At 67.3% G+C, this 57,534-nt stretch carries 46 protein-coding genes and 1 tRNA gene (2 of these 47 only partly in view); 32 read left to right on the plus strand and 15 right to left on the minus strand.

What is annotated here, in order from left to right:
* From VPH46_RS04240 to VPH46_RS04255, 4 genes are all read left to right on the plus strand, one after another.
* A protein-coding gene (locus VPH46_RS04240) for a Y-family DNA polymerase (protein WP_416609165.1) crosses the window boundary here: on the plus strand, nucleotides 1–183 show its final stretch. Its footprint begins 2,073 nt before the window's first position; 183 of the gene's 2,256 nt are visible here — the last part of the coding sequence; its start codon lies off the left edge, out of view; its stop codon occupies nucleotides 181–183.
* The gene (locus tag VPH46_RS04245; RefSeq protein WP_416609167.1) at nucleotides 180–3,539 is read left to right on the plus strand and encodes an error-prone DNA polymerase; all 3,360 of its coding nucleotides are present in this window, start codon (nucleotides 180–182) and stop codon (nucleotides 3,537–3,539) included. The genes VPH46_RS04240 and VPH46_RS04245 overlap by 4 nt, the downstream gene beginning before the upstream one ends.
* Nucleotides 3,540–3,747: 208 nt before the next feature.
* Nucleotides 3,748–4,521, plus strand: coding sequence for a TSUP family transporter (locus tag VPH46_RS04250; protein WP_416609169.1), 774 nt, complete (start codon nucleotides 3,748–3,750; stop codon nucleotides 4,519–4,521).
* Between the two features lie 120 nt (nucleotides 4,522–4,641).
* Nucleotides 4,642–4,893 carry a GlsB/YeaQ/YmgE family stress response membrane protein gene (locus tag VPH46_RS04255; RefSeq protein WP_125959437.1) on the plus strand — a complete coding sequence of 84 codons (252 nt, stop codon included), beginning with the start codon at nucleotides 4,642–4,644 and terminating at the stop codon, nucleotides 4,891–4,893.
* Between the two features lie 78 nt (nucleotides 4,894–4,971).
* Here VPH46_RS04255 and VPH46_RS04260 read toward each other — a convergent pair whose 3' ends face one another.
* Nucleotides 4,972–5,700: an SIMPL domain-containing protein gene (locus VPH46_RS04260; protein WP_416609171.1), complete on the minus strand. Its 729-nt coding sequence runs from the start codon at nucleotides 5,698–5,700 to the stop codon at nucleotides 4,972–4,974.
* 207 nt (nucleotides 5,701–5,907) lie between these two features.
* Between VPH46_RS04260 and VPH46_RS04265 the strand changes: the two genes are divergently transcribed.
* The 3 genes from VPH46_RS04265 to VPH46_RS04275 all read left to right on the plus strand — a co-directional run bounded on the left by VPH46_RS04265 (nucleotide 5,908) and on the right by VPH46_RS04275 (nucleotide 11,778).
* Entirely contained in the window at nucleotides 5,908–7,101 is a 1,194-nt protein-coding gene (locus VPH46_RS04265) for an efflux RND transporter periplasmic adaptor subunit (protein ID WP_416609173.1), read from the plus strand.
* Between the two features lie 4 nt (nucleotides 7,102–7,105).
* The gene (locus VPH46_RS04270; protein WP_416609175.1) at nucleotides 7,106–10,246 is read left to right on the plus strand and encodes an efflux RND transporter permease subunit; all 3,141 of its coding nucleotides are present in this window, start codon (nucleotides 7,106–7,108) and stop codon (nucleotides 10,244–10,246) included.
* 266 nt (nucleotides 10,247–10,512) lie between these two features.
* Nucleotides 10,513–11,778 (plus strand): DUF445 domain-containing protein, encoded by a 1,266-nt coding sequence (locus VPH46_RS04275; RefSeq protein WP_416609177.1) that lies wholly within the window; start codon nucleotides 10,513–10,515, stop codon nucleotides 11,776–11,778.
* A 19-nt stretch (nucleotides 11,779–11,797) separates the two neighbouring features.
* On the opposite strand, the gene VPH46_RS04280 is transcribed toward VPH46_RS04275, so the two are convergent.
* Nucleotides 11,798–12,472, minus strand: coding sequence for an HAD family hydrolase (locus VPH46_RS04280; RefSeq protein ID WP_416609179.1), 675 nt, complete (start codon nucleotides 12,470–12,472; stop codon nucleotides 11,798–11,800).
* A gap of 62 nt (nucleotides 12,473–12,534) precedes the next feature.
* On the opposite strand from VPH46_RS04280, the gene VPH46_RS04285 reads away from it, so the two are divergent.
* From VPH46_RS04285 to VPH46_RS04300, 4 genes are read left to right on the plus strand one after another with little or no spacing between them, the layout of a single operon-like run.
* The gene (locus VPH46_RS04285; protein WP_416609181.1) at nucleotides 12,535–13,641 is read left to right on the plus strand and encodes an MlaE family lipid ABC transporter permease subunit; all 1,107 of its coding nucleotides are present in this window, start codon (nucleotides 12,535–12,537) and stop codon (nucleotides 13,639–13,641) included.
* Nucleotides 13,638–14,447 (plus strand): ABC transporter ATP-binding protein, encoded by an 810-nt coding sequence (locus VPH46_RS04290; RefSeq protein WP_416609183.1) that lies wholly within the window; start codon nucleotides 13,638–13,640, stop codon nucleotides 14,445–14,447. Before VPH46_RS04285 ends, VPH46_RS04290 begins: the two co-directional genes overlap by 4 nt.
* Before the next feature lie 7 nt (nucleotides 14,448–14,454).
* The gene (locus VPH46_RS04295; protein ID WP_416609185.1) at nucleotides 14,455–15,420 is read left to right on the plus strand and encodes an MlaD family protein; all 966 of its coding nucleotides are present in this window, start codon (nucleotides 14,455–14,457) and stop codon (nucleotides 15,418–15,420) included.
* An 8-nt stretch (nucleotides 15,421–15,428) separates the two neighbouring features.
* Complete coding sequence (locus VPH46_RS04300; protein WP_125959429.1) at nucleotides 15,429–16,010, plus strand: ABC-type transport auxiliary lipoprotein family protein; 582 nt, start codon at nucleotides 15,429–15,431, stop codon at nucleotides 16,008–16,010.
* Between the two features lie 66 nt (nucleotides 16,011–16,076).
* On the opposite strand, the gene VPH46_RS04305 is transcribed toward VPH46_RS04300, so the two are convergent.
* On the minus strand, nucleotides 16,077–16,976 hold the full coding sequence (locus VPH46_RS04305; RefSeq protein ID WP_416609187.1) for a peptidylprolyl isomerase: 900 nt from the start codon (nucleotides 16,974–16,976) through the stop codon (nucleotides 16,077–16,079).
* 102 nt (nucleotides 16,977–17,078) lie between these two features.
* Between VPH46_RS04305 and VPH46_RS04310 the strand changes: the two genes are divergently transcribed.
* The 3 genes from VPH46_RS04310 to VPH46_RS04320 all read left to right on the plus strand — a co-directional run bounded on the left by VPH46_RS04310 (nucleotide 17,079) and on the right by VPH46_RS04320 (nucleotide 20,409).
* Nucleotides 17,079–17,169, plus strand: a tRNA-Ser gene (locus tag VPH46_RS04310).
* 235 nt (nucleotides 17,170–17,404) lie between these two features.
* Complete coding sequence (locus VPH46_RS04315; RefSeq protein ID WP_416609189.1) at nucleotides 17,405–19,231, plus strand: glycoside hydrolase family 9 protein; 1,827 nt, start codon at nucleotides 17,405–17,407, stop codon at nucleotides 19,229–19,231.
* A gap of 41 nt (nucleotides 19,232–19,272) precedes the next feature.
* Nucleotides 19,273–20,409: an endo-1,4-beta-xylanase gene (locus tag VPH46_RS04320; RefSeq protein WP_416609191.1), complete on the plus strand. Its 1,137-nt coding sequence runs from the start codon at nucleotides 19,273–19,275 to the stop codon at nucleotides 20,407–20,409.
* Nucleotides 20,410–20,530: 121 nt separating this feature from the next.
* Here VPH46_RS04320 and VPH46_RS04325 read toward each other — a convergent pair whose 3' ends face one another.
* Nucleotides 20,531–24,070, minus strand: coding sequence for a TonB-dependent receptor (locus tag VPH46_RS04325; RefSeq protein ID WP_416609193.1), 3,540 nt, complete (start codon nucleotides 24,068–24,070; stop codon nucleotides 20,531–20,533).
* A gap of 232 nt (nucleotides 24,071–24,302) precedes the next feature.
* Between VPH46_RS04325 and VPH46_RS04330 the strand changes: the two genes are divergently transcribed.
* From VPH46_RS04330 to VPH46_RS04350, 5 genes are read left to right on the plus strand one after another with little or no spacing between them, the layout of a single operon-like run.
* Nucleotides 24,303–25,817 carry a tryptophan halogenase family protein gene (locus VPH46_RS04330; protein WP_416609194.1) on the plus strand — a complete coding sequence of 505 codons (1,515 nt, stop codon included), beginning with the start codon at nucleotides 24,303–24,305 and terminating at the stop codon, nucleotides 25,815–25,817.
* A gap of 2 nt (nucleotides 25,818–25,819) precedes the next feature.
* The gene (locus VPH46_RS04335) at nucleotides 25,820–27,307 is read left to right on the plus strand and encodes a tryptophan 7-halogenase (RefSeq protein ID WP_416609290.1); all 1,488 of its coding nucleotides are present in this window, start codon (nucleotides 25,820–25,822) and stop codon (nucleotides 27,305–27,307) included.
* Nucleotides 27,304–28,908 (plus strand): tryptophan halogenase family protein, encoded by a 1,605-nt coding sequence (locus tag VPH46_RS04340; protein ID WP_416609196.1) that lies wholly within the window; start codon nucleotides 27,304–27,306, stop codon nucleotides 28,906–28,908. Before VPH46_RS04335 ends, VPH46_RS04340 begins: the two co-directional genes overlap by 4 nt.
* Entirely contained in the window at nucleotides 28,905–30,437 is a 1,533-nt protein-coding gene (locus tag VPH46_RS04345; RefSeq protein WP_416609198.1) for a tryptophan halogenase family protein, read from the plus strand. Before VPH46_RS04340 ends, VPH46_RS04345 begins: the two co-directional genes overlap by 4 nt.
* Entirely contained in the window at nucleotides 30,434–31,444 is a 1,011-nt protein-coding gene (locus tag VPH46_RS04350) for a cupin-like domain-containing protein (protein ID WP_416609200.1), read from the plus strand. Before VPH46_RS04345 ends, VPH46_RS04350 begins: the two co-directional genes overlap by 4 nt.
* A 22-nt stretch (nucleotides 31,445–31,466) precedes the next feature.
* Here VPH46_RS04350 and VPH46_RS04355 read toward each other — a convergent pair whose 3' ends face one another.
* A complete protein-coding gene (locus VPH46_RS04355; RefSeq protein WP_416609202.1) occupies nucleotides 31,467–32,504 on the minus strand; it encodes a cupin-like domain-containing protein in 1,038 nt (345 codons plus the stop codon).
* 204 nt (nucleotides 32,505–32,708) lie between these two features.
* Here VPH46_RS04355 and VPH46_RS04360 point away from each other — a divergent pair, with 204 nt between their 5' ends.
* The 5 genes from VPH46_RS04360 to VPH46_RS04380 all read left to right on the plus strand — a co-directional run bounded on the left by VPH46_RS04360 (nucleotide 32,709) and on the right by VPH46_RS04380 (nucleotide 37,151).
* Complete coding sequence (locus VPH46_RS04360; RefSeq protein WP_416609204.1) at nucleotides 32,709–33,461, plus strand: sensor histidine kinase; 753 nt, start codon at nucleotides 32,709–32,711, stop codon at nucleotides 33,459–33,461.
* 2 nt (nucleotides 33,462–33,463) lie between these two features.
* On the plus strand, nucleotides 33,464–33,832 hold the full coding sequence (locus VPH46_RS04365) for a response regulator (RefSeq protein ID WP_317893382.1): 369 nt from the start codon (nucleotides 33,464–33,466) through the stop codon (nucleotides 33,830–33,832).
* 95 nt (nucleotides 33,833–33,927) lie between these two features.
* On the plus strand, nucleotides 33,928–35,118 hold the full coding sequence (locus tag VPH46_RS04370; protein WP_125959412.1) for a BamA/TamA family outer membrane protein: 1,191 nt from the start codon (nucleotides 33,928–33,930) through the stop codon (nucleotides 35,116–35,118).
* A 48-nt stretch (nucleotides 35,119–35,166) separates the two neighbouring features.
* Nucleotides 35,167–36,051: a hypothetical protein gene (locus tag VPH46_RS04375; RefSeq protein ID WP_416609207.1), complete on the plus strand. Its 885-nt coding sequence runs from the start codon at nucleotides 35,167–35,169 to the stop codon at nucleotides 36,049–36,051.
* A gap of 455 nt (nucleotides 36,052–36,506) precedes the next feature.
* On the plus strand, nucleotides 36,507–37,151 hold the full coding sequence (locus tag VPH46_RS04380; protein ID WP_416609209.1) for a response regulator: 645 nt from the start codon (nucleotides 36,507–36,509) through the stop codon (nucleotides 37,149–37,151).
* Here the strand turns inward: VPH46_RS04380 and VPH46_RS04385 are convergent.
* Nucleotides 37,142–38,374, minus strand: a complete 1,233-nt coding sequence (locus VPH46_RS04385; RefSeq protein WP_416609211.1) for a sensor histidine kinase — start codon at nucleotides 38,372–38,374, stop codon at nucleotides 37,142–37,144. The two genes, VPH46_RS04380 and VPH46_RS04385, sit on opposite strands and share 10 nt — an antisense overlap.
* 254 nt (nucleotides 38,375–38,628) lie before the next feature.
* Between VPH46_RS04385 and VPH46_RS04390 the strand changes: the two genes are divergently transcribed.
* A complete protein-coding gene (locus VPH46_RS04390; protein WP_125959409.1) occupies nucleotides 38,629–38,970 on the plus strand; it encodes a DUF1622 domain-containing protein in 342 nt (113 codons plus the stop codon).
* Between the two features lie 78 nt (nucleotides 38,971–39,048).
* Here VPH46_RS04390 and VPH46_RS04395 read toward each other — a convergent pair whose 3' ends face one another.
* Complete coding sequence (locus VPH46_RS04395) at nucleotides 39,049–39,759, minus strand: DUF3313 domain-containing protein (protein ID WP_416609213.1); 711 nt, start codon at nucleotides 39,757–39,759, stop codon at nucleotides 39,049–39,051.
* Nucleotides 39,760–39,936: 177 nt separating this feature from the next.
* Between VPH46_RS04395 and VPH46_RS04400 the strand changes: the two genes are divergently transcribed.
* On the plus strand, nucleotides 39,937–41,109 hold the full coding sequence (locus VPH46_RS04400) for a BamA/TamA family outer membrane protein (RefSeq protein ID WP_416609215.1): 1,173 nt from the start codon (nucleotides 39,937–39,939) through the stop codon (nucleotides 41,107–41,109).
* Nucleotides 41,110–41,120: 11 nt separating this feature from the next.
* Here the strand turns inward: VPH46_RS04400 and VPH46_RS04405 are convergent, their stop codons facing one another.
* Nucleotides 41,121–41,870 carry a porin family protein gene (locus VPH46_RS04405; protein ID WP_416609217.1) on the minus strand — a complete coding sequence of 250 codons (750 nt, stop codon included), beginning with the start codon at nucleotides 41,868–41,870 and terminating at the stop codon, nucleotides 41,121–41,123.
* A 686-nt stretch (nucleotides 41,871–42,556) separates the two neighbouring features.
* On the opposite strand from VPH46_RS04405, the gene VPH46_RS04410 reads away from it, so the two are divergent.
* A complete protein-coding gene (locus VPH46_RS04410; protein WP_416609219.1) occupies nucleotides 42,557–42,988 on the plus strand; it encodes an EF-hand domain-containing protein in 432 nt (143 codons plus the stop codon).
* A 43-nt stretch (nucleotides 42,989–43,031) separates the two neighbouring features.
* Here the strand turns inward: VPH46_RS04410 and VPH46_RS04415 are convergent, their stop codons facing one another.
* The 5 genes from VPH46_RS04415 to VPH46_RS04435 all read right to left on the minus strand — a co-directional run bounded on the left by VPH46_RS04415 (nucleotide 43,032) and on the right by VPH46_RS04435 (nucleotide 48,217).
* Nucleotides 43,032–43,253 (minus strand): hypothetical protein, encoded by a 222-nt coding sequence (locus tag VPH46_RS04415; RefSeq protein WP_416609221.1) that lies wholly within the window; start codon nucleotides 43,251–43,253, stop codon nucleotides 43,032–43,034.
* Between the two features lie 496 nt (nucleotides 43,254–43,749).
* Nucleotides 43,750–44,505, minus strand: a complete 756-nt coding sequence (locus VPH46_RS04420) for a DUF2092 domain-containing protein (RefSeq protein ID WP_416609223.1) — start codon at nucleotides 44,503–44,505, stop codon at nucleotides 43,750–43,752.
* Between the two features lie 136 nt (nucleotides 44,506–44,641).
* Nucleotides 44,642–45,463 (minus strand): acid phosphatase, encoded by an 822-nt coding sequence (locus VPH46_RS04425; RefSeq protein ID WP_416609225.1) that lies wholly within the window; start codon nucleotides 45,461–45,463, stop codon nucleotides 44,642–44,644.
* A gap of 104 nt (nucleotides 45,464–45,567) precedes the next feature.
* Complete coding sequence (locus VPH46_RS04430) at nucleotides 45,568–47,100, minus strand: arylsulfatase (RefSeq protein ID WP_125959401.1); 1,533 nt, start codon at nucleotides 47,098–47,100, stop codon at nucleotides 45,568–45,570.
* 262 nt (nucleotides 47,101–47,362) lie between these two features.
* Complete coding sequence (locus VPH46_RS04435) at nucleotides 47,363–48,217, minus strand: transporter (protein WP_416609227.1); 855 nt, start codon at nucleotides 48,215–48,217, stop codon at nucleotides 47,363–47,365.
* A gap of 202 nt (nucleotides 48,218–48,419) precedes the next feature.
* Between VPH46_RS04435 and VPH46_RS04440 the strand changes: the two genes are divergently transcribed.
* Both VPH46_RS04440 and VPH46_RS04445 read left to right on the plus strand, forming a co-directional pair.
* A complete protein-coding gene (locus tag VPH46_RS04440) occupies nucleotides 48,420–49,085 on the plus strand; it encodes a DUF202 domain-containing protein (RefSeq protein ID WP_416609229.1) in 666 nt (221 codons plus the stop codon).
* A gap of 47 nt (nucleotides 49,086–49,132) precedes the next feature.
* The gene (locus VPH46_RS04445; protein ID WP_416609292.1) at nucleotides 49,133–50,032 is read left to right on the plus strand and encodes a formylglycine-generating enzyme family protein; all 900 of its coding nucleotides are present in this window, start codon (nucleotides 49,133–49,135) and stop codon (nucleotides 50,030–50,032) included.
* A gap of 12 nt (nucleotides 50,033–50,044) precedes the next feature.
* Here the strand turns inward: VPH46_RS04445 and VPH46_RS04450 are convergent, their stop codons facing one another.
* Complete coding sequence (locus VPH46_RS04450) at nucleotides 50,045–51,037, minus strand: SphA family protein (RefSeq protein ID WP_416609231.1); 993 nt, start codon at nucleotides 51,035–51,037, stop codon at nucleotides 50,045–50,047.
* A 210-nt stretch (nucleotides 51,038–51,247) separates the two neighbouring features.
* Here VPH46_RS04450 and VPH46_RS04455 point away from each other — a divergent pair, with 210 nt between their 5' ends.
* The gene (locus tag VPH46_RS04455) at nucleotides 51,248–52,705 is read left to right on the plus strand and encodes an alginate export family protein (protein ID WP_416609233.1); all 1,458 of its coding nucleotides are present in this window, start codon (nucleotides 51,248–51,250) and stop codon (nucleotides 52,703–52,705) included.
* Here the strand turns inward: VPH46_RS04455 and VPH46_RS04460 are convergent.
* Nucleotides 52,693–53,304, minus strand: a complete 612-nt coding sequence (locus VPH46_RS04460; RefSeq protein ID WP_164521183.1) for an outer membrane protein — start codon at nucleotides 53,302–53,304, stop codon at nucleotides 52,693–52,695. The genes VPH46_RS04455 and VPH46_RS04460 overlap by 13 nt on opposite strands.
* 169 nt (nucleotides 53,305–53,473) lie before the next feature.
* On the opposite strand from VPH46_RS04460, the gene VPH46_RS04465 reads away from it, so the two are divergent.
* Nucleotides 53,474–56,293: a cation-translocating P-type ATPase gene (locus VPH46_RS04465; protein ID WP_416609236.1), complete on the plus strand. Its 2,820-nt coding sequence runs from the start codon at nucleotides 53,474–53,476 to the stop codon at nucleotides 56,291–56,293.
* 217 nt (nucleotides 56,294–56,510) lie between these two features.
* Nucleotides 56,511–57,534, plus strand: partial view of a TonB-dependent receptor gene (locus VPH46_RS04470; RefSeq protein WP_416609293.1) — the 5' end (the start) only. Its footprint extends 2,180 nt past the window's final position; 1,024 of the gene's 3,204 nt are visible here — the first part of the coding sequence; it begins with the start codon at nucleotides 56,511–56,513; its stop codon lies off the right edge, out of view.

The following is a 57,534-nucleotide window of genomic DNA, read 5'->3' on the forward strand; positions in this document are numbered from 1 at the left end:
GCCGACGGGCCGGAACGGATCGCGGGCGAATGGTGGCGCCGCCCGGCCGAGCGCGATGCGGTGCGCGACTATTTCCGGGTGGAGGACGAGCACGGCCATCGCTTCTGGCTGTACCGTAGCGGCGATGGCTTGCGTGGGGAGACGGGCGACCTCAGCTGGTGGCTCCAGGGCATGTTCGCATGACCTATTCGGAGCTTCAGGTCACCACCCACTTCTCCTTCCTGCGCGGCGCGTCGTCGGCGGAGGAGCTGTTCGGCACCGCGTCCGAAATGGGCATGCCGGCGCTCGGCATCACCGACCGCAATTCGGTGGCAGGCATCGTCCGCTCGCTGGTCGCCGCGCGCGAGGTGAGCGCGCAGGGCAATCCCATCCGCCTCGTGGCCGGGTGCCGGCTCGACCTTGTCTCCGGCGCGTCGCTGCTAGTGTGGCCGGAGGATCTGGCGGGCTGGTCGCGGCTCACCCGGCTGCTGACGCTGGGCAAGAAGCGCGCCGATCCGCAGCACGGCGAAAAGGGGCAGTGTTTCCTCCATTGGGACGACCTGGCCGATACGCAGGGGCTGGTCGGATCGCTCGTGCCCGGCATCGACGGCGTGCGCGAGGAGGAGCTGCGCTGGATGGCCGACCTGTTCGGGTCGGACCGCGGCCATGTCTGCCTGACCTATCACCGCCGGCCCGGAGACCGGCTGCGGCTGCACCGGACGGCCGAGGAGGCCGCGCGCTTCGGCTTGCGGCCGCTCGCCACCGGCGACGTGCTCTACCACGAGCCCGAACGCCGTATGTTGCAGGATGTGGTGACCGCGATCCGCTGCAAAACCACCATCGACGATCTGGGGCTGCGGCGCGAGCGGTCGGCCGATCGCTGCTTCGTGCCGCCCCAGACGATGGAGCGCCGCTTCGCCGATCTGCCGGAGGCGATCCGTGCCGGCGCGGCGATCGTCGAGCGCTGCACCTTCTCGCCGACCGAACTGAGCTACCGCTATCCCGACGAGATCGTGATGAGCGGGCGAACGCCGCAGGAGGCGCTGGAGCAGCTGGCGCGCAAAGCACTGGACGCGCTGTTCCAGCAGCCGCCGTTCCACGGCCGGCCGGACCAACGCTACATCGACAAGCTCGACTATGAGCTCGAGCAGGTCAGGCTGATGGACTATGCGGCCTATTTCCTGACCGTCAATTCGATCGTCACCTATGCTCGCGCGCAGGACATTTTGTGCCAGGGTCGCGGTTCTGCAGCCAATTCAGTGATCTGCTATGTGCTCGGCATCACCTCGATCGACCCGGTCGAGCACCAGCTGCTGTTCGAGCGATTCATTTCCCCCAATCGCGGCGAACCGCCCGACATCGACGTCGACTTCGAGCATGAGCGGCGCGAGGAGGTGATCCAGTGGATCTACCAGACCTATGGTCATGACCATGCCGCGCTGACGGCGGTGGTCAGCCGATTCCGCGCGCGCGGCGCGGTACGTGAGGTCGGCAAGGCGCTTGGGTTGCCGGAGGACATGACCGGTGCGCTCGCAGGCCAAGTGTGGGGCTGGTCGAGCGAGGGCGTGGCCGACGCGCATGTCGATGCCCTCAACCTCGACCGTTCCGATCCCCGGCTGGCACTGACGCTGGAGCTGGCGCGTGAGCTGATCGGTACGCCGCGCCACCTATCGCAGCATCCCGGCGGCTTCGTGCTCGCGCGCGACCGGCTCGACGGGCTGGTGCCCGTGGAGCCCGCCGCCATGGCCGATCGCTGGGTGGTGGAATGGGAAAAGGAGGACATCGAGGAACTCGGCTTCATGAAGGTCGATATCCTCGGCCTCGGCATGCTCGGCTGCATGCGGCGCGCGTTCGACCTCTTGGGCGAGCACAAGGGGCTGGCGCTGACGCTCGCCTCGCCCGAGCTGCAGAAGGAGGATCCGGCCACCTTTGCGATGATCCAGCGCGCCGACACGCTGGGCGTCTTCCAGATCGAGAGCCGTGCGCAGATGGCGATGCTGCCGCGGATGCTGCCGGAGACCTTCTACGACATCGCGATTCAGGTCGCGATCGTCCGCCCCGGCCCGATCCAGGGCGACATGGTGCACCCCTATCTCAAGCGGCGCGAGCAGAAGCGGCGCAATCCCGACATCGAGTTCGACTATCCGAGCCCGCGGTTGGAGGCGGTGCTGGAAAAGACGCTGGGCGTACCGCTGTTCCAGGAACAGGCGATGAAGGTCGCGATCGAGGGCGCGGGCTTCACGCCTGCGCGCGCCGACGAGCTGCGCAAGGCGATGGCGACCTTCAAATATACGCAAGGGGTCGGCCAGTTCCGCGAGGAGCTGATCGCCGGCATGAACAAGAACGGCATCTCCGAAGGCTTCGCCGATCGGCTGGTGAAGCAGATCGAGGGGTTCGGCAGCTATGGCTTTCCCGAGAGCCACGCCGCGTCGTTCGCCAAGATCGCCTATGCCTCGTCCTGGATGAAGTGCCACCACCCCGACGTGTTCTGCGCGGCGCTGCTCAACGCGCAGCCGATGGGCTTCTACGCGCCCGCCCAGATCGTCCGCGATGCGCGCGAGCATGGCGTGGAGGTGCGGCCGGTGTGCATCAACGACAGCCGCTGGGACACGCGGCTGCTGGGGGCGGCGTCGACCGACCTTTCCCCGGAAGCGGCGGCCAAGATGCGCCTGCCGCTGCGGCTGGGGTTCAAGGTGGTGCACGGCCTGTCCAACGCCGATGCCGCACGGCTGGTGATGGCACGCGGCGAGACGCCCTTCACCTCGGTCGAGGATGCGTGGCGGCGGTCGGGCGTGCCGCTTGCGGCGCTGGAAAAGATCGCGCGCGCCGACGGGTTCCAGGCGCTGAGGCTCGACCGGCGGCAGGCGCTATGGGCGATCAAGGGGCTGGCGGCGGCGCCGCTGCCGCTGTTCGCCGCGGCTGACGCGCGCGCGGGCGGGCTGACGCCAGAAGTGGCGGAGGCGCCGGTTACGCTGGAGCCGCTCACCGCCGGGCGGGAGGTGGTGGAGGATTACCGCGCCACCCAGCTGTCGCTGCGCGCCCACCCGCTCACCTTCCTGCGTGGCGAACTGGAGGACGAGGGCGTCGTCCCGTGCAAGGCGCTCGGCTCGCTCAAGGACGGGCGGCGGGTCGAGGTGGCCGGCGTGATCCTGGTCCGCCAGAAGCCGGGCAGCGCCAAGGGCGTGCTGTTCATCACCATCGAGGACGAGACCGGGGTCGCCAACGCGATCCTGTGGCCGGACCGGTTCGAGAAGCAGCGCCGCACCGTCATGTCGGCGGCGATGGTGTCGATCGTCGGCCGGGTGCAGCGGGAGGGCGAGGTGATCCACGTCATCACCGACCGGGTGGTGGATCGCACGCCGATGCTGCGGAGTATCGGCGACCTCGAGCTGCCGCGCCTCACCGGCCGCGGCGATGGCGCCACCCATGGCAGCGGCCCCGACCCGCGCGACGCCAAGCCGCCGGCGGTGTGGAAGCCGCGCTCTCACTACCACCCGCCGTTCCGCACCGGCTGCGACCCCGAGGACGTGATCCCGATCCGCTCGCACGATTTTCATTAAGGGGCGCGATCCGAAAGGCGCCCGCAACACCTGCCGTACTCCCGAAAAGGCCCAGGACTCTGGCGCTATGGGCGGGTGCTCTGCTCGGCCCTGGATCGCCGCCTGCGCGGGCATACGTCCATTGCTTCGGGCCAACGTGCGTTTCGCGAAGGTCTGGTGAAGGCCGGACCCGCTGGCCTCCACCGCCACCTGCGCTTAAGCGCGGCGTATGGAGTTCGCCGCCGAAACGCTTGCCTTCCTCGCCGCCATCGCCTTCCTTGCCGGCACCATCGACGCGCTGGCAGGCGGGGGCGGGTTGCTGACGCTGCCAGCGATGATGGCGGCCGGGGTGCCGCCGGTGGCGGCGCTTGCCACCAACAAGCTGCAGAGCACGATCGGCACCGCGTCCGCTTTCCACACCTTCTGGCGGGCGGGCCATGTCGACCTGCGCCAGTTCGCGGTGCCGGCCGCCGCGGCCTTTGTCGGATCTGCACTGGGCGCGACCGCCGTGCAGCACATCAGCTCCGCGTTCCTCGCTGCGTTCATGCCGGTGCTGTTGATCGCGATGGGCCTCTATTTCCTGCTCGCGCCACCCATGAGCCAGGTGGATCGCCACGCGCGGATGAGCAGAGCGGGCGTCACCCTGATCGTCGCGGGAATCGGCTTCTACGACGGCTTCTTCGGGCCGGGCACCGGATCCTTCCTGACGCTGGCGCTGGTGGCATTGGGCGGCCTGGGGCTGGTGCGCGCGATCGCCAACACCAAGCTGCTCAACCTGTCGACGAACGTCGCCGCCCTGATCGCGATGGTGGCCGGGGGCCATGTGCTGTGGCAGCTGGGGGCGGTGATGGCGGCGGCGAATGTCGCGGGCAACCAGCTGGGCGCCCGCCTGGCGATCCGCTTCGGCGGCAGCGGCATCCGCCCGCTGCTGGTGCTCATGTCCGCGGCGTTGACGATCAAGTTGCTGGCCGACCCCGCCAATCCGCTCTGGACCCTGTTCTAGACTGCCACCGCCGGCGCCACACGACCCCCAATATTCGTGACGCCGCCGGAACCTTCCGCCGGCTTGCGAGTCCTAGCTTCAACAGACCCGACAGGCGGTCGAAACGGAGGGACGAGTACAATGGGCGTCATTATTTGGCTTATCGTTGGCGGTGTCGTGGGTTGGCTGGCCAGCATGGTCATGCGGACTGACGCACAGCAGGGAATCATTCTGAACGTGGTGGTCGGCATCATCGGCGCGTTCATTGCGTCGCTGATCTTCGGCGCGAACATCAACGACGGTATCACGGTGACGTCGTTCATCACCTCGCTCGTCGGCGCGATCATCCTGCTGGCGATCGTGAACCTGGTCCGTCGCGGAACCGTTCGCTAAAACAGCGACGATCTCCGGATCCAAAGAAAAGGGCCGTCCCTTGCGGGGCGGCCCTTCTTCTATGTGCCGCGTGGACGATCAGCGGAGCAGGAAGCGGACCGTCACATTTGCGGTGATGTCCTGCTCGCCGGCGGCCATCGGCGTCGAATCAGCAGCCACGGATGCCATGCGAGCCTGGACCATCACCGGCGCCGGTGCGGAGGGCACGTCGCCTTCCGCGATGGTCAGGATGCGGTCGACCCGCAGCCCCGCGGCCTTGGCATAAAGTTCGGCGCGCGCGCGCGCCTTGGCGATGGCATCCGCCCGTGCCTCGTCGAGCGCCTGGTCGGCGGCGTCGACCGAGAGATCGGGTCCCTGGATCTGGTTGGCGCCTTCCGCCACCAGCGCGTCGAGGATGGCGCCGCTCTTCGCAATGTCCCGGAACCGCACCGACACCTGATTGGACGCCTGATAGCCCGTGATCACCGGCGGCACGTTCTCCGCATAGCGATACTGCGGCTGGAGCCCGATCTGGGCAGTCTGGATGTCGCGCGGGGCGACGCCGGCCTTGCGGAGGGCGGCTACGACCCGGTTCATGCGGGTGGAATTTTCCTGAAGGGCGGCCGCAGCAGTCGCGGCCTGGGTCAGGACACCCGCCCGCAACGTCGCCACGTCGGGAACGCGCGTCGCCTTCCCCTGGGCGACCACGTCCAGCAGCGTGGCATCGAGCAACACCGGCGCAGGGGCGACCTGCTGTGCGGCGGCCGGCACCGCGATCCCGGTAATGCCCGTGGCCAGAGCGGCGGCGAGAACAGGAAGGCTGCGCATCGAGGTTTTTCTCCACAAGAACTTTGGGGACGGCGCCCCGGTGGTGGTCTTCTCCTGCCTCTTCGCACGACAACGCAAGCTGAACGCCGGTTTCACTTGCGAGCGGCCGTGCCAGCGGGCAATCCCCGGCGACCGGATGCCCTTGAGGTGGGTGCCCTATTACTATAACACAGTAATGCAGACAGCCGGTCGGGGGAGTGGGCGTAGATGGAGTATGAGGCGAAGGCGATCGATGGGGAGGATCGCCCTCAGCTGAGCGGGCCGGAGGCGCCGGTGCGCCGCCGCCGCAAATGGATCATCGCTGCCGCAATCCTGCTGCTGCTTGTGCTGGTCGGCTGGTTCGCGTTCGGTCGCGGCGAGGAGGAGGGCGCAGTCGCCGCCGGTGCGCCGCCGACGAGCGATTCGCAGGTGCCGACCGTCAGTGTGATGGTGCCCGGGCGGGAATCGATCCAGACGGTCGTCACCGGAACCGGTTCGCTTGCCGCACGTCGCGAGATGCCGATCGGCGTCGCGGGTGAGGGCGGCGAAGTCACGCGCGTGCTGGTGGAACCCGGCAGCTGGGTGCGCGAAGGGCAGGTCCTCGCAACGGTGGATCGTTCGGTCCAGGCGCAGACGGCCGAATCGCTGGCGGCTCAGGTGCGGGTCGCGCGGGCCGACGCGCGCATTGCGCAGACCGAGCTGGATCGCTCGCAGCAGCTGCTTGGCCGCGGCTTCGTCTCCAAGGCCGACATCGACCGCAAGACCGCGACGCGCGACGCGGCCCAGGCACGGGTCCGCGTCGCCGAGGCGCAGTTTGCCGAGACGCAGGCGCGCAACCGCCGGCTCGACATTCGCGCGCCTGCGGCCGGACTGGTGCTGACCCGCACAGTCGAGCCGGGGCAGATCGTCTCTTCGGGCAGTGGGACGCTGTTCCGCATGGCGATGGGCGGACAGATGGAGATGCGGGCCCAGCTTTCCGAGGCGGACATCGCCCGCATGACCGTGGGCGTTCCGGCCGAGGTGACGCCGGTCGGCACCACCAGGACCTTCCGTGGCGAGGTGTGGCAGGTCTCGCCCGTGATCGACCCCGATCGGCGCCAGGGCACGGTGCGCATCGCCCTGTCCTACGACCCCGCGTTGCGGCCCGGCGGCTTCGCCACCGCGCGCATCCTGTCGGGCGCCCGCGCCGCACCGCTGCTTCCCGAGTCGGCGGTATTGAGCGACGGCAAGGGCAATTACGTGTATGTTCTCGACGACAAGAATCAGGCGCAGCGGCGCGCGGTGACCGTCGGCGAAGTCTCGGACGCGGGCGTTGCCGTCGCCGACGGGCTCAACGGCACCGAGCGGGTGGTGGTGAGCGCGGGCGCTTTTCTGAACCCCGGGCAGAAGGTCAATCCGGCACTGCGCAAGACGGGACGCTAACGCCATGGGCTTCCGCAACATCTCCGCCTGGTCGATCCGCAACCCCATCCCGCCGCTGGTGCTGTTCATTGCGCTGACGATCGCGGGCCTGGTCAGCTTCATGCGGATGGACGTCAACCAGGACCCGGACATCGAATTCCCGGTGGTGATCGTCGTCATCAACCAGCCGGGGGCCGCGCCCACCGAGCTGGAGACGCAGATCACCCAGCGGGTCGAGGCGGCGGTGCGCAGCATCCAGGGCATCGACGAGATCAATTCGGAAGTCAGCGAAGGCAACACCACCACGGTCGTCCAGCTCGACATCGGCACACCGATCGATCGCGCGGTGACGGACGTGCGCGAGGCGGTGAACCAGATCCGCAGCGAACTGCCCGAAGGCATTCTCGAGCCGCAGATCTACCGCGCCAACACCACCGACGAGGACCTCGCCAGCTGGACCGCCATCGCCAGCGACATGACCGAGGAACAGCTCAGCTGGTACGTGGACAACACGGTCGCCAAGGAACTGCTGTCGATCGACGGCATGTCTACGGTGGAGCGGGTGGGCGGCGTTGACCGCGAAATCCGGGTGATCCTGGATCCCGCTAAGTTGCAGGGCATGGGGATCACCGCGAGCCAGGTGAACCAGGCGCTGCGCCAGGTGAACATCAACGCAGCCGGCGGCCGCGCCGAGATCGCCGGCCAGGAACAGTCGGTGCGCGTGCTGGGCAACGCCGCCTCCGCCTACGAACTCGGCCAGACGCAGATCGCGCTCGGCGACGGCCGCACCGTGCGGCTGGCCGACATCGCCAACGTGCGCGACGCCTATGCCGAGCAGCGCTCGGCCGCCGCCTACAACGGCCGGCGCGTGCTGTCGTTCGACATCAAGCGGGCCAAGGGCGCGTCCGACGTCACCGTCTTCCACGAGGCGGAAAAGCGCCTGAAGGCGCTGGAGGAGCGCAATCCGCAGGTGCGCTTCGCGCTGCTGTCGGACAGCGTGAAATATACCGAGATCCAGTACGAATCCGCGATCCACGCGATGATCGAGGGCGCAGTGCTGGCGGTGGTGATCGTGTTCCTGTTCCTGTGGGACTGGCGCGCGACGCTGATCTCGGCGCTGGCGATCCCGTTGTCCGCGATCCCGACCTTCTGGTTCATGGATTTGATGGGCTTCTCGCTCAACCAGATGACGCTGCTCGCGCTCAGCCTGGTGGCCGGCGTGCTGGTGGACGACGCGATCGTGGAGATCGAGAACATCGTCCGCCACATGCGGATGGGCAAGACCGCCTATCAGGCTTCGATCGACGCCGCCGACGAGATCGGCCTGGCGGTGCTCGCCACCACCATGGCGATCGTCGCGGTGTTCCTGCCCGTCGGCCTGATGCCGGGCATTGCCGGCCAGTTCTTCAAGAACTTCGGCCTGACCGTCGTCGCCGCGGTGCTGATGAGCCTGGGTGTGGCCCGCATGATCACCCCGATGATCGCGGCCTATTTCCTCAAGGGCCACGGCCATGTGGAGAAGGGCGATGGCTGGGCGATGCGCGTCTATATGCGAACGCTGCGCTGGACGCTGAAGCACCGCTGGACTGCAGTGGTGGCGAGCGTCGCCGCCTTTGCCGGCACCTTGTTCATGTTCTCGATCCTGCCGGCGACCTTCCAGCCGCCGCAGGACCGCGACCGCTCGACCGCGATGATCGAGATGGTGCCGGGCACCACGCTGGAGCAGACCGCGCGCGTGGTGAAGCACGTGGAGGAGATCCTTCGCGCACAGCCGATCGTCACTTCGGCCTATTCGACCACCATGGTCGGGAGCGGCCGGGTGAGCGTGGAACTCGCCGAAGATCGCGAAATGACCAGCACCGAGTTCGAGCGTGGCCTGGCGCCGCGCCTGAGCGCCATTCCCGATGCGCGCGTGGCGTTCCGCTCGCAATTCGGCTGGGGGTCCAACAACCGCGACCTCTCAATCGTGCTGGGCGGCGACGATCCCGTGCTGCTCAACGAGACGGCGAACAAGCTGGTCCAGGAGATGGCCGGGCTGAAGACGATCGTCGCCCCGCGCGTCAGCGGCGACCTGCAGCGGCCCGAACTGGTGATCCGCCCGCGGCTCGACCTGGCCGCCAGCCTGGGTGTCACCACCAGCGCGCTCTCCAATGCGATCCGCATCGCGACCCTGGGCGACATCGACCAGAACAGCGCGCGCTTCTCGCTGTCCGATCGCCAGATCCCGATCCGGGTCGCCCTGTCGGAGGATTCGCGTACCCAGCTGTCGACGATCCAGAACCTGCCCGTGCCCACCAGCAGCGGCGGATCGGTGCCGCTCAGCGTGGTGGCGGAAATCGGCTTCGGCGCCGGCCCCACCAAGATCGAGCGCGTCGACCAGCAGCGCCAGCTGGTGGTCGGGGCCGATCTGGCGTCGGGCGTCATCAACAGCGACGCCATGAAGCAGATCCATGCGCTGCCCACCATGCAGAACCTGCCGATCGGCGTGCGCGAGCTGACGCTCGGCCAGGCCAAGTGGCAGACGGAGATGATCCAGAACTTCATCATCGCCGTGATCTCGGGCCTGCTGCTGCTGCTGGCGGTGCTGGTGCTGCTCTACAAGCGGTTGATGCCGCCGTTCGTGAACATCGGCTCGCTGCTGCTGGCGCCGCTGGGCGGGCTGCTGGCGCTTTGGGTCACCGGGCATCCGGTCTCCATGGCGGTCTACATCGGCTTGCTGATGCTGCTCGGCATCGTCGCCAAGAACTCGATCCTGCTGATCGACTTCGCGCTGGAGGAGATGGCCAAGGGCGTCGACAAGTCCGCCGCCATCCTCGACGCCGGGCACAAGCGCGCCCAGCCGATCGTCATGACGACGGTCGCGATGGTGGCGGGCATGGTGCCGACCGCGCTGGCGCTGACCGGCGACGCGTCGTTCCGGTCTCCGATGAGCATCACGGTGATCGGGGGCCTGGTGCTGTCGACCATGCTCACCCTGCTGATCGTGCCGGCGACGTTCAGCCTGGCGGTCGGCGTCGAGCGCTGGGTCGGGCCGCGGCTTTCGCGGCGGCTGCTGACCTATCGGCCGGGGGACGAGTTGCCCGGCCAGCCGGTCATCGATCACCAGCCGGGCGGGCAAATCGGCTATCAGGGGAAGGGGCAGGAGGGGCCCGCTCCGGCCGAGTAATCGGTGGGGGCTGTTCGAGCGCACGCGCCGAAGCCCTTCCCATGAGCCGTCACCCTGAACTTGTTTCAGGGTCCATCTTTCCACCTGCGACGGCGCTGCTGAGGCGCGGTGGATGCTGAAACGAGTTCAGCATGACGAGGGGAATGGATCGGCCGGGGTGCTTTCGTTGGCTCCGGACGTCCCGACCAGGGGGATACGGGCTCATCCACCGCGCCGCATGTGGCGACCGGCTTGAACCTTCCCCGCTTTCGGGGATTGTTTCACGCATGACCTTGTTCGCGCGCGTTCCCGGAACCGGAGGCGCCGTCCCTCCCGCGCTCACCCGCATGCGCCGCGTCGCCACCGCCATGCTCGTGGTGATGGCGCTGCTGTTCTTTGCCTCGCGCGCGCTGGAGGCGCGGCATCCGGCATGGGGCTTCGTCCAGGCCTTTGCCGAGGCGGCCATGGTCGGCGGGCTGGCGGACTGGTTCGCGGTGACCGCCTTGTTCCGTCATCCCCTCGGGCTGCCGGTGCCGCATACCGCGATCATTCCCCGCAACAAGGACCGCATCGGCGACACGCTGGCGATCTTCCTGCGCGACAACTTTCTGACCGCCCATGTGGTCGCCCGGCGGATGCGGCGGCTGGACGTAGCGGCGGTCGTCGGCCGCTGGCTCGCCAATCCCGTGGGCGGGCAAGGGCGGCTGCGCCATGGCGCGTCCCGCTTGGCCGCCAGCGTGATCCAGTCGCTCGACCAGCAACGGCTGGGCGGGATGGTGAAGGGTGCGATCGCCAATCGCCTGCGATCGACCGAGGTGGCCCCGCTGCTGGGACAGGCGATCCAGGCCGCCATCGCCGAGGATCGCCACGTGCCGTTGATCGACGGCATGATCCGCTTCGTGGCGCGCGCCGTGGACGCGAACGAGCAGGTGATCCGGGCGATGGTGCACGACCGCGCCGGATCGATCCTGCGCTGGACCGGGCTCGACGAGACCCTCGCCAACAAGATCCTCGACGGCCTGCGCAAGCTCGCCGACGACATTGCCGCCGATCCGCAGCATCCGCTGCGCGCCAAGGCGGAGGAGGGGCTCGCCAAGCTCGCCGCCGATCTTCAGACCGATCCAGCGCTCCAGGCCCGGGTCGAGCAGTTCAAGGAGGACATGATCGGCAACCCGGCGCTGCAGCGGTGGCTGGACGGCATGTGGGAGCGCAGCCGCGCCGCGCTGCTGCGGCTGGTGCGGGATCCGGACCGGGCGATGGCGGGCGGCATGGGCGATGCGCTGCGCCAGCTGGGCGAGACGCTGCAGCGCGATCCGCGGCTGGCACGTACCATCAACCGCTTCGTGCGCCGTGCCGCCGTCGGCATGGTCGCCGACTATGGGGACGCGATCGTGCGGCTGGTGTCGGACACGGTGCGCGGCTGGGACGCGCGCACCATCACCGGCCGCCTGGAGAATGCCGTCGGCCGCGACCTTCAGTATATCCGCATCAACGGCACGCTCGTGGGCGGTCTGGTCGGCCTTTGCATCCACAGCATTGACGTGCTGCTCTGAGCGGTTCGTGCATCCGGGTTCAGGCTGCCCAGTCGAGGATGCGCCAGCCCCGCGCCTTGGCGAGCAGGCGCAGCGGCGTATGGGCGTTGACCGCCACCGGCTCGTCGGCCCATTCGAACACCGGCGCGTCCGACACATGATCGCTGTAGAAGCGGACCTGGGTATCCTCGCGCCGCAGGCCCTGGGCCGCATACCAAGACTCGATCATCCGCAGCTTGCCGGGACCGTAGCAGTTCTCGCCGTCGATGCGGGGCAGCAGCGCCCCGGCTTCGCTGAGCTTCGAATCGGTCGCGATGACATGGTCGAAGCCCAGTCGTGCCGCGATCTCGGCCGCGTAGAAGCGGTAGGAGGCGGTGGCGAGCACCAGGGTGCGCCCCTCCGCCCGATCGGCCTCGATCTGCTTCAGCGCATCCGCGAAGACGCCTTTTTCGAGCGTCCGCTCGGCAAAGCGGTGCGAAAGCGTCTTGAGCGTCTCGGCCGGGACCGTGCGGCCCAGCATCAGCCGGTGGGTCAGTTCCTTCAAACGGCCCCGGCTGTAGAGCTTTCCGGCATAGCCGGCTGCGAGCAGCACCGCGAGCGGCAGCAGCGCCACCCGCCAGCGCTGCCGGCCTTCGAGCGTGTGGAGAAGAAAGGGAGTCCAGGTACCCGCACGGGTAATCGTCCGGTCCATGTCGTAGATTGCGAGACGGTGCATTGCTGCGTCTCTGCAAGCTCGCGCCTTGCCGTTCTAGTGGAAATCGCCGATGGAGCATGGCGATGACTGTGGCCGTCGACTTTTCCCCTGATCCGCAGGACCAGCGCGTGCTGCGGTTCACCGGGGAACTCACGCTTGCGCGGCTCGGGAGTCTTCCCGAGCGCTTGGACCGGCACGAGGGCGCGGTCGACCGCATTGATCTCTCCGGCGTGCAGCGGATCGACACGGTCGGCGCGTGGATCGTGCGCCGCTTCGCTGCGGCCCATGACGCAAAGATCGAGGGGCTGGACGAGGACGGCCAGCACCTGATCGACCAGGTGGGCGAGGTGGACCAGCCCGTCGTGCAGAAGGCGAAGCCGCTGTCGCCCGTGGCACGGGTACTGGACGAACTCGGCACGGCAACCGTGCTGTCGTTCCGCACGCTGCTGGGCCTCCTCGGCTTCCTCGGCGCGACGGTGATCGCAGCCGGCAACGTGATCCGCCACCCGCGGCGCTTTCGGTACAACGCGACGGTGCAGCGGTTCGAGGTGGTCGGCGTCTCGGCCCTCGGCATCGTCGGGCTGATGAGCTTCCTGATCGGCATCGTGATTGCGCAGCAGGGCGCGGTTCAGCTCCGCCAGTTCGGCGCCGAGGTGTTCACGATCAACCTGATCGGTCGCATCACGCTACGCGAACTCGGCGTGCTGATGACGGCGATCATGGTCGCCGGTCGCTCCGGCTCTGCCTTTGCAGCGCAGCTCGGCACCATGAAGCTGACCGAGGAGATCGACGCGATGCGCACCATCGGCGTCTCGCCGATGGAGGCGCTGGTGCTGCCGCGCACCCTGGCGGCGGTGCTGATGATGCCGCTGCTCGGTTTCTACTCCTCGCTCATCGCGATCATCGGGGGCGGGCTGCTGTGCTGGGCGACGCTCGACATCCCGCTGGTCACCTACGTCCAGCGGCTGCGCGAGGTGGTGCCGATCACGGACCTGTACGTCGGCCTGATCAAGGCCCCGGTGTTCGGCCTGATCATCGCGATGTCCGGCTGTTTCCAGGGGATGCAGGTGGAAAGCGATGCCGAACAGGTCGGCCTGCGCACGACCTCTGCGGTGGTGCAGGCGATCTTCCTGGTAATCGTGCTCGACGCCTTCTTCGCGGTGTTCTTCGAACGGATCGGCTGGATATGACGACCGACGAGGACATTGTGATCCGCGTCCGCGGGCTCAAGAACGTGTTCGGCGAGCAGGTCGTGCACGAGGGGCTGGACCTGGACGTCCGCCGGGGCGAGATCTTGGGCGTCGTCGGCGGATCGGGTACCGGCAAGTCGGTGCTGATGCGCTCGGTCATCGGCCTCCAGACTCCGGCGGCGGGCGAGATCTCGGTCTTCGGCGAATCGACGCTCGATCGCGAGGAGACGGAGGCGGTCGAGATCCGCAAGCGCTGGGGCGTGCTGTTCCAGGGGGGTGCGCTGTTCTCCACCCTGACGGTGGGGGAGAATGTGCAGGTGCCGCTGCGCGAATTCTACCCCCGCCTGAGCGAGACATTGCTGGAGCAGATCGCCACCTACAAGGTCGTCATGACCGGCCTGCCGGCGGATGCCGCGCCGAAATATCCGGCGGAGCTGTCCGGCGGCATGCGCAAGCGTGCGGGCCTCGCCCGGGCGCTGGCGCTCGACCCCGACCTGCTGTTCCTGGACGAGCCCACCGCCGGGCTCGACCCGATCGGTGCGGCGGCCTTTGACGACCTCACCCGGTCGCTCCAGCGCACGTTGGGGCTCACCGTGTTCCTGATCACCCACGATCTCGATTCGCTCTACGCGATCTGCGATCGGGTCGCCGTGCTGGCGGACAAGAAGGTGATCGCCGTCGGCACGATCGACGAACTCCTCGCGTTGGATCACCCGTGGATCCAGGAATATTTCAAAGGACCCCGCGGACGTGCCGCGGTGGCGAGCGCCGGCACCGCGGAAGCGCGCCGGACACAGGGGGCTTGAGAGGCTGATGGAAACCCGATCGAACCATGTCCTGGTCGGCGCGGTGGTGCTGATCCTGCTCGCCGTGCTGGCGATCTTCACCGTCTGGTTGGCGCGCGTGAACGGCGCGACCGAGCTGGAGTACGACATCTTCTTCAAGCAGGCGGTGGACGGCATCAATAAGGGCTCGCCCGTCGCCTTTTCCGGCGTGCCGTCCGGTCAGGTGAAGGAGATCGCCCTCTTCAAGCCGGACCCCTCGCTGGTGCGCGTGCGCATCGCGGTCAACGAGGGCGTGCCGATCCTGGAGGGCACCACCGCCACCATCCAGGGCGTGGGCTTCACCGGCGTCAGCCAGATCGCGCTCGACGGCGCGGTGAAAGGCGCCCCGCCGATCGCCTGCCCCGAAGTACATCCGGAGACCTCCTGCCCGATGGGCGTGCCGGTGATTCCGACGCGTCCCGGTGGGTTGGGCGCGATTCTGAGCTCCGCGCCGCGGCTGCTGGAGCGACTGACGTCGCTGACCGAGCGGCTGACGGAACTGCTGTCGGACCGGAACCAGAATTCGATCGCTGCAATCCTGGAAAACACCAATCGCCTGACCGACGCGCTCGCGGATCGCGGGCCCGAGATCGCCGCGACGCTTGCGGAGACGCGCATCGCCATCCAGCGCGCGGGCATCGCCGCCGAGCAGATCGGCCAGCTGGCGGAAACCAGCAACGGCGTGCTCGCGAACGATGTGCGCCCGACCCTCCAGAACCTGAACCGCACGATCGAGTCGGCGCAGCGCAGCGCCGACACGCTCAACGACGCGATCGGTGATGCCCGCCCCGGCCTGCAGACCTTCTCCAAGCGGACCGTCCCGGAGGTCGGCCAGCTGGTTTCCGATCTGCGCCAGATGACCACGGCACTCGCGGCGGTGGCGGAGCGGGTGGACCAGGGGGGCGCCAGCTCGATCATCGGCCGCCAGAAGCTGCCCGACTACGAAGGCAAGTGAGGGAATTCATGAAGAAGCTCGCCATTCTCGCGCTGCTGCCGCTGTCCGCCTGCATCCGCCTGGGCGCGGAGCCGCCGCCCTCGCTGCTCACCCTGACGCCGTCGCAGGCGGTGCCGGTCGGCAATGCGCAGAATTCGGGCGCGGCCAAGTCGATCCTGATCGCCGTGCCGAGCGTGCCGCAGGAGCTGGCGGTGACGCGCGTCCCCGTGCGCGCGACCGACACCTCGCTCGCCTATGTCAAGGATGCGCAGTGGGTCGAGCAGCCCGGGCGCCTGTTCGCCCGGCTGCTGAGCGATACGGTGACCACGCGTACCGGCCGGGTGGTCCTCAGCCTGCGCCAGGCGAGCGTCGATCCGAGCTCGCAGCTCTCGGGCGAACTCCGGTCGTTCGGCATGGATGCGACCACCAACGAGGCGGTCGTCACCTTCGACGCAGCGCTCATCCGCGTCGGCCGTCCCGAGGCGGTGGAGAAGCGTCGCTTCGAGGCGCGCGTGCCGGTGACGGCGATCACTGCGGAAACGGTTGCGCCCGCGATCAACCAGGCAGCCAACCAGGTGGCGGTCGAGGTCGCCGACTGGATCGGCCGCTGACGTCTCGCCCGCGCACCAGACGGTCCGGCTTGCCGCGCATCTGCGCGGTGTAGCCGGAGTGGCTGCTCAGGGCCTGCGGCGGACCTGCGGCGGCACGTTGCAGATGTCGGCGCCGCCGGCTGGAACCGTGAAGAACGGCGGCTGGCGGTTCTCACGATCGCGGACATAGGCGGCAAAGCGCGGGTTGTCGGCAGCGCGATAGTCGAGACGGGGGCGCTCGGCGGCCGGCATGTCGCTCGCCAGCCGGACCGACAGGATCGGCGTGCGCTCTCCCTCGGTCTTGTAGAAGCCGAGATCGCCGGTGCCGCGCGGCAGCGCCGACAGATGCTCGATCCCCTCGATCACGCGGCCCACCAGCGCAATGTTGCGATCGAGGTGGCGGGGCGCGTGGCCGATTACGGCGTAGAGCTCGGCCCCGCTGCCCGTGCTCGGGGCCATGTCCCGCCCGACCCCGACCATGCCATAGCAGTGCGGCAGCCATGCTTCCGCTCCCTGGTCGCGCCAGCTGCCGCGGGCGACTGGCCAACCGTCGGCAGTGAAGCCGATCTGGCGGGCATAGGGGTCCGCCCGGGTCAGCTCAGCGGCGAACTTCGGGGCGGACATGCCGTATTCGGAAGGCGGGTTGGCGACGACGCCCGTGGGCAGCGCCTTTGTCTCCGTCGCATCGCCCCATTGCGCGACATAATTGTCCTGGACGCGATAGACGCTGGTCCGGTCCCACCAGTGCGCCCGTGCAAGCGTGCGGATATTGGCGATGTGGACGGCCGCCGCTGCGGGCGCGAGGCGGATCACGACCTGCCGGTCTCCGGCCAGCGTCATCACCAGCACGTCGTCGTCGGGGATCGGTCGCCAATCCGCAGCGATCGGCGTGGCGGCCGTCTGTGGCGCGGGGGCCGAAGACTGGCCGGGTGCGGGCTCGGCAGGGGGTGTGCCGAGCAGGGCGAGCGAGAGAAGGGCGGTCAGCATCACCCCGCAGCGTGCCACGCGCCTGCGGCTGCTGGCAACTGCACGCGCATCAGCCTTGCGCCCCGACGGAACGCGCGGTACGGGCCGCCTTCCAGAGCATGCGGAGCGGTGGCCGAGTGGTCGAAGGCGCTCGCCTGGAAAGTGAGTATACGGCAAAACCGTATCGAGGGTTCGAATCCCTCCCGCTCCGCCATTATCTCTCCCCCGTAGCACGATCGTCTCCACCGCGGCTGGATAGACGTGCGCCAATAGATGAACTTGGTTTCGAAAATGTCGCGCGGATCGCTGGCGCAAGAACCAAGTCGAGAGCTTCAATCTGCCGGTCTGAGGTGGGAAGCAGGTGGGGTCGCGTCTGTTGGAGCGCCTGACGTATTCCGTTACGGTTCGCTGGAATAGTGCTACACCGCAGACATCTATTGGAGGCGTCCTTGAAGCTGCTCCCCACCCATCTGCGTGTCTCGGTACTGCCGGCAATTGCCGCATTGACGATCGGTGCTGCAGGCGACGCCAGCCCCGTGATCCGGTTGAACCAGATCGGCTTCCTGCCGGATACGGTGAAGCGCGCGGTCGTGGCGAGTGACTCCACCGTGCCGCTCCGGTGGCGGGTGCTCGACGAGCATGGCAAAACGGCCGCCGAAGGACAGACGACGGTGGTCGGGGCCGATCGCGCATCGGGCGACAATGTCCATCTCGTCCGCTTCGATCAGGTGACGAAGCCCGGCACCTACCGCATCCGGATCTCCGATCAGACCAGCCGCGCTTTTACGGTGCGGACGGGGCTGTACGCGCCGCTGGCGTCAGCCGCGCTCAACTTCTTCTATCAGAACCGGGCCGGGATCCCGATCGAGGCGCGCTATGCCGGGGGCGCACAGTGGGCGCGCCCGGCGGGCCACCCCAAGGAGATCGCGACCTGCTTCCGGGGCGCGGACGAGCGCGGCACCGTCTGGCCTGGCTGCAGCTACACGCTCGACGTGACCGGCGGCTGGTACGACGCGGGCGACCAGGGCAAATACGTCGTCAACGGCGGCATCTCGCTTTGGACGCTGCAGAACCTGTACGAGCGCCAGGCCGCCAGCGGCCGGTTCACCTTCGCGGACGGGCGCGCCCGCTTGCCGGAGGCCGGCAACCGCATCAACGACCTCCTCGACGAGGCCGGGTGGGAGATGCGGTTCCTGCTGGCCATGCAGATACCCGATGGCGTCCGTGCAGAGGTGCCGGTCGGACCCTTGCCGTCCGGCGGCCCGCTGACGCTTCGCGCGATCGATGCCGGGGGGATGGCGCACCAGAAGGTCGCAGATCGCAACTGGACCCCGCTGCCGACGCCGCCGCACAAGGACAAGGAAGGTCGGCTGCTCTACCCGCCGACGACGGGTGCGACGCTCAACCTGGCAGCTGTCGCGGCGCAATGCGCGCGGATCTGGCGGCGCGTCGATCCGGCATTTTCGGCGACCTGCCTGACAGCCGCCAAGCGCGCTTATCGAGCAGCGGTCCGCAATCCGCAGGTCTACGCGACCAACAGCTTCACCGGCAGCGGCGGCTACGGCGACAATGACATGTCGGACGAACTCTACTGGGCGACCGCCGAGCTGTGGGCGACGACGGGCGAGGCCGTGTACGGCGATGCGCTGGCGGCGATGCCTGCCCGGTCCGCGCCGGTCGGCGAGCCCAATTGGGGCAATGTCGCCGCGCTCGGCACGATCACCCTCGCCACGGCGCCGGGCATCCCCCAGGCTGATGCCGCGCGAGCCCGCGCCGCACTTGTCGCGGCGGCGGACGGCTTTTTGGCGGAGACGGAGCGATCCGGCTACCGCATCCCCTATGCGACGCTCGACTATCCCTGGGGATCCAACTCCTCGATCCTGAACCGGGCGATGATCCTGGGCGTGGCGCATGGCCTGACGGGCGAGGCGCGCTATCGCGTCGGCGTGGTCGACGCGATGGATTACATGCTCGGCCGCAATCCGCTGGACCAGAGCTATGTCTCCGGGTTCGGAGCGCGGCCTCTCCTGAACCCGCACCACCGTTTCTGGGCGCACCAGCTGGATTCGTCGCTGCCAGGACCGCCGCCCGGCGTCGTCTCCGGCGGGCCGAACTCGACATCGATGAGCGATCCGATCGCCCTGACGATGAAGGGGAAGTGCGCGCCCCAACGCTGCTGGAAAGACGACATCGGGGCCTATGCGCTGAACGAGGTCGCGATCAACTGGAACGCACCGCTGTTGTGGGTGGCAGCCTATCTGGACGGCGGCGCGTGAAGCGGATGCTGCCGGTCCGTCGTTCGTAGCGGAGGAATGCCATGGGTTTGATGCCGACGCGGCGAGAGACGGTGGCGTTGCTCGCTGCCGCGGCGTTCTGCCCGCGATTGGCCAGCGCAGCGCCGGCGCGCGGGCTCGACGCGATCGCTCGCGCCAAGGGCATGCGCTTCGGTTCGGCGGTGTCGGCCAATCCCCGGACGGGCTCGTTCACCAACCCTGCCTATGCGACCCTGCTCCGCACCGACTGCGGGCTGCTCGTGGCCGAGAACGAGATGAAGTGGCAGCATGTCGGGCCGGCCCCGGGGCGGTTCGACTTTGCCGCGTTCGATCGCATGCTCGCCTGGTCGGAGCAGAACGGGATGGCGATGCGCGGACACAATCTCCTGTGGCAGCGCCGCAAGTGGATGCCCGCTTGGGTGGAGGCGCATGACTTCGGCGCGCGTCCCGCCACCGAGGCCGCGCGCATCCTTGTGGAGCACATCGAGGCGGTGACGCGCCGCTACGGCACGCGCATCCAGAGCTATGACGTCGTCAACGAGGCCGTGACGCCCGAGACGGGGGCGCTGGAGGAAACCGCACTCAGCCAGGCGATGGGCGGCACCGAAGCGACGATCGACCTTGCATTCCGGACCGCGCGCGCATCCGCGCCGCGTGCCGAGCTCGTCTACAACGACTATATGAGCTGGGAGCCCGGCAACGCCACGCATCGCGCGGGTGTGCTCCGCTTGCTCGAGGGGTTTCGCCGCCGTGGTACGCCGGTCGATGCGCTCGGGATCCAGTCGCACCTCGTCACCTCGGGCCCCGACACGCACAAGAGCATCCTTGCTCAGCAGGACGCGTGGCGCCGCTTTCTCGATGCCGTGACGGCGATGGGCTATCGCCTGCTCGTCACCGAGTTGGACGTGCGCGACAACGGCCTGCCCGTCGAAGCCAAGGCCCGCGACCGCGGCGTGGCGGACTATGCCCGGGCCTATCTCGACGTAACCCTTTCCTATCCGCGGCTCAGGGACGTGGTCGCCTGGGGCATGACGGACCGCTTCAGCTGGATCGAAGGCTTCGAGCCCAGGGCGGACAAAGCGCCGCGCCGCCCGTGCCCCTATGACGCCCAATATCGTGCGAAGCCGCTCCGCGAGGCGATTGCGGTGGCGCTGGCCGAGGCCCCGCAACGCACGGCGTGAGGGTCGGCGGAGCGGCGGTAAACCATCCGGCCCGGGTGTCCCGAGGCTTCAGCAAAGGCGGGCAAAGAAAAAGGAGGCGGCGCCGTAGCACCGCCTCCCTTCGTGTTTCGATGGACTGGTCTTAGTAGTTCGCGCGCAGGATGATCGAGTAGCGCCGGTCGTTCGTGAAATAGGACCGGGGCGCAAGATCGTTGGATCCCGACTTGTACGCCTGAAGAAGCTTCGTCGTCGTGTTCGTGAGGTTCACCCCCTGCACGCCCAGCTTCACCCACTTGTTGATGTTGATGAACGCCGACGCGTCGAGCTGGCCGGTATCGTCGTTGAAGATCGACGTGTACGGGAAGATCACGTCCGCCGCGGTGAGCAGGAAGCGCGACCGCCAGTTGTACGCGGCGCGAAGGGAGATCGGCCCCTTTTCGTAGAACAGCGTCGCATTGACGTTGTGCTTGGAAAGCCCCTCGAGCGGCAAATTCCCCTTTGCGACCGTCGAGTTGGACGAAGGCGTTCCCCCGTTCAGGAAGGAGTTCGGAAGTCCGGAGCTGTCGATGTAGGTGTAATTGCCGTTGAAGCCCAGTCCGCTGAGCGCCCCCGGCAGGAAGTCGAAGGTCTGCTGATAGGCGACCTCGAAGCCCTTGATCTTGCCCTTCCCGTCGTAATTCTCCGGTCCGCGCGCCTGGATGTTCTGGGTGATGCCGTTGTTGGTAACGGAGCGGTTGACGAGCGACTGGTAGAAGAAGCCGTCCACGGTCTTGTAGAAGGCGTCGAACGACAGCTGCCCGACCCGGCCGAAATACCATTCCAGCGTGACGTCGAACTGCCATGCGGTCGCCGGCTTCAGGTTCGGATTGCCCGCGTTGATGGTGACGGTGCCGGAGCCAGGTTCCAGCGCATAGGTGACATAGGGCCGGATGTTGGCGAAGTCCGGACGGGTCAGCACCTTCGAACCCGCCAGGCGCAGGATCAGGTCGTTGGTGAGGCCGAACTTCAGGTTCGCGCTGGGCAGGAAGTAGCTGTAGCTGTTCTTGAACGAGGCTGGCACCGCGGCATAGCCGTCGACCGCGAACTCGCGCAGCCGCTCATATTCGGTAGCGCCGAGATTGCAGACGCCGCCCGGCTGGACCGTTTCCGTCGTCCCGTCCGGCAAGGTCCGGATCGTCGCGACGCAGCGGGTGGAGTAGGGGTCGGCGACGCCCAGTTCCGTCCGGTTCGGTACTGCGGTGGCCGTGCGCGAATAGACATCGGTGTGGACGTAGCGGACGCCGACGTTGCCCGACATCCGCACATTGCCGAAGATCGGGTCGTTGTTGCCGAACTGCACCATAGCGTAGGCGGCGGAGTCTTCCTGGCGGACGTTCGACACCTCCGACGGCAGGAAGTCGGAGCCCGGGATGGCGCCGGCGCGCTGGCCCGCACCCAAGAAGCGGTTGCTCGCCGTCGCGCCATTCGTCTCGCGCCAGATGTCGTTCTGCGCCTGGAAGAAGGACACCGCGTCGGAGTACCCCTTGATCAGGTCTCCGTTGTAGTAATAGGCGCTGGGCGGAGCGGACGTCTTGCCGCGGAAGAAGTTGTCGAAGCTGTACAGCGACGAGCGGCTGGTATCGCCCTGGTTGAAAGTGACGGGAGCACCCGACCACACTTCGCTGATCGCGCCCCAGTTATAGGCGGAATAGCGTACGTCCTGCGAACGTTCGGCATAGCGCGCACCGAACTTGATCCGCTGCAGGAACTCGCCGTCGTCGAACTTGTACGCGAAGTCGCCCTTGATCTGATATTCGTCACCCTTGCTGTGCTCGATGTGGTCCATCGCGGCGCGCCAGAACTGGAAGTCGCGGCTCTGGAAATATTCGGAATCGCTCGCGGCAGCCATCGCCGGGTTCGGCGACGCCCAGTTCGCCGCCAGCGTCAGCGGCTTGTGCGGGATCACGACCGGGATCTTGCCCGTCAAGTCCAGCTCTTCGTCGGCAAAGGTCGAGCCGAACACGCTCAGGTCGGTGACGTCGTGCTTGGCGTAAGTATAGTCGACGTCCAGGCCGATCGACCAGTGATCGTCGGGGTTGATCTTCAGGTTGATGCCGACGTCCTTGACCAGGTTCTCGTCATAAACCTGACGGCGAGAGAGGGACTGCTGCATACCGCCGGTCGGCACCGTGGTGGTAGCGGAACCACTGGAGGCCGTGCGCCAGCCCGAGCCCGGCAGGGTGATGAACCCGCTCTGGAACAGGCCGTTGCTGTCGTACACGAAGTTGGGGAACGCATTGCCGGTGGGATTATAGCCATTGCCGCGCTGATTCTCACCGAACGCGAACTCACCCGAACCATTGAGGCGGCACTCCGCACGCGTGGTCGCATTGCCCGCGCCGTTGAGCGGGCCGTTGCCGTTCTGCTGACAGCCTGCGGGATAGGTGTTGTACTCTGACAGGTCGGGCGCCGTCTCGAACGTGTGCTCGCCCCAGGCATTGCTGGAGTGGGTGCGCATGAACTGCGCGGTCAGGACCGTGCGCTGGTCGGTGCTCTCCCACTGCACGGCGATCGCCTGGCCGTCGCGCTTGCGGTCGTAGTCCTGGCTTCGGAACTGTCCGCCGATGGGCGCATAGGCCAGGCTCATCGGGTCGGCGAAACCATCCGCGCCGGCGCTCCCGGTGGCGCCGCAGACATTGGCCGGATTGGGGAAGGAGGCGCCCCCGACGCCGGTGATGGTGCCCGGCAGCAAGGTGGTGCTGTCCGAGTTCCCCGGAAGCTGGTTGCGGCAGGTGACGGTGGTGTTGGTGCCGGTCCCCGTCGCCGCTTGGACGCCGTCGCGCGTCTGGAAGTTGGTGACCTGAATACCGTCGGCGCGGCTCTTGATCCGCGAATAGGAGCCGTTGGCGAGCACGCCGATGGTGCCGATCCCGGTTTCCCAGGTATTGCTGATCAGCAGGGAGCCGGTCGGCGACCATTTCTTTGCGAAGTCGCCATAGTTCGCCTCGATGCCGCCACCAATGTGGAAGCCCCTGTTGTCGAAAGGCTTGCGGGTGTTGAGGTTGACCGTGCCCGCAAGGCCGCCCTCGATCAGGTCGGCAGTCGCATTCTTGTAGACCTCGACCGAGCCGAGCAGTTCCGAAGGCACGTCGGCGAAGTTGATCGCCTGGCCGCCGATGCCGGCCGAGAAGGTGTCGCGGCCGTTGAATTCGGATCGCACGAAATTGAGGCCGCGCACGTTGACCCCCGAGCCCTCGACCGAGAAGTGGTCGGGGTCGTTGTTGCCAGCGAAGCGGTTGATCGAGACGCCTGGCACGCGCTGCAGCGCTTCCGTCACCGAGCGATCCGGTAGCGCGCCGATGTCCTGCGACGTGATCGCGTCCACGACGGTGTCTGAGTTGCGCTTGATGTTCTGGGCGTTGGCGAGGCTCTGGCGAATGCCGGTGACGACGACTTCGTTCGCGCTTCCCCCGTCATCGGGCAGGCTGTCGACCGCATCCTGTAGGGCGGCCTGGTCGGCCCCGGGGCCGCTGGTGGCGGTAGTCCCGCCGGCCGTGTTCTGGCCGCTCGCCGCGCCCGTTTGCGCGTACGCAGGCGCCCCGAGCGCAAACATGCACATTGCCGTTGCGGAAACGCCGAGTCGGAACGCCTTCTTGCGGGCGCCGATCTTCAGGCGTGCGTCTTCAGTCGCATCGATGCGCATAGTCCCCCTCCCATGTACGTCGATGTCGTGTCGCAGTCATACTGCGCCGCATCGTTCGACAGGGAGGCTACGACTGCGATTTCTTCCTCGCAAGAGAAATGTTCGCGCTAACTTTATTTCGGATGATGTTGCTTTATAGTCACTTATAGCGCTGGCCAATGGTCCGGCGACTGATAAGAGCGAGGGGAGCGTCGCCGCAGAGCGATGCGCAGGAAGAGGGGCAGGAGGGGGCATGACCGGGCCGGATCGGCAGCGTGTCGTGGTGGTGGGAGGCGGCACTTCGGGCTGGATGACCGCGGCCGCCCTGGTGAAGCTGCTTCCCGATCGCTGCCAGGTGCACCTCGTCGAATCCGAGGCGATCGGGATCATCGGAGTCGGCGAGGCGACCTTGCCGCACATCCGCGCCTTCAACGAGCGCTTGGGTATTCCCGAAGCCGAGTTCATGGCCACCACCCGTGCCACGTTCAAGCTGGGCATCGAATTTCGCGACTGGGCGCGCATCGGCGACAGCTACATCCACCCGTTCGGCACGTTCGGGCGTGGCGCCGGAGACGTCCAGTTCCATCACTATTACGCCCGGCTCCTGCACGCGGGCGTCCAGCTTCCCCCGATCGAAGCCTTTTCCATGGCGTGCACGTTGGCCCGGGGGAACCGGTTCGCGCCGCCGTCCACCGACCCGCGCCAGATCGCGTCCACCTTCGGTTATGCCTATCAGTTCGATGCAGTGGCGTTCGCGCCCTACCTGCGCCGCCTGGCCGAGGGACTGGGGGCGGAGCGCACCGAGGGCAGGATCGTCCATGTCGAGCGCGACGGCGAGAGCGGCGATGTGACCGCGGTGCTGCTGGAGGGCGGCAGGCGGGTCGAGGGCGACCTGTTCGTGGACTGCTCGGGCTTCGCGTCGCTGCTGATCGGCAAGACGCTGGGAGAGCCGTTTCAGGACTGGTCGCGCTGGCTGCCCGCCGACCGGGCGGTGGCGCTTCCTTGTCGCACCGTGACGGAAGTCACCCCCTACACCAGCGCCGTCGCCATGCCGGCGGGCTGGCGCTGGCGGATCCCGCTCCAGCATCGCACGGGCAATGGCTATGTCTATTCGAGCGCGTTCCTCTCGGACGAGCATGCCGCCGACGCGCTGACGGCCGCGGTGGAGGGCATGCCGATGGCGAGCCCGCGCGTCCTGCGGTTCACCGCCGGGCGGCGCGAACGTAGCTGGGCGCACAATGTCGTGGCGATCGGGCTGTCGGGCGGCTTCCTGGAGCCGCTGGAGTCCACCAGCATCTACCTGGTCCAGCAGGCGATCACCGCGTTGCTGGAGCTGTTCCCGGAGCGCCGCATCTCCCCAGTCGATCGCGACGAGTTCAACCGCGTCGTCGACATGGAATATGATCGCGTCCGCGACTTCCTGATCCTGCATTACCACGCCACGCAACGCGACGATTCCGAGTTCTGGAACTACGTGCGGACCATGGCCATTCCGGACAGCCTGGCCGAGAAGATGGAGCTGTTCCGACGCCGCGGGCGGATTGTGAAGTATCGCGAAGGGGCGTTCCTCGATGCCAGCTGGGTGTCGGTCTATCTGGGCCAGCGCGTTATCCCTGCCGGCTTTGATCCGCGCGCGTCGGGGCCGACGCTCGAAAGTCTCGTCGCGGGCATGAAGCAGATGCGGGCGGAGATTCAGGCAGCGGCATCCGCCATGCCCGATCACCTCTCCTATCTCGGGCGCTACTGCCCGATGGCGGCTGCGGCGTGACGATGCTCGACGAGCCGGTACGCAGCGTCGCAGTGATCGGCGGCGGCATCGTCGGCTGGTCCGCCGCCGTCGCGCTGAAGCGGCGCGTGCCCGCAGTGTCGGTGACGATCGTCCCGGTGGCGCCGCCTGCCAATGCTCTCGCGGACCGGATGCCGCAGACGCTCCCTTCGGCGATCGGGTTCCACGACGACGTCGGGCTGCGCGAGGAAGACGCGGTGCTGCGCACCGGCAGCGGCTGGCGGCTGGGAACGCTGTTCGAGGGCTGGGCCGAGGGGCAGCCGGCCTATGTCCACGCCTATGGGAGCTATGGGCAGTCGTTCGGCACGGCGTCGTTCCACCATCACTGGACGCGTGCCGCCCATGCCGGTTCGGCCGCGCCCTATGACGCGCATTCGCCGGCGGCGATGCTCGCCCGCGACGGGCGGATGCTCCCGCCGGATCCGGAGCCCGGATCGCCGTTTGCGGACATCCAGGCAGGGCTCGTGCTCGATATCGGGCGCTACCGCGCCATGCTTGAAGCCTTTGCGCGGCACCTGGGCGTGGTCGTGCGCACGGGCGAGGTCGTGGAGGTGCGGCTTCGGGGTGGAGACGGCTTCATCGAGCGCGTGGCGCTTGCGGATGGCGGATCGGTCGAGGCGGACCTGTTCGTCGATGCTTCCGGGCCTGACAGTGTCGTGCGCGGCGCCATCGACACCGCGTGGGAGGACTGGCGACCGTGGCTCGCCTGTGATCGCCTGATGCAGGCGTCGTCGGCGGCGGCGACCCCGTCGACGCTGGACGATGTCGTGGCGCTTCCCGCCGGCTGGCGCTGGCAAAGCGCGCTGCCGGGCGCGACCTCGCACGGGCTCTGCTACGCCAGCGACTTCCTGAGCGACGAGGATGCGCGCCGGCTGCTCGCCGAGGTGAGCGGGGTCGAGCCTCGGCCGGCCATCGGGTTTCGCCAGGGCACGCGTCCTGACCCCTGGGCGCGCAATTGCGTGCCGATCGGCGACGCGACCGTGGTCATCGAGCCGCTCGAATGGACCAACCTCCATCTCGCCCACAGCGCGATCGACCGGATCATATCGGCGATGCCGGGCCGCGCCTGCCATCCGCTCGAGATCGCCGATTATAACCGCCAGGCCGTCGCCGAGGTCACGCGCGTCCGCGACTTCGTCCTTTGCCATTATGCGACTGCGCGGCGGCCCGAGCCCTTCTGGCAGCCGCGCGCGGCGCTTCCCGAGAGCCTCGCGCGTACCCTTCGCCTGTTCGCCGAGCGCGGGCGGCTGCCCTTCTTCGAGGAGGAGACCTTCACGCGCGACAGCTGGCTCGCGATTCTGCTCGGCCAGGGCCTGATACCGCGCCGGATCGACCCGCTGATCGGCGCCACGCCGGCGCACCAGTCGGATGCAGCCATGGCCGGATACCGCGCCGCGATCGCGCGGGCGCTGCCGCAATTCCCCACCGCTGCGCAGCACCACGCAGCGCAACACGCACGGATTACCCGATGAACGAACACATGATCCGCAATGTCGTCATCGTCGGCGGCGGCACCGCCGGCTGGATGGCCGCTGCGGCGTTCTCCCGCTTTCTCAACAATGGCGTGACCCGCATCACGCTGGTCGAGTCTGAGGACATCGGCACGGTCGGGGTCGGAGAGGCGACCATTCCGCCGCTCCTCAACTTCAATCGCATGCTCGGGATTAACGAGAACGACTTCATTCGCGAAACCGGCGGCACCTACAAGCTGGGCATCGAGTTCGACGGCTGGGGCGACGTCGGGGAACGCTATTTCCATCCGTTCGGCGCGCATGGCCATGATCTCGGCGGGATTCATTTCCACCAGCTGTACCTGCGCGAGCGCAAGCGCCGGGTGATGCAGGATATCTCCGCCTGGTCGATGAGCGCAGTCGCCGCGCAGGCCGGAAAGTTCGCGCGCCCGGCCGAAGGTGCGCAGTCGGCGGTGAAGGAGCTGCTCCACGCATTCCACTTCGACGCCAGCCTCTATGCGCGCTTCCTGCGCCGCTATGCCGAGGCGGGCGGCGTCCAGCGGATCGAGGGCAAGATCGTCGAGGTGGCGTTGCGCCCCGAGGACGGCCATGTCGCCGCCGTGAAGCTGGAGAACGGGCAGGCGGTCGAAGGCGACCTGTTCATCGACTGCTCCGGCTTCCGCGGTCTCCTGATCGAGGAAGCGCTGGAGACCGGCTATGAGGACTGGAGCCAGTGGCTGCCGTGCAATCGCGCCGTGGCGGTCCCCAGCAGCTATTCCGGCGACCCCGATCCGTTCACCCGCGCCACCGCACGCGGCGCCGGCTGGCAATGGCGCATCCCCCTGCAGCAGCGGATGGGCAACGGGCTGGTCTATTGCAGCGACTTCATGACCGCAGAAGCCGCGGAACGCGAACTTCTCGCCAACCTGGAGGGCGAGCCCCTTGCCAAGCCGCGCCACCTCTCGTTCGTGACGGGCCGACGCAAGCTCGGCTGGAACCGCAACGTCGTCGCGCTGGGGCTGTCGTCGGGCTTCGTCGAGCCGCTGGAGTCCACGTCGATTCACCTCGTCCAGGCCGGCATCACCAGGCTGATCGCGCTGTTCCCGGACCGCCGCTTCAATCCCGTCGAGCGCGACGAGTACAACCGCCAGATGCGCGACCTCTATGAAGACGTGCGCGACTTCGTGATCCTCCACTACAAGGCGACCAGGCGGCGCGACACGCCGTTCTGGGAGCGGTGCCGCACCATGAACGTGCCCGAGACCTTGCGGCGCAAGATCGACCTGTTCCGTGCCAAGGGCCGGGTGTTCCGGGACGGCGCCGAGCTGTTCGCGACCACCAGCTGGGTGGCGGTCTGCCTGGGCCAGCATATCGTGCCGGAGGAGCACGAGCCTGCCGCCGACGCCCTGGACGAGGACAAGGTGGCGGCCGCGCTGGAGGAGATGCGGCAGGGTTATCTTCGCGTGGCGGCGCAGTTGCCGACGCATGCGGAATTCCTACGCCACACCGGCGCCGCGCTCGCGAACACGCCGGCACCTCCGCAACCCGCCGAGCTATCGGGGGAACCGAACTTCTCCTTTGCGTCCGAGACGCCGTTCAACTTCTCGGCCAATCCGCTGTGAGGCCCGATGCGATCCGCCGCGTGGTGATCGTCGGCGGCGGCACCGCCGGGTGGATGGCGGCGGCGGCGATCACCCGCGTCCTCGGCGAGATGCCGGGCCTGTCGATCGAACTCGTCGAATCCGAAGAGATCGGCACCGTTGGCGTCGGCGAGGCGACGATCCCGCAGATCGTGCTGTTCAACAAGATGCTCGGCATCGACGAGGCGGAGTTCGTCCGCGAGACCCGCGCGACCTACAAGCTGGGGATCGAGTTCGTCGACTGGCTTCGCCCGGGCCATCGCTACGTGCATCCGTTCGGCTTCTACGGCCTCGACATGAAGGGGATCGAGTTCCACCATTTCTGGCTGAAGGGCCGGGAGCTGGGCGATCCGACGCCGCTTGACGCCTATTCGCTGGGCATCGTCGGCGGCCTTCAGGGGCGGTTCGCGCACCCGCGCCCGGACCAGCCGTCCTCGCCGCTGTCCAAGCTCGGCTACGCCTTCCAGTTCGATGCGGGGCTCTATGCGCGCTTCCTGCGCCGGCTGGCGGAAGCCAATGGCGCCACCCGCACCGAGGGCCGCATCGTCGACGTCGAGCGCGACGGGGAGACGGGGCATGTCGCAGCGGTGGTGCTGCAATCGGGCGCGCGGATCGAAGGCGACCTGTTCCTCGACTGCTCGGGCTTCCGCGGGCTGCTGATCGAAGGCGCGATGGCGGCGGGGTTCGAGGATTGGACGCAGTGGCTTCCGTGCGACCGGGCCGTGGCGGTGCCGTGCGCGAACGGCGGTGACCGCCAGCCGCTCACGCGCTCCACTGCGCGCGGTGCCGGGTGGCAGTGGCGGATCCCGCTCCAGCACCGCATCGGCAACGGCTATGTCTATTCGTCCGCCCATCTTTCCGACGATGAGGCGGTGGCAACCCTGCTCGCCAACCTCGACGGCGCGCCGCTCGCCGATCCGCGGCTGCTGCGCTTCACCGCCGGGCACCGCCAGCGTGCCTGGGTGGGCAACGTCGTCGCGCTCGGCCTTGCCGGCGGCTTTCTCGAACCGCTGGAATCGACCAGCATCCACCTGGTCCAGTCGGCAATCGCCCGGCTGCTGACCTATTGGCCGACCCGCCGGTTCGACCGGCTGGAGATCGACCGCTTCAACGCCGCCCATGTCTCGGATTATCTGGAGATCCGCGACTTCCTGGTGCTGCACTACAAGGCGACCGAGCGCCACGACACGCCGTTCTGGGATTATTGCCGCACCCTCGAACCGCCGCCTGGGCTCGCCAGCAAGCTCGCCGTCTTCGGTGCCAACGGCCGCATCTTCCGGGAAGGCAATGAGCTGTTCACCGAGACGAGCTGGCTGTCGGTGATGGTGGGGCAGGGGGTGGAAGCGGGCGGTTATCATCCGGCTGCCGATTTGCTTTCCGATGCAGAGACGCTGACGCGGCTGGAGCATATCCGCCAAATCGTGGCGGAAACGGCCTCGCTCCTGCCACACCAGGACGACGTTCTTCGCCAGATCGGTTGCGGCCCCGTGCCGCTTGCGGCCGCGTCATGACCTATCCGCCCCTGTCCGAGATCGAGGGCATCGATCGCCGTACCTTCGAAGCGGAGGTGCGCCCGGCCGCGCGCCCGGTTGTCTTGCGCGGACTCGGCCGCGACTGGCCGGCGGTGAAGGCGGCGCAGGAGTCCGCCGACAGCGGCATCGCCTACCTCAAGCGCTTCAGCCATGCGCAGCCGGTGTCCGCGATCCTGGGCGAGCCGGAGATTGGCGGGCGCTTCTTCTACACGCCTGATTTGAAGGGGCTGAACTTCGTCCGCGGCCAGAGCCCGCTCGGTCCGTTCCTGGACCGGCTGCTGCGGGATCGTGACCATGCGCGGCCCTATGCCATGGCGGTCCAGTCCGTGCCGCTGCCGCAACTCCTGCCCGGCTTTACCGACGAGAATGCGACCAGCCTGCTGCCCACCTCCGTCATCCCGCGCATGTGGCTGGGCAACGCGATCCGCGTCGCCACCCACTACGACCTGATGGAGAATATCGGCGTCGTCGTAATGGGCCGGCGGCGCTTCACCCTGTTCCCGCCCGACCAGATCGCCAACCTGTACATGGGGCCACTGGAGCTGACCCCGGCGGGCACGCCGATCAGCCTGGTCGATCCCGATGCGCCCGACCTCGAACGCTTCCCGCGCTTTGCCGACGCTGCGAAAGAGGCGCAGTCGGCGACGCTGGAGCCGAGCGACGCGATCTACATCCCCTTCCACTGGTGGCATGCGGTGGAATCGCTCGATCCGGTCAACGCCTTCGTCAACTATTGGTGGAACCCCGCGCCGGCCGGCATGGGCAATCCCTATGACGCGCTGCTCCACGCGCTGGTCGCGATCGGCTCGCTGCCGGAAGACCAGCGGGAGGTGTATCGGACCGTGTTCGACCACCTGGTCTTCCGCCGCAACGGCGAGCCGGCGGCGCATTTGCCCGAAGAGGCAAAGGGCGTCCTGGGTCGCCCGGATACCGTCACTGCTGCGCGGATGCGGGCAACGCTGCTGGACAGTTTCTCGCGCTCCTGACCTCGGGGAGGCGAGGAGCCGCTCAGACCCGGCCGCCGAGCATCCGGATCAAAAAGGCACGCAGCCGCTCGGTGCGCGCCGGGCTCGCCGCCGACAGGATCCCGCGCGCGGTCGCGGGCAGGTGCTCGGCAGCTCTGCCCGCTTCGGGCCCGAAGACATAATGGTCGAACCAGGATCGCCACGCCGCCTTTTCGGGTGCCGGCAGGTCACGGATGCTCATCAGGGCGTGGATCAGCGCGCCGAAGGGGGACGCCGTCGCCTCCGCATTCCACCAGTAGTTCACCAGCACGTTGAGGCGGTCGAGCGCGCGGACATGATGCCACCAGATCGCGGGAATGAAGATCGCGTCGCCGGGCTTCAGCTCGGCGACTTGAGCATGCGCCATCGCCTCCTCGAACCGCGGGTAGCGCGCGAGATCCGGTGCGTCGGGATCGACCATGCTCGACGGCGGCCCTGCCATCGTGTGGTCGAGCGGGCCGATGTAGAGGTTGGCGATCTGATCGGGCGGGAACAGGGTGAAGCGGCGGCGGCCGTGGACGACGCAGGCGACGTTGTTCGACTGATCATAGTGGGTCGCCACCTGGGTGGCGTTGCCGATCCACAGCCGCGCCGGTGCATTCCCGGTGGGGAGATCGAGCGCGTTCGCGGCATCCCAGCCGGGTAGATGCTCCGGCGCGGTCGCGGCATTGGCATAGAGCGCGTGCGGCTCGGCCACGTCTTGCTCGGCAAAGCGAAGGAGTTCGCCGAGCAACTGGCCGAGCGTCACCTGCTGTCGCTGGAAGTTGAAGCCCGACAGGTCGTCATTGTAGAAAAACCGCCCCGCAATTTCCGGCGCGCCGATCATCACCTCCAGGGGCCGGCCCCCGCCGAAGCTCGCGAGATACTCGGCCATCGCGCGATCGCCGTGCACGCCCGCCCGGACCGCGGCCCAGTGCCGCACCTGCCCCCGCAAGATCACGGGCCGGTACTCCTGCAGAACCTCCTTTGTGAAGGTTTCCGCATCGACGGCCGGGCGTTCCGCGACGCGGCCGGGGAGGGGGATGGAGGGGATGCTGGCCATGCCCCGAAGCTAGTGCATTCCGGCGCAACCGTCAGAGAAAATGACGGGGTGGCCGGGGCGCCTTCGGTACCGACTCCGAGGATGCGGCCACAGCAGCACGGCGGCTCGGAATGCTGGCACCCGATTCGGGCCGCCGAACCCGTACATTCTCCATCCAGCGCTAGTGGAAAGCCGGGATATCGGCAGCCCGACCCGGACCGCAGAGTGGCGCCAGCAAGCCACGGGGAAAAAATGAAATCGACGGGCCGACCCACGATTCGCACGCGCCGAGCGAGGCGCCGGCCCGTCGCGTCGCTGCAAAGCGAGGCGCTCAAGAACGAACTCGGCCGCCTGAGAGTCGTGGTTCTCGAACTGCAACACCGTGCGCGCAATCTGATGGCGGTGATCCGTACGCTCGCCAGCCGCACCATGGCCGAGACCCGCTCGTCGGACGACTTCATCGAAGCCTTCGACGAGCGGCTGGCGGCGCTTGCCCGCGTGCAAGACTTGCTCACGCGCGGCGAGACCCAGGCTCCGATCACGCTCGGGGAATTGGTGGAGGCCGAACTCCGGGCGATCGGCTATCCGGAACCAGGCAGGTCGCGCGAACGCATATGCGTGTCGGCAACCGTCGACGTGCAACTGCCGGCCGCGTCCGCACAGGTCCTCGCGCTCGTGCTCCACGAACTCGCGACCAACGCACTGAAATACGGCGCCTTGCGGCACGAGGGGCAAGTATCGATCGGCTGGGATGTGCAGGGGAGCGGCACGCGCGAACGCGTGAGGCTCGAATGGCAGGAGACGTGCCCCGTCGCCATCGCCCCGCCGTCGGCCGGCGGAGGCGGCTATGGGCGCGAACTGATCGAGCGAGCGCTTCCGTTCCAGTTCGGGGCGAAGACCGGGTATGAATTCAAGCCCGATGGTGTCCATTGCACCATCGACCTGCCGCTCGACGCCGGTCCGCAAGCGCGATCCTGATCATGATCAGAGACGTCCTTGGCGGCCGGGTGGTCCTTGTCCTGGAAGATAGTTACTTCATCGCAGAGGATTTGTGCGCGGCGATTGAGCAGGCCGGCGGCCGCGTGCTGGGACCGGCCTCCCATGTGGAGGAAGCCCTCGCGCTGCTCCTCAAGCGCGATTACCCGGACGCAGCGATCCTCGACATCGATCTGAACGGCAGCCAGAGTTTCTCGGTCGCCGATGCGCTGGCCAAGCGGAAGGTGCCCATCCTGTTCGTCACCGGGCTCGATCTGCCGGCGCTCCCCCATGCGCACCGCAAAGTTCCCGTCTGCCGCAAGCCGATGCGCGCGGCGGAAGTCGTCCGTGCCCTGACCCGACTTCTCGCCTGACGTCGGATACGTTCCGTCCGCGACCTGCGGGGTGATCCTGATGGCCGCGGTACAGGGCTTCCCTAAGGTCTGGGCGCGAGGCTCAGGAGGAAGCGATGCGAAATCGACGTGGGCGCGTACATGCTGGGTGCCGCACCTGGGCGCTCTCCCTGGCGACCGTCGTAGCATCGGCAGCATTCGGTGCGCCCGGCGCCTTTGCGCAGCAGCAGCCCATCGCCGAGGTGCGGGACGAGCTGGAAACCCTTCCGCGCGCAAGATCCGCGACCGAGGAGCCAGAGCCGAAATCGAAAAAGGCGGACCTGCTGGTCGTCCCGATCCCGCTCACGAACCCGGCGCTCGGGACCGGTGCCATGCTGACCGGGGTGGTGTTCTACAATCCCAACGACGCGCCGCAGCCCTGGATTTCCGGCGTCGGGGTCATGGCGACCAGCACCGGCACCAAGGGGGCCGGCGCGTTCCACAGCATGTCGCTGGATCACGATCGCTTTCGCTTCCTGGTGTTCGCAGGCTATGCCGACGCGAAGCTGAAATTCTATGGCATCGGCGCCGATGCGGGCGCCCGGGGCGTGCACGTCGACCTGGAAGACAAGGGTCTGGGCGGCCTGGCCCAGGCGCAGGTTCGCCTCGCCAACCACCTCTATGGCGGGGTGCGGCTCGAATATCTGAACGTCGATTCGACCGCCGAGATCCCGCACCCCAACTATCCGGACCTGAACCTGCCGCCGCTGGAGCTCAAGAGTACGCTGGCGATGCTCGGGCCGTCGCTGACCTATGACAGCCGCAACAGTTCGCTCAATCCCAGCCGCGGCAGTTACGTGACCGCGTTCTGGACGTTCGGCAGCAAGTTCCTGGGCAGCGACTTCTCGCACGACAAGCTGCAAGTCGGCGCCAACTTCTATGCCCCAGTCACCAAGACGACGGTCGCGGCCTTCCGCGGGTCGACGTGCAGCGTGTCCAAGCGCGTGCCCTTCTACGACCTGTGCATGTACGGCCAGAGCGGCGATCTGCGCGGCTATGAGGCCGGGCGCTATCGCGACCGCTTCACCTGGGCGTTTCAGGGCGAGTTTCGCCAGAAGCTGTTCGGCAAGTTCGGCGCGGTGGCGTTCGGCGGGGTCGGCGGCGTGGCGCCGAGTGCGGACCAGATTGGCGACAGCAAGGTCCTCCCCTCGGTGGGCGCGGGCCTCCGCTACCAGGCGTCGAAGAGCAACAACGTCAACCTGCGCCTGGACTTCGCCGCCGGGATCGACGGCCACGCAGTCTATTTCGGTATCGGCGAGGCGTTCTGATCGCCGGCACGCCCGTGCCAGCGGCCACGGCTGAGGAGGAAGACCCACATGGAGCCTAAGCAGATGATCGGGTTGCTGGTGCAGGCCAGTCTGTTTCTGATGATCGCGGCGGTGGCGATGGAGAGCGACTGGCGATCCGTGCTTGCGCATCTGCGCCAGCCGGCACGCCTGTTGCGGGCCATCATCGCCGTGAACGTCGTGGTGCCGTTGCTGGCCTTCATTCTGGTGAAGATCATGGCGCTTGATCCGCCGGTCGCCGCCGGCCTGATCCTGATGTCGGTCTCGCCGCTCGCGCCGCTGGTGCCGGGCAACGCCCTCAAGTCCGGTGCGGACCGATCGGACGTGCTGGCGCTGTACGCGGTCCTGATCGCGCTGGCGATCTTCCTGGTCCCCTTGACGGTCGTGATCATCAACCCGTTCTTCGCGTATCATGCGAACGCCCCGGTCGCACTGATCGCGCGGATCGTAGTGGTGTCGGGCCTGCTGCCGATCGTCCTTGGGCTGGCGTTCGCGGCGCTGCTGCCGGCGCTCGCCCGGCGCGCAGCCCGGGTGCTGAAGATCCTGTCGAACCTGATCCTGCTGTTGTTCGTGCTGCTGCTGCTGTGGGCAGAGGGACGCGAATTCCTGGAGCTGCTGGGCGATGGCACGATCATCGCCTTCGCGTGCACGGCTTTCGGCGCGTTGCTTGCGGGATATTGGCTGGGCGGTCCGGATCGCACGGGACGCGCTACGCTGGGTATCACCGCGGCGATCCGCCACCCGGGCATGGCGATCGCGATCAGCCAGGCGAGCGGCGGCAGCACGCAGACGACGGTCGCGATCCTGCTGTTTCTTTTGAACAGCGCGGTGATCGTCGCCTTGTACCAAGCCTGGCTCCGACGGAGCGCGCCCGGCGCAATCTCACGCGAGGCCTCCTCCGGAGCAGCCGACTGACGTTCTAGGGGTAAGTGCCGATCGGCGTGGGCGCGTTCGTCGGCCATTGTATCCTAGCGGGCGGACCAGGATCCTTGCGAACGCAGATCCCCCGCCCGCAATGTGCGTAAGCGCACCTGCCCCCCAGGGTGCGTGCCGCGTACCGCGGCGTGGCGGCAGATAGGGACAGCGATCTGCCGCCACGCCTGCAACGAGTCATCGCTCGTCAGCGCATACCCGAAGCTCAGTGCAGGGTTCCCCGGCAACTTCGCGCGCGGTCTTCGCCTACTTCAGCAACAAAAAGAAACGCACACGGATATCGTTTAAACCGGAGAACGGGTTAATGTTCGTTACACCATTATTATTACTTAATTTTGATTGACTTCGCGCAAATAGAAACGGAAAATGCAAATAGAAAAAGATCGAGAATGGCCTGAAAAACCGATTCCATTCTAACATGGAAGGATCTTTTGGAGATGAGCAGTCCGGTTCGGCGAGTCCTGATCGCAGACGATCATTACGCGGTGCGTCGGGGCGTCAGGAATCTATTGGAGACGAGGCCTAACCTTTGTATCGTCGCCGAGTCTCCGACAGGGCGGGCAGCTCTGGAAGATGCACGAGCAGTCAAGCCGGACATTGCAATCGTCGATTTTTCGATCCCGGAACTAAATGGTCTCGATCTCACCGTCGCCTTGAAGCGGGAACTTCCCCGCATCGAGATCATGGTCTACACCATGCATGATCGTGAGGATCTGGCGCTGGACGCATTGCGGGCTGGTGCACGCGGATATGTCCTCAAGTCCGACACCGAGAAACATCTGCTGGCCGCGGTCGACGCACTCTCGGTCCGGCGACCGTATTTCTCGGATGTGGTTTCGGAAACGCTCCTCGAACGATTTCTGAAGTCGTCGCCAGCTACCCAGGCTACGCTGACCCATCGGGAGCGCGAAGTGGTCCAGTTGATCGCCGAAGGTAAGATCAACAAGGAGATCGGCTTCATCCTGGATATCAGCGTGAAGACGGTCGAGACGCATCGCGCGTCTGCGATGCAGAAACTAAAGCTGCGCACCACTGCCGAGTTGGTCCGTTTCGCAGTTCGCAACGACATCATTCAAGCCTGACGACCTGTCGGTTCTTCACTGCGGTTCACGCCGGGAAGCTCCCCGCCGCAAAGACGAAATCCTGCGCGCCACTGCGCGGTATCACAGCAGCTACGATGGTACCGGTGCCAGAGCGCCTTGCACGGATGCGGATCGTGCCGCCCAGTTCCGTGATCCGGCGGGCCATGCCGGGAATACCCACCCCGATGGACGGGCGATCCTGCCAATCCGACGGCAGCCCTTTGCCATCGTCCTGGACGACCGCGAGCAGGCAGCACTCGCGACCGACGAGCCCGCACGCGTACGCGACCCGCTCCGGCGTGCGCCTGCACGTTGCTCAGCGCCTCCTGGACGAGCCGGAAGACGGCGCTCTCGACGGCAGTGCCCCGGCGTCTGTCCAGCCCATAGATCTGCAGCGCGACCGCGAGGTTGCTGCGGCGCGTCAGGCCGTCGCACAATCCATGCACTGCCGCATTCAAGCCGTGCTGCTGAAGATCCGGCGGGTGGAGCGCGTAGGTCATTCCGCGAACCACGCGATGATAGTTCGCCAGGAACTCACTCAGTTCGGCAGCCACCGCCGCGACGGCGGGATCCTTGTTGATCGACTGCAGACGCGCGATGGATAGGCTCAACGCGGCCAGATATTGGGCCGCGTTGTCGTGCAAATCGCGCGCGACGCGTTGGCGCTCCTGCTCCTGCGCCCGGATGAGGTCGGCCTGGCTGCGCATCAGCAAGCGGCCCAGCCGCTGGCGTTCCTTGCGAAGCGCGAATATCTCGGTCGCCGGCAGCCATGTCAGCTTGAGGTACGGCACCCCGGCGATTTCCAGCCTGCCGAGGCACAATTGCTGCCGTTCCTCGCCCCCGTCCGGTGCAGTGTAAAGGTGGATCGACTCCGCGCGCTCCCCGGCAGCCACGGCGCGCATCGCCCCGAGCAGCGGAGCGAACTGTGCGGGATCGCGCTCCGCCAAAGCCCTCATGCGTGCGAGGAGATCGTCGCCCGGGGCGACGTGCCCGAACAGCCCCGCACATGGATCGTGCGGGGACGTGCCGGGATCGCCGGTCAACAGGCGCCAGTTGAGGTCGGCAAGCGCAACGGGCGGATTGCGGAAGGGCGGCTGCTCGAGCGCCGGATCTTTCAGGACCGGGAGCGTCCGAAATGCAAGCAGATCGGGGCCATCCCCCAACTTGGCAGGGGTTGAAGCCGCATTGCCGCCCCTCCTCTTTCGAGGCCACTCGCTGGTCATCGTCCGTTCCCCTGTTTTTTGAGCCTCCGGGAGCCCATCCGCCGGAAGCCAGTCGAACAGTTTTTCACCACATACTGAGCACTTAGCCGCCGGGAGGTTATCAGGGAAACCCCTGAGACGAGCGGCAGCGCCCTTTTGCCTTTAATCGCAGCGACGGACGCGGCCCGCTCCCCATCGGCACCGCAGCCACCCCAATAGAAATCCCGATTCCGCCCGCGTGGCCCTGCATCCCATCATTGGGCCGGGAGACGCAAATGGAAGCTTGGTTTCACGCCTTTGCAGCGGGCGTTTCGCTGCTGCTCGACGCGCTGGTGATCGTTTCCGTCTGTGCCGGCGCAGGAGTGGCGATCTACGGGACGCTGCGATACGTGACGACGGGCGTGCACCCGACGGGAAACCGGCGCGGCATCTGGATGGGCTTTGCCCGCTGGCTGATGCTTGCGCTGGAGTTTGCGCTCGCCGCCGACCTCGTCGACACGGCGATCGCACCGAGTTGGGACCAGATCGGGCAGCTTGCCGCGATCGCAGCCATCCGCACCGGGCTCGGCTTCTTTCTAGAACGCGACATCGACGCCGTGCGGCCGGCAGAGGGATAGGACATCGCCCTGCCGCAACTGCGGCCATAGCGCCGGCCTAGCGCATGCGCGATCTCCGCGCCGCTTCCGCCCCGGGTGTCAGCGCGGCGGGGCGCCCCGCATCGCGGGTCCAAGCCGAGCGGCGAGATGACTCGCGAGGTCCCTCGCGACTGCCTTCACCGTGCTCTCGGTCGAAAGGGTAGAGCCGATGTCGAGCGCGTCGGGTGCCCGGCGCCGAACCGCGGCCGCCAGCAGGTCGCCGGTCCGCGAATCCTTGATCTCGACCGCAAACAGGATGGAGCCGCTCATCGTGCCCTTCTTGCCCGCCAGGCTCTGCACCGAACTCGTGAGCAGACCCACCGGAGTGACACGCGTGACGGTGGCGAACCCACCCTTGGTCTTCTCCATGCCCACCAGCGTCAGCCGTATCCGCAACACGCCGGGGCCCGGCTTGGTGACGACCGCCAATGTCGAGGCGAGATCTGCCTTGAGGACGCCGGTCATCAGCGCGGCATATTTCTGACGGTCTGCCATCGAGACCTCGTCGAACTGCGCGTCACTGCCCGTGTATATCGCGGTGGGGTCGATCAGGATGCTGCGATAGCGCGTGAAGCCCGCCTGCGGCTTCACATAGGTCCAGGATTCGCTTCTCGGCTTGTCGTGCTGCAGTTCATCCGCAGACCCGAGCGCGACCGGAGCATGGTCACGCGTCTGCGCGGTCGCGAGCGTCGGAAGCGACAGCATTGCCAAGGCGAGGGAGAAGCGGTGCATCACGTCCTCTGTCGTTTGAGGGTCGCTGATGCCGTCCATTTGTCTCCAGCACCGGAACGGGTGCCATCGGGGAATACCCGCGGAAGCCCGCGGCAGCGTACGCCCGATCCGGATCGCGCTTCGCACGATCAGCCGCGGCGTCTACCGACATGCCCCGATGGGGCGCGCCGCCCCCGCATCTAAGCTGGAACTGCCCTGATCTCCGGGAGTCCGACGATGCGTGCAGAGCTTTCCATCTTCGGCCGCTGCGTCACGGTCTGTCTCACCGCCATCTGGCCCGTGGTCGCCTCGGCCGGACAGGAGGTGCCGGCCGCGCCGGCGAGCCAGGATCAGCCGCCGAGCTCTTCCCCGGACGAGGATGCCGACGAAGAGGACAAAAAGGCTGCGCATCCCCATCGCGACCTGCTGATCGTGCCGCTGCCGCTGTCGAGGCCCTCGACGGGAACCGGGCTCGCGCTCGGCGCGGTGATGTTCCAAAATCCGAAACACGAGCCGCAGCAATGGGTGACCGGCGCGGGCGCGCTCTACACCGACAAAGGCGCCAAGGGGCTGGCTTTCTTCCACAGCATGTCGCTGGGGCAGGATCGGATACGGCTCCGGGCGCTGGCGGCATATACGGACGCGCGGGCATATTATTACGGCATCGGCGGTGCCGCGGGAGAGGCGGGACAGCGGCGGATCTACGACAATCGCGACCTGCAGTTCCAGCTGCAGGCGCAGGTTCGGGTACTGCCGCATACCCATCTCGGCCTGCGCTGGCGCTTCGCCGATTCGCGCTGGAAGAACCCCAGGGGCGACGTCGATGAGGTCGCCGCACCTCCGGAGGAGGAACTCGACAGCACCCTCTCGATGATTGGCCCGACGGTGAGCTACGACACGCGCGACAGCGCGCTGCAGCCGCATTCCGGGACCTATGCCGCGGCGACCTGGCTCGTGGGAGCAGGGTTTCTCGGCAACAGCTTCGGCCACACGCGGTTGCAGGTCCTGGGCAACTGGTATGTGCCCATGCGCAAGACGACCGTGCTCGCGACGCGGGTGGCGACCTGCGCGGCCACCGGTCACGTGCCCTTCAACAATCTCTGCGACTTCGGCTCGGGCGCCGATCTGCGCGGGTACGAGAGCGGACGCTATCGGGACCGGGCGAGCTGGGCGGCGCAGGCAGAGGTCCGCCAGCATCTTGGAGGACGGTTCGGCGGAGTCGCCTTCTTCGGCGTCGGCGGGATCGCCCCCTCCCTTGGCCATGTGCTCGACGACAGCACGCTGCTGCCCAGTGCCGGAGTGGGCGTGCGCTACCAGCCGTTTCGAAAGAACGACGTCAACCTACGGCTCGATGTCGCGGTAGGCTGGCACGGGCCGGGCCTGTACCTGGGCATCGCCGAGGCATTCTGATCGAGAAGCGTTCAGAAGCGAACGCTGGCGGACACGACCGTGCGATCGCCGCCCTTGCCGAACACCTGCTCCGCCTGAAGATTCCAGCGCCTGGCGAACTCGAAGTTGGCGCCGACCAGCCCCGACCACTTCCACGGGTTGTGCAAGCTTGTGCGATACCGCAGCGTGAGCGGGGCGCCGGCGGGATCCCGCACCTCGCCGGAGAGGCTACCCTCGACCGTGGTGTCGAGGTCGACGTAGTTGACGCCCCCATAGAGTGCCAGCCGCGAATCGGAGGGGAGCTTCAGCCGGGGACCGACCCGCAATCCGGCATCGGTGCTGGTGATGTCCGAACGATCGCGGCTGGACATGCTCAACGTGCGGGACGCCAGCAGCGCGGCAAACCAGTCATCGGCGCCATAGCTGGCCATCCCGCCGAAGGTGAGGGTGGTGTTGTCGATCTCGGCGTGAAAGCGCAGGTCGCGGCTGCAATCCGCCGGCGGCCGGCACAACACCGGCGGCAAGAGCCCGGTCAGGTCCACGTTGACGGCAATGTCCATTCCCCCGTTCGCCCGGCCGATGCTCGCGAACAGGTTGAGGTACGGAAACAGCCAGACGTCCGCCTTGAACTCGACGACGTGATTGTGCGCCTTGATCTGATCGGTGGTGACAAAGGGAACGGGCGTCAGCGTCCGGCCGGCCACGCCAGCCGGCGTCCCGATCGCCACCGCCAGATCGCCGGCGTCCAGCTTCTGGTGATTGCCCACCAGGAGGACGCTCAAACCCACCGTGCGCGGCAGTTCATATCCCCGAGCCAGGGCGCGATCCCGGCCGAAGGGCAGGCGAAGTCCTTTGGAATCGGGCTCCGGGGACGGAGCCGGGGCATCGCTCGCGGGCGCGGCGGGAACAACCGATTGCTCCGCGTCTGGCGGGGTCGGACCGCTTTCCGGCGCCGCTGCAACCTCCTGAACCGGCGCCGGCGGCATCGCCGTTGCCAAGGAAACCCAGGCGGTGTCGTCGAGGGCGATCACGGCCGAAGTACCTGTGGAGCGATCCCATCCTTCCACATGCCCACGCCCTCTCCGCGATCGAGGCCAAACTACCGAGTGCGGCATGCCGCACGAGCCTGGGCCCTGCCGCCGCGAAGGGTGGGCTGGTCCGGGAATGATCCCGAACCAGCCCAGCCTCCCCCTTTTTTAGTCTCACCGGGATGAGCAGCGCCTGGCAAAGGAATGCAGCTGCGCGGGGAGCGGAGACATGACGAGATTGGGCCGCCGAACGGGCGATCTGGATCGGGGGTTCTACCGTGAAGTTCGGGCGAGAAGTCCGGACCGCGCACCGGATGCGCTCGCATTCGCGAACTAAGGGTCGGTGCGCGGCCAATCTGCGCCATCTCCCGGTGCGAAGGCGGCGCGGCAGGTGACAAGCCACGAGCGTGCGTTTTGCACAGCGTAGAGGAGAATCTCCCATGACCCCGCATATCCGGTTACACCGCAGCCTGTTCGTCGTCGTGGTTGCCGCATCCGCGATGCCGGCGATCGCACAGAACCCGCCGCCGCGCCCCGACCCCGCGGCGATGTTCGCCAAGATGGACACCAACAAGGACGGGCGCGTCAGCCGCGCAGAGTATGTGGCAGCGCGATCGCAGCGATTCGACCAGCTCGATCATGATCGCGACGGTGTGGTGACCCGATCCGACTTCCCGCGCGCGGCAGGGAACCCGCAGGCCTCTGCGCGGCTGGACACGCTGCTCGGAGAGGCGGATCGCAACGGCGACGGCAAGGTCACGCGAGCGGAATTGAAAAAGGCGCCGGCACCGGGCTTCGATCGGGTGGACGCCGATCGCGACGGGTATGTCACCCGTGCCGAAATGGACGCGGCGCGTCCTCAGCGCCGTTGAGCCGAAAAAGGGGCCCGCAGGGATGCGGGCCCCAGGAGGTACCTCAGGGGGCGGTGACGATCACGTACGAGACGCCCGAGGACAGATACTGCGGCCGGTACCAGACGTTGTTGCACGAGAAGTAGGTGACGTTGCTGCGAATGACCTTGGGGCAGTTCGGCGGCAGCGCATAGACGACCGTGCCGGGCGCGTTGGACGTGTCCACCACCACTACGTCGGGCTGCGTGGCCGCGGAAACCACCGCCGCCGTCGTGCCGGCGATCACCGCACCGGCAGCAACATCCCAGAAGGGGTCGTCATCCCAGCCCCAGCCCCAGCCCCATCCAGGCGGCGGCGGTGGGGGCGGCGGCAGCGGCCGCGGCGGTGGCGGCGGCGGAGGGCCAGGGTGCGGACCCGGTCCCGGCCCGGGTCCGGGATGGGGGGCTGGTCCAGGTCCAGGTCCCGGGTGCGGGCCCGGTCCAGGATGTGGGCCGGGGCCCGGATTGGGGCCGGGGTGCGGTCCAGGATTGGGACCGGGATGCGGTCCCGGGGGCGGCCCGCCAGCGGGACGGGCGCCACCGCCAGCCGGGCGCGGCGGGGTAGCGGTATGGATCTTGCCGCTGCCGGGTCCGTGGACGTTGGTGGGTACGCGCGCATGCATGCTCCCGCCCCGCATGTGGAAGCCGCCGCCGCCGAAGCGGCGCTGTGCTTCCGCCTCGATCGACCCTGCCACGAGCGCGAAGGCGGTGCAGGCGCTTATCAGGAAAGTGGATTGCCGCATGCTACTTCTCCTGGCTGTCGAGACGCGCCATCTGGATGCTGCTGGCGCCGCTGGGAGGCTTGAACGCGAAGGTCGACGGTGCGAACCGGGTGTTGGTGTTCCAGGTCAGCTCCGCCGTGAAGGACGGGTGGATCGGATCTTCGCGGTTGATGATCGCGATCTTCATCGGCAGCGGCCGGGATCCCCGCGCGATCCACAGCTGGAAGTCGAGCTCGTCCCCGCGATATGCGAACTGGTCGGTGTCGACGCCGCCGATCTTGGCATAGCCGACGCGTACCGCCGAGCGCACATCCTCGGTCGGCGTACCGGCATCCGCCCAATAGAAGATGTCGGAGAGCGGCAGGGCGATGCCATAGTCTTCGTAGATGGCATCGATCAGGTCGCCGATGGTCGGCGGCGCGTCGACGGCGGCATAAAAGCCCTGGCGCGGGACGTTCACCGTGAACTTGCGCCCGTCATAGTAGAACTGACGGTACTGACGATCGGAGCGTAATTCGATGAAGAACGCGTTCGGACGCTGCACGCGATAGGTGTTCTCGAGGCCGAGGCTCACCTTGAGATCGGTGTTCTCCATGTTGGTCTCGATCGTCGCCTTGCTGCGCAGTTCGAACGAGTTGAGGGTCTTCAGATAATTCCCCATCGATCGAAGCGCCTGGATCGCCACGGGATCGACGGTGGTGGCGGCCGTCCCGGCCACACCTGCTTGCGGCGCGCTCTGGGCATATGCCGGCGAACCGATCAGAACGGCTGCGGCCAAGCCCAGCTTCCATCGCACTTGTCGATACATCGTGCATCTCCATTGCTTGTTGACCTTGAAAGAATTGTCCCGGGGCCTTGGCTCTCCAATCAGGGGAAACCCGCTGAATCTTTCGGGACTTGGCCGGGCGACATCTCTAGGACGCGGCGCGGCAAGTACCGGCCGGGGGCGGGGGCGCGCGTGTCGCCTCGGCCTGGGCGGCGAGGATGTCGCGGCGGAAGCCGGGGTCGCCGTGGAGTCGCGCCACCGCGGCGGCCGCGATCGTCCGACCTGCCTCCACGTCGCTTTCCCAGTGCGCGTTGCAGACCAGGCGGCTTTCGCCGAAGTCGCGGCCGCGCGCGAGGATGGCGTCGGCCTGATGCGGCATGATCTCGGTGAAGATCAGGGCCCAGCCCCAGCCGATCGCGCTGTGTCCGGAAGGGTAGGAGCCGTCGGTGCGCAGCGCCGCCTCATCCTTGGGGAAGCAGGTCGCGCCCGCATGGGCGACGAACGGCCGCGTCCGGCGATAGTGGTTCTTGGCCTTGTAGGTCGAAAGGCCGATGTCGATCATCGACTTCTGGAGCAGCCGGTAGAGCACCGGGGTCCGCTTGGGATCGGGAGCGAATCCTGCCGCACAGTCGAAGGTTTGTGTCAGATGTCCGAAGGTCAGGTCCGCGTCCTGCGCCGCCTGCGTCCAGCGGCTGCTTCCCGGCGGCAGGGACATGGCCTTGCTGACCGCCTCGTCCAGGGCGAAGCCCGCGGAGTTCGGGGGCGGCGGGGGCGGCAGCAGTGCCAGGCTGTCGGGAAGCTCCGAGGGCGCAAGATAGCCCTGCGGTGTCGCATGGGCGCCTTGCAGCGAAGGCGGTATCGACGGCGGCGCGTCCTGCGAGACGGCGCCGCTCGATAGCAGGAGCAACGTGCCGGCGAGTACGGCGGCACGCGCCGCCCGACGCACGACGGTTCGGTGGAAAGGCGCCATCGCAACCTCCGGTTTTCGGTTCGGAATGCCGCCCGTCCGTGAGCGGTGCGGCGGGTGCGGGCTCCGCCGGAGAGGAAGCGGAGCCCGCGTGATGATGCGCCGCGTCAGCTGGCGCCGGCGTTCGCGTCGGCCATCTTTGCGATCGCATCGTCAATCGTGAAGCTGTTCGGCCGCTGCACCGGCGGGAACTCTCGGAACGTTTCCGCGAACTTCTTCGCAGCGAGCTGTGCGATGAAGATGAAATAGTCGTTGTGCAGGAACCAGTGGTAATAGGTGTTCGACGTTATGTCGGCATATTCGTACGGGTCGGTGCGCAGGTTGAAGACCTTCGGCAGCCGCAGCCGCGTGAAAGGCTCGGCCCACACCCGCATCGTGCCGGCAACACGCTGCTCCATGAACACGATTTTCCAATTGTCGTAGCGCATCCCGAGAATGTCGCCATCGTCGCTGATGTAGAAGAAGAACTCGCGTGGACTCTTCTCCTCCTCCCCGGTGATATAGCCGAGCAGGCTCATGCCATCGATGTGGTTCTTGTAGGTGCGCCCGATCGCGTCATAGCCGCTCTTCAGCTTCTCAACGACGTCCGGGGCGCCGGCCATCTCGAGAAACGTCGGAAGCCAATCGTGATGCTGGATAATGCCGTTGGCGATCGAACCGGGCGCGATCTTGCCCGGCCAGCGCACGAGCAACGGCACGCGGAAGGCGCCTTCCCAGTTGGTGTTCTTTTCGCTGCGGAACGGCGTCATGCCGCCATCGGGCCAAGTGTTGCGGTGCGGGCCGTTGTCGGTCGAATATTGCACGAAGGTGTCGTCGGCGATGCCGAGCTCGTCGAGGAAGGCGAGCACCTCGCCGATCAGCTTGTCGTGATCGACCATGGTGTCGTGATAGTCGGACTGCCAGCGGCCCGCCTGTCCCTTGCTCTCGGGCTTGGGGTGGGTGAACAGGTGCATGTGGGTGGTGTTGAGCCACAGGAAGAAGGGCTGGTCGTCGTTGGCGGCCCGCTTCATGAAATCCTTGGCAGCCGCGGCGAACTCGTCGTCGACGGTCTCCATCCGCTTCTTGGTGAGCGGGCCGGTGTCCTCGATCCGCTGCTTGCCGACGCGGCCCCAGCGCTCGTGCTCGGTACCATCGTCGGTATCGGTGGCCCAGCTATGGATGACGCCGCGCGGGGCGAACGCCTCGTGGAAGCGCGGATCCTTCGGATAATCCGTCATCTCCGGCTCTTCCTCGGCGTTGAGGTGGTAGAGGTTGCCGAAGAACTCGTCGAAGCCATGGTTCGTGGGCAGCATGTGGTTGAGGTCGCCCAGGTGGTTCTTGCCGAACTGGCCGGTGGCATAGCCCTGCTCCTTGAGGAGCGCGGCGATGGTCGCCGTCTTTTCGTTCATGCCGATCGGCGCCGCGGGGATGCCGACCTTGGAGAGGCCGGTGCGCAGCACGCTCTGCCCGGTGATGAAGGACGAACGCCCGGCCGTGCAGCTCTGCTCGCCATAGCTGTCCGTGAACATCATGCCCTCTCGGGCGAGCCGGTCGATGTTGGGCGTCTGATAGCCCATCAGCCCGTGACTGTAGCAGCTCAGATTGCTGATGCCGATGTCGTCGCCCCAGATCACAAGGATATTTGGTTTGCCTTTGGGCATGATCGGACTCCTTCTTGCCGTTGCGTCGGAAGGGTGCCGAGTCTTGGGACCGGGCGGCATCAGGGCTTTCCCGCGGACCAGCATCGGTCGAGTCCCGGGGCGGCGGTTTGCGCGCGACCGGCGGTGCGCGCAGCCTCGCAGCGGCCCGCTGCGAAGCCGCAGGGACTCGGTCTTGAACTGTTGTCGAGAGGGAGCGGCGCGCCCTGCGCCGGCACGCGGCGATCGGCGAGTCGAGGAGGTCAGCGGCGAGTCGCTGACGCCATCATTCGGGGAACAGGAAGGTCAGGGTCAGCCGCAGTCCCCAGTCGGGCCCGCCGCTCGGCCGCTCGGCATAATATTTGCCGCTCATCGAGATCTGCATGGGCTGCCGGCCGATGCGGATCAGCTGGCCCAGCGTGATGTCGATCGGCACGGTCCACTGCTTCTGCTTCCAGTTGTAGCTCGCCTCGGTGTTCGCACCGATGCTCATGCCGTTGTGGAACGTCTGTGTCAGAAACGGCTGCAGCAAGGTTGCGCTGACGCCCGGCCGGTCATCCTTGCCCGCATAGGACCAGAGATGGTTGGCGAGCATGCCGAGCGTAGTCCCCTTTGGCGTCTGTTTGACCACAAGGGCCGTCGGGCCTGCCGACCATTTGCCGCTGCCGAATTCCTTGTTTCCGATCGGCCACACGACAGCCGGGCCGGCGGCGATCGTGATGCCGTTGATCTGGGGCTTGAAGAAAAAGCTCTGCGTGATGTCGCCGAAGCCGTTCGTGCCGCGCCCGTCCGAGACGGTTCGTTCCTGCGCGATGAACGGCAGGATCGTGCGCGTGATCAGGCTCAGTTCCGAGTTCAGCCGGACCGGGATGACCGGCTGGATGTTGAGCGTATAGCGGTTCGCGTCCGCGGGGCCGAAGCAGCAATCGAGATTGCTCTGCAACGGCACGCTGATCAGTTCCGCCACCGGGTTCGCAACCTGTTGCGCCAGATTGGCATCACTCCCCGGCGTGCCGACACCCTGCGCTGCCGGTGCCGGTGCCGGTGCCGGCGCACCCTGCTCCACGGGCGGATCCTCGGGACCGGCGGACGTCGGGTCCGCCATCAGGAGTACGGCACCGATTGCGCTGAAAAGGGTCATGGCGGCCTCCCTGGCTGATGGGCCATCGTCGCCACGGACCCGCAGGCCAGCCATCGGGATCAACCCGCTGGCAGGGTAGGGCACAAGCCGGAGCGATCGTCCTCAAGCCGGGGTTCTGGCGCTCGCGCCGCTCGGGAGTTGTCCCGATGGGCTTACCGCGGCCGCTCGGCGATTCTTGCCCCTGACAGCAATGGGGAAAGCGATGGCCGAAGATACTCATCTCCAGCGCCCGGCGCCCATGGCCCTGCCGCCGCTACCGCCCGTTCCGGACACCGCTGGCCAGGAAAACGGTGCGGCATCGGTCGAGCTTGCCCGCTTCCGCAGCGAGCTTTCCGAACTCCGCAGCCGCATGTCGGAACACCGCACGGATCTTTCGGAGTTCCGGACCAGCCTTTCCCAGCACCGTACCGATCTTTCAGAGCACCGTACCGATCTGTCCGGCGAACGTACCGAGATGTCGATGCGCCGGACCGGCATGTCGATCCAGCGCACCCGGATGAGCGCGGATCGGACGCTGATGTCGGTGCAGCGGACGTCGCTTTCGCTGATCGGCTTTGGTTTCACGCTGTACCAGACGTTCGACAAACTGCACGACATGGGCACGATCCGTAGTTCGGCAGCGCCTCGGAATTTTGGCGCAGCCTTGATCGTCCTCGGCATCCTGCTGCTGGTCGGCGGCATCTCGCGTCACCTGCAGTTCGCGTTCCAGTTGCGCCACGTCCGGGCGGAACTGAAGGAGGCAGGGCTCGTCCACGGAGAGATGGACTATCCGGTCTCCCTCACGCTCATCACCAGCATCCTGCTGCTCGCGATCGGCGTTCTCGCGATCACGGGCATCGTGTTCCACATCGAGGTATTCGGCGCATGACCGAGACGCGTTTCGAAGCAGATGGTCACGGCAACTCCCACCCGGACATGGTCTGGATCGGCGGGGGTGCGTTCACCATGGGTTCGGACCATCATTATCCCGAGGAGCGCCCCAGCCGGCGCGCGTCGGTGAGCGGCTTCTGGATCGACCGTGCGCCGGTGACGAACCGGCAGTTCGCCGCCTTCGTCGCTGCGACGGGTCATCGCACGATGGCGGAAACGCCGCCGAATGCGGCCGACTACCCCGGCGCGCTTCCCGAGATGCTGGTGGCTGCGTCGCTCGTGTTCGCACCGCCTGCGGGCGCGATCGATCCGCGAGGTCCTTCGTCGCAATGGTGGAGCTTCGTTCCCGGCGCGGATTGGCGGCACCCGACGGGTCCCGACAGCACGATCGAGGGGTCGGAGGACCATCCGGTGGTTCACGTCGCGCTTGCGGACGTGGAGGCCTATGCCGCCTGGGCGGGATTGTCCCTGCCGAACGAGGTCGAGTGGGAGTATGCCGCGCGCGGCGGCCTCGAGGGCGCCGAGTTCGCCTGGGGCGATGCGCTGCTGGTGGACGGCGCCCACATGGCCAACACCTGGCAGGGCGAGTTCCCGCACCGCAACCTCGCGCTGGACGGATGGGAACGGACCTCGCCGGTGGGCAGCTTCCCGGCCAACGGCTATGGCCTGGTGGATATGATCGGCAATGTCTGGGAGTGGACAGCCGATTGGTGGAGCACCCCGGGCGCCATGCGCGGAAGTTGCTGCGGCGCGTCCCTGCAAGACAAGGTCAAGGCCAGCGCCGATCCGGCCGATGCCGCCCGGATCGCCCGCAAGGTGCTGAAGGGCGGATCGCACCTGTGTGCGCCCAACTATTGCCGACGCTACCGGCCGGCGGCGCGTCATGCGCATCCGATCGACACGTCCACGTCGCACGTCGGCTTCCGCTGCGTGCGGCGCCCCTGACGCGGGCGCCGCTCACTCCTTTGCGGGCATCTTCATGTGCAACGGCAGGCTGAGGCTCAGCATGAAGTTCGTGCCTTCCACGCGGTTCTTCGCATCGAACTCCTGCAGGACCTGCAGCCGGATCGTCGCGGGGCTGCGTCCGAGCACGGTGTCATACGCCAGCGTCCCACCCGCCGCGAGCACGCGTCCTCGATAGGCGCCCAGCTTCGCGCCCGCGCCGGTGTCATCGCTCACCTGCTGGAAGTAATAGCCTTGGGCACCCAGCGAGAACTTCGAGGAGAGCTTCTTCTCCGCTGCCAGCTCCGCGTGGAAGTCGTTGCCGGAATTATAGTCGGTGTCTTCGTTGTGACCGTTGAATGTGAAGCCGACCTTGCCGCTGACGTCCCAGCCGGTCTTCGGGTCGAGCCACGTCGCGGCGACTGAAACGTCTCCGGCCCAGCGGTGGAAGGCGATGTTGGCAAGCCTGCCCACCCGGTAATGTCCCACCGGGACGTTGAGCATGCCGCTTACCGCGTAATGCATGTTGCCGCTTTTCCAGCCCATCATCGCCGTGGCGATCGGATCTCCGACCATCAGTGCGGAGTCATGGGTGCGGACGCCGAGCTGGCGTCCGCGCGGCCCGGTGAGCACGGCAGAGGCATCGATCATCGGTGCGCCGACCGGCAGCGTGCCGCCGACCGTCAGGGTGCCGCCGAGCACGTTCGTGCTCGGGACCCAGAGCAGCGTCGTGAAGTTGGCGGCCACCGTCGAATCGACGTCCGCCACGACGTTGCCACCGATGGTGAGATCGCGGCTCGCATGCGAGCTGGCGTCATAGACCATGATGATGTTGTCGAGGTACACGCCCGGCAGCGGCGGCGAGACCGCCGCGCCTGGCCCGCCCGACCCCAGCAGATAGAGACTTGCGCCGTTTTCGTCGGCCATCGCGGGCACTGCTCCCAGCGGGAGCACCGCGGCCGCGATCAGGAACAGGCAGCTATTCTGGTGCAAAGGATCACGCGGCATGACACTCAACCCCTGTTGCGGACCCCTAATCGGTATCGACCTTCCTGACCCGCCAGCATCGGGACATCCCCGAGACGGGGCGGGGGGAACTCCCCCCGGTCCGCCTCAGGATCGTTCTCCGGAACGCGTTTGCGCATGGGTCCGGGGATTCGCCGATCGCGAGACCCGGCCGCCGCGGCGCATTCTCCGGCCCGTGGAGGAGGCGGCGCGGTGTCCTTGGATCGGGTCGGTGGCGGGCAGCGGGTGCGTTCCGGTCCCGGCGCGACGTTCCGCCCGAGCCCGGACCCCGGCCGGACGGTGCGGCTGGCCTTTCTGCTCTCGTGTTTGCCGCTGGCGTGGACCGGCGCGCCTGCCGCACATGCGCAGGAGGCCGAAACCAGCGCTCCCGAGCCGGCGCCGCACCATCCCCTTTCCCTAACCGGGTCGATGCGCGTGCGCTACGAAGCGTTGCGTGGCCAGGCCCATGCCGGGTTTCCGGACACGGATTCGCTGCTCAGCATCCGGACCACGGTGCTCCTCGCCTATGCCCAGGACCGGCTGCGCGCCGGCGTCGAACTCCAGGACAGTCGCGGCTACTTCGGAAAACGGGGCGGCGAAGTGAGCGCGAACGACGTGAACGCGTTCGAATGGATGCAGGCCTATGCCGGGCTGACGGTGGGCAGCGAAGGCCTCGTCCGGGTCGGCCGGGTCAAGTTCGACGTCGGATCTCGGCGGCTCGTCGCGGCGCATGATTACCGGAACACGGCAAGTGCCTTCACCGGCCTGGTCGCGACGCTTCCGGCGAGTGGCGGCACGGCCACGCTGTTCTACACGCTGCCGCAACAGCACCGCCCCGACGACCAGGATGCGGTGCTCGCCAACCGGGTGCAATGGGATCATGAGGGGTTTGACCTGCAGTTCTGGGGCACGCACCTGGCCGGGGTTCCGGTTGGCTCGGGCACGCTGGACATCGGCTATTTGGGGCTGAACGAGCGGGACACGCCCGACGGGCCAACCCGGAATCGCAAGCTGCACAGCCTGGATCTGCGGCTGGCTGATGCGCCGGGGCCGGACGGCGCCGATTTCGAACTGGAGGCAGTGTACCAGTTCGGCTCGATCCGCGCCGACACGACCGCCGATGCCGCCGAGTTGCCGGTCTCCGCCTGGTTCGTGCACGCGGCCGCCGGCTATCGATTCCCCGGCGCCCCTCATGCACGGGTCTCCCTGGCCTATGATCAGGCGAGCGGCGACGGATCGGGCGGGCGCTACGGCCGGTTCGACACGCTGTTCGGGGCCCGGCGGTCGGACCTCGGGCCGGGCGCGATCTATGGTGCGGTCGGGCGGGCGAACATTTTGACGCCGTCGGTCCGCCTGGAGGTGACGCCGAACCAGCGCCTCGACGGCTTCCTCGCCTATCGGGCGATGTGGCTCGACTCCTGCACGGACAGCTTTTCCACCACGGCCGTGCGCGACGCCTCCGGCGGATCGGGGCGCTTCGCCGGGCACCAGGTGGAGGGGCGGGTCCGCTGGTGGCTGCTGCCTCACCGTGCCCAGCTCGAGTTGAATGCGGCCTGGCTAAAGAAAGGGCGCTTCCTCAAGGAAGCGCCCAATGCTCCGTCGACGGGAGATACGCTCTATGGCGCGGTGTCGCTGTCGATCCCCTTCGGCAGCGCCGTTCAGAAGCGGTAGCCGAGGCCGACGACGATCTGGTTCCGGTCGACGTCGAGGTCGTAGCCCCGGACGTCCCCATAGTTCGAATAGCGATATTCGCCCTTGCCATAGAAGCCTTGCGAGAAGCGGTACTCCAGGCCCAGGCCTGCCCGGAAGCCGTCGCTGTCCGCCGCATCGTCGATGGTGTTCCGGCCCGGCACGCTCGGGATGTAGGTGCTCTCGATGCGCAGGTTGGTGTAGCCCGCCTTCACATAGCCGAGGAACTGCGGGGTAAAGGCGTAGCCGAGCCGTGCGCCGATATAGATGTCGCGATCCGCTTCCACGCGAAAGAGATCGGACGGAGTCATGTAGCTCCTGACCGTCGACGAGGTGCCGGCGCCGGTGAGTTCCAGCTCGGCACCGACGACGATGTTCTGCATCTGGTAATCGTACCCAATCGCACCGCCGAACACGAAGTCGTCCTCGGAATCGGACTCGCCGTGCCCGGCGCTGAAATTGTCCCAGCCCGCGATCGCCTCGACCCTGGGGCCCGTGAAACTCCCGTCTTCTTGGGCAGACGCCGGAGCGGCAAACCCGGCCGCGACGAGAAAGATGGTCGCCGTACTCAGAACACGCATCGAACTTCCCTTTCTGCTTGCCGCGTCTAGGTTGCGCATGCGCGGGGGCATCAACATCGGCCAAAACCCGCAAAGCGGACGCGATCACGCCCTATTCCCGTCCCGGCGCAGCGCGGCGCCCTTGGAAGGGGGGATCGATGCCGGCGTGGAGAGAGGCTAATCCAGGCGCATGAGCAGGACCGAGTCAGCCTCGACCCCCGATCCCTCGACGCAGCCGGCAGAGGGCGTGGCTGCATCGCTGGGCGTGGACCCGGAGGCTGGCCTGTCGGCCGGCGAAGCGGCCCGGCGCCTAGCCGAACATGGCCCCAATGCGCTCCGCACCACCGCCGGTCCGTCGCTCTGGCGCCGGATCGCCGCGCAGTTCCGGGATCCGCTCGTCTATCTGCTGCTCGGCGCCAGCGCGGTGGCGTTCCTCGCCTGGTTGATCGAGCATGAGGGCGGTTGGCCCGTCGACACCATCGTCATCCTGGCGGTGCTGCTGGTCAATGCGGCGCTCGGCTTTGCCCAGGAGAACAAGGCCGCGGATGCGGTCGCCGCCCTGGGGCGGATGACGCAGGTGACGTCGTCCGTGCTGCGGGCGGGCGAGCGCCATCGGATCCCGAGCATCGAACTGGTTCCCGGCGACATCCTGCTGCTGGAGGAAGGCGACGCCGTCGGCGCGGACGCGCGCCTGATCGCCGCTGCGGCGCTTCGCGTCCAGGAAGCGTCGCTGACGGGGGAAAGCGAGCCGGTATCGAAGAGCCCGGACCCGCTCGCGGCCGCCGCGCCGCTCGCGGATCGCACGTCCATGGTGTTCAAGGGCACCGCCGTGGCGCAGGGGACGGCACGGGCCGTCGTCACCGCCACGGGAATGGACACGCAGATGGGGGCGATCGCCACGCTGCTCGACGCGACCGAGGAGAGCACGACACCGCTGGAGCAGGAGGTCGCCCGCATCGGCCGCATGCTCGGCCTTGCCGTGGTCGTCATCGCCTTGATCGTGATCGCGTCGGTATTCGCCGTTTCCGACGTCGCCACCTTCAGCGGTGTCGTCGCGGTGCTGCTCCTCGGCGTTTCCCTCGCCGTCGCGGCGGTCCCCGAAGGCCTCCCGGCGATCCTGTCGTTGGTGCTGGCGCTGGGTGTCCAGCGCATGGCAGCGCGCAGGGCGGTGGTGAAGCGGCTTTCGTCGGTGGAGACGCTGGGCGCCGCCACGGTCATTTGCTCCGACAAGACCGGGACGCTCACCCGTTCGCAGATGACGATCCAGCGGATCGCCACCGCCTCCGGCGACAGCCGCGTGGCAGGCGTCGGCTATGTCCCGGAGGGCGCCATCACGGCGCCGGGCGACGCCGTGATCGCAGGCACGTTGAAGGCGGAGCTCGTCGTGGTGCTGAGCGGCGGCAGCCTGGCGAGCAACGCCGGCCTGCATCAGACGCCGGACGGCCTCTGGGAGATCGAGGGCGATCCCACCGAAGCCGCCTTCCTGGTCGCCGAAAAGAAGCTGGGCGCGGACCGGCGGCGCCAGACGCGCTTCGAGCGGGTCGCGGAGCTTCCCTTCACGTCCGAACGCAAGATGATGTCCACCATCGCCCGCGACATGGAGCATGGCGGCGAACTGGTGCTCGTCGCCAAGGGGGCGCCCGATGTGTTGATGCAGCGCTGCACCCGCGTGCGCGTCGGCATGGAGGTGCTTCCCTTCGACGCAGGCCATCGCGCGCGCGCCGCGGGCGAGGTCGAGCGGCTGTCCGGCGAGGCGCTGCGCACGCTGGCGGTAGCCTATCGTCCGCTGGCGGAGGGGGAGGAACGGTCCCTCGACCCGGCGCTGGAACGCGATCTCATCTTCGTAGGGACCGTCGGCATCATCGATCCGCCGCGCGAAGAGGCGGCGGTCGCGATCGCCGAGGCGCACCGCGCCGGCATCCGGGTGATGATGATCACCGGCGACCATCCCCGGACCGCCGCCCGCATCGCCGCACTGCTGGGTATCGCGCCGGCGGATGCTCCCGTGCTGACGGGCACCGATCTGGAGGCGTTGGACGAGGCCGCTCTAGCCAAGGCCGTGCGCGAGACCTCGGTCTATGCCCGTGTCGCCCCGGTTCACAAGCTGCGGATCGTGGACGCGCTTCAGGCGAACGGGGAAGTCGTGGCGATGACCGGCGATGGGGTCAACGATGCGCCCGCGCTCAAGTCCGCCGACATCGGCATCGCGATGGGCGTTACCGGTACCGAGGTGACCAAGGAAGCGGCCAAGATGATCCTGGCCGACGACAATTTCGCCACCATCGTCGTCGCCGTGCGCGAGGGGCGCGCGATCTTCGACAACATCCGCAAGTTCCTGCGATACCTCTTGTCCTCGAACATGGGCGAGGTGCTTACCGTCTTCCTGGGCGTGATCGGGGCCGGGATCATCGGATTGGACGAGGCCGGCGAAGGCAAGACACTGGTCGTGCCGCTGCTTGCGACGCAGATCCTGTGGATCAACCTCATCACTGACTCGAGCCCCGCCCTCGCCATGGGCGTCGATCCGGAGACGGAGGACGTGATGACCCGTCCGCCGCGGCGGTCCGGAGAACCCGCGATCGACGCCGCCATGTGGCGCGGTGTCCTGGAAATGGGCCTGGTGATGGCGATCGCCACGCTCCTCACCATCGACCTTTTCCTGCCCGGCGGGCTGTTCGAGGGAGGCCATGCGCTCGAGTATGCGCGAACGGCGGGCTTCACGGTCCTGGTGTTCGCCCAGTTGTTCAACTGCTTCAGCGCCCGCTCGGAAACGGCCAGCGCCTTTCGCCACCTGTTTGCCAATCACTGGCTGTGGGGTGCCGTGATCCTCTCGGCGTTGCTGCAGGTTGCGGTCGTCCATCTGCCGCTTCTCAACGCCGCGTTCGACACCACCCCGCTCACCGGTGCCGACTGGCTGCTGTGCCTGGGCATGGGGAGCGCGGTGCTGTGGTTCGCCGAGGCGCGCAAATGGCTGCTTCGGCGGATGGCGGCGGTTCCGGCGAGCGCCTGAGCCGGCTGTCCTTCGGACATCAATCCAGGTTCCGCTGAATGTCCGACAAATAATTCGTATGATTAAGAGCACGAAGCAAAGTTGAAGAAACTATTCCGGCTGGTCTTGAAAGCGCTTGTGAAAGCCGAAGAACTGGCGTTACGATAGCGGTCACATAGCCGGCGTACGACCGGGAAAGCATACGCGGTCAGCGACCGCGACTAGGGAGGGGATGATGATGAAGGCCAAGGGTCTTGCGTCGGCGCTCGCGCGCTCGGCTTCCGGTATGGCGCTCGCCACGTGTCTGACGGTTTCGGGGGCTGCCTTTGCGCAGACGCAAAGCGGCGCGGAAGCGACCAATGCGCAGCCGACCACGGCTCCGGGCACGACGGCAGATCCGGCGGGTGATGCCGGCCAGCTGACGTCGCCGCAGGCGGCGCCCACGTCGGAGGCCGCGTCGGCCGATCAGGACGCGACTGGCAGCGACATCGTCGTCACCGGCATCCGCGCCAGCCTTGAGCGCTCCATCGCCATCAAGCGCAACTCGACCGGCATCGTCGATGCGATCTCGGCCGAGGACATCGGCAAGTTCCCGGACACCAACCTCGCCGAGTCGCTTCAGCGCATCACCGGCGTGTCGATCAACCGCACCAACGGCGAAGGCTCGCAGGTCACGGTGCGCGGCTTCGGGCCGAGCTACAATCTGGTGACCCTGAACGGGCGCCAGCTCGCCACCGCCAACGTGCAGGTGGTCGGCGGCGACCAGAATTCGGACAGCGCGCAAGGGTCGAGCCGCTCGTTCGACTTCTCCAACCTCGCCTCCGAAGGCGTACGGACGCTGGAGGTCTACAAGACCGGCCGCGCCTCGATCCCGACCGGCGGCATCGGCGCGACCATCAATATCGTCACCCGCCGGCCTCTCGACGGCGAGGGTGGTATCACCGGCAGCATCGGCGCCAAGGCGCTCTACGACACCAGCACCCACGGCTGCCTGGATTGCGGATCCAAGGTGACGCCCGAACTGTCCGGCGTGGTCAGCTGGGCCGATCCGACCAACCGCTTCGGCGTGTCGCTGTTCGGCAGCTACCAGAAGCGCAACTTCACCTCGATCAGCGCGACGTCCAACGACTGGAACATCATCCCCTACAGCACCTTCCTGAGCGGCGGGTTCGTCAAGGCGGACGGCAGCACCGAGATCACCGGCGCACCTTCCGATCCGGACCAGCTGGTGGGCGTTCCGAACGACAGCCGCTACCATTATG

The sequence above is a fragment of the Sphingomonas sp. MJ1 (PH-R8) genome, assembly GCF_048058635.1.
Taxonomy (GTDB): domain Bacteria; phylum Pseudomonadota; class Alphaproteobacteria; order Sphingomonadales; family Sphingomonadaceae; genus Sphingomonas.

Coding starts and splice junctions, on each gene's coding strand:
- VPH46_RS04245 (WP_416609167.1), top strand. CDS start 180: ATGACCTATTCGGAGCTTCAGGTCACCACCCACTTCTCCTTCCTGCGC.
- VPH46_RS04250 (WP_416609169.1), top strand. CDS start 3,748: ATGGAGTTCGCCGCCGAAACGCTTGCCTTCCTCGCCGCCATCGCCTTC.
- VPH46_RS04255 (WP_125959437.1), top strand. CDS start 4,642: ATGGGCGTCATTATTTGGCTTATCGTTGGCGGTGTCGTGGGTTGGCTG.
- VPH46_RS04260 (WP_416609171.1), bottom strand. CDS start 5,700: ATGCGCAGCCTTCCTGTTCTCGCCGCCGCTCTGGCCACGGGCATTACC.
- VPH46_RS04265 (WP_416609173.1), top strand. CDS start 5,908: ATGGAGTATGAGGCGAAGGCGATCGATGGGGAGGATCGCCCTCAGCTG.
- VPH46_RS04270 (WP_416609175.1), top strand. CDS start 7,106: ATGGGCTTCCGCAACATCTCCGCCTGGTCGATCCGCAACCCCATCCCG.
- VPH46_RS04275 (WP_416609177.1), top strand. CDS start 10,513: ATGACCTTGTTCGCGCGCGTTCCCGGAACCGGAGGCGCCGTCCCTCCC.
- VPH46_RS04280 (WP_416609179.1), bottom strand. CDS start 12,472: ATGCACCGTCTCGCAATCTACGACATGGACCGGACGATTACCCGTGCG.
- VPH46_RS04285 (WP_416609181.1), top strand. CDS start 12,535: ATGACTGTGGCCGTCGACTTTTCCCCTGATCCGCAGGACCAGCGCGTG.
- VPH46_RS04290 (WP_416609183.1), top strand. CDS start 13,638: ATGACGACCGACGAGGACATTGTGATCCGCGTCCGCGGGCTCAAGAAC.
- VPH46_RS04295 (WP_416609185.1), top strand. CDS start 14,455: ATGGAAACCCGATCGAACCATGTCCTGGTCGGCGCGGTGGTGCTGATC.
- VPH46_RS04300 (WP_125959429.1), top strand. CDS start 15,429: ATGAAGAAGCTCGCCATTCTCGCGCTGCTGCCGCTGTCCGCCTGCATC.
- VPH46_RS04305 (WP_416609187.1), bottom strand. CDS start 16,976: ATGCTGACCGCCCTTCTCTCGCTCGCCCTGCTCGGCACACCCCCTGCC.
- VPH46_RS04320 (WP_416609191.1), top strand. CDS start 19,273: ATGGGTTTGATGCCGACGCGGCGAGAGACGGTGGCGTTGCTCGCTGCC.
- VPH46_RS04325 (WP_416609193.1), bottom strand. CDS start 24,070: ATGCGCATCGATGCGACTGAAGACGCACGCCTGAAGATCGGCGCCCGC.
- VPH46_RS04330 (WP_416609194.1), top strand. CDS start 24,303: ATGACCGGGCCGGATCGGCAGCGTGTCGTGGTGGTGGGAGGCGGCACT.
- VPH46_RS04335 (WP_416609290.1), top strand. CDS start 25,820: ATGCTCGACGAGCCGGTACGCAGCGTCGCAGTGATCGGCGGCGGCATC.
- VPH46_RS04340 (WP_416609196.1), top strand. CDS start 27,304: ATGAACGAACACATGATCCGCAATGTCGTCATCGTCGGCGGCGGCACC.
- VPH46_RS04350 (WP_416609200.1), top strand. CDS start 30,434: ATGACCTATCCGCCCCTGTCCGAGATCGAGGGCATCGATCGCCGTACC.
- VPH46_RS04355 (WP_416609202.1), bottom strand. CDS start 32,504: ATGGCCAGCATCCCCTCCATCCCCCTCCCCGGCCGCGTCGCGGAACGC.
- VPH46_RS04365 (WP_317893382.1), top strand. CDS start 33,464: ATGATCAGAGACGTCCTTGGCGGCCGGGTGGTCCTTGTCCTGGAAGAT.
- VPH46_RS04370 (WP_125959412.1), top strand. CDS start 33,928: ATGCGAAATCGACGTGGGCGCGTACATGCTGGGTGCCGCACCTGGGCG.
- VPH46_RS04375 (WP_416609207.1), top strand. CDS start 35,167: ATGGAGCCTAAGCAGATGATCGGGTTGCTGGTGCAGGCCAGTCTGTTT.
- VPH46_RS04380 (WP_416609209.1), top strand. CDS start 36,507: ATGAGCAGTCCGGTTCGGCGAGTCCTGATCGCAGACGATCATTACGCG.
- VPH46_RS04385 (WP_416609211.1), bottom strand. CDS start 38,374: ATGACCAGCGAGTGGCCTCGAAAGAGGAGGGGCGGCAATGCGGCTTCA.
- VPH46_RS04390 (WP_125959409.1), top strand. CDS start 38,629: ATGGAAGCTTGGTTTCACGCCTTTGCAGCGGGCGTTTCGCTGCTGCTC.
- VPH46_RS04395 (WP_416609213.1), bottom strand. CDS start 39,759: ATGGACGGCATCAGCGACCCTCAAACGACAGAGGACGTGATGCACCGC.
- VPH46_RS04400 (WP_416609215.1), top strand. CDS start 39,937: ATGCGTGCAGAGCTTTCCATCTTCGGCCGCTGCGTCACGGTCTGTCTC.
- VPH46_RS04410 (WP_416609219.1), top strand. CDS start 42,557: ATGACCCCGCATATCCGGTTACACCGCAGCCTGTTCGTCGTCGTGGTT.
- VPH46_RS04425 (WP_416609225.1), bottom strand. CDS start 45,463: ATGGCGCCTTTCCACCGAACCGTCGTGCGTCGGGCGGCGCGTGCCGCC.
- VPH46_RS04430 (WP_125959401.1), bottom strand. CDS start 47,100: ATGCCCAAAGGCAAACCAAATATCCTTGTGATCTGGGGCGACGACATC.
- VPH46_RS04435 (WP_416609227.1), bottom strand. CDS start 48,217: ATGACCCTTTTCAGCGCAATCGGTGCCGTACTCCTGATGGCGGACCCG.
- VPH46_RS04440 (WP_416609229.1), top strand. CDS start 48,420: ATGGCCGAAGATACTCATCTCCAGCGCCCGGCGCCCATGGCCCTGCCG.
- VPH46_RS04445 (WP_416609292.1), top strand. CDS start 49,133: ATGGTCTGGATCGGCGGGGGTGCGTTCACCATGGGTTCGGACCATCAT.
- VPH46_RS04450 (WP_416609231.1), bottom strand. CDS start 51,037: ATGCCGCGTGATCCTTTGCACCAGAATAGCTGCCTGTTCCTGATCGCG.
- VPH46_RS04460 (WP_164521183.1), bottom strand. CDS start 53,304: ATGCGTGTTCTGAGTACGGCGACCATCTTTCTCGTCGCGGCCGGGTTT.
- VPH46_RS04465 (WP_416609236.1), top strand. CDS start 53,474: ATGAGCAGGACCGAGTCAGCCTCGACCCCCGATCCCTCGACGCAGCCG.